We start from the raw sequence: 54,382 nt of genomic DNA, 5'->3' as shown, positions 1-54,382 counted from the left end.
CGTCGAGCATACTACGTCGCTTGCGTTCGGGACGAGGGTCGTGCTGAAGGTCGGCGCCTCCGCCGGGCCCGGCTCGTTCGGCGCGCTCGTCCTGTCGGGCACCGGGGCTAGCGAGTACGAACGGGATTTACGGGAAGGCTATCCGCAACTGCTCCGGACGGGCACCGTTTTGGCTACCCAAACGGGTAACATCGCAGGGCCGACCAAGCGGGCGGCCGATGAAATTATCGCGCGCTGCCCGTCGGCGACGTATTTGAATTATCCGATCAACTGCGAACGCGCGGTGCTTGTGCCGATGGTTCGAGCGGTCACCGTAGATCAAAATCAGGTAAAACAAGTCGTCGTGACCGGCTTCGCGACATTCTTCATCGAGAGCGTATCGTCGACGAGCGCCGGCGCGGAAGTGGTAGGCCGCTTCATTCGTCGGACAGCCTCCGGCGAAATCGGGGACGATGCGCCGAACTACGGAACATTCGGCACGAGGTTAATCAGGTAGGAGGGGAGGCGACGGGATGAACCCGAGACGGATATGGTTGTGGTCCGCATTGTTCGGCTTGGCGGCGGCTTTGCTGCTGTACCAGCTTCTCGTTCCCGAAACGACGTCGCCGCCGATTGCCGCCGAGGAGCCGGCCGGGGACGACGCCCAACAACCGCCCGCGGCGGAGGCGCCGAAATTGCTTCCGATCGCGGAAGGGATGCGCGCCGTCAGTTTCCCCGTGGACCCGTCCCAAGGGGTGAACGGCTTCATCCGACCCGGCGATTACGTCGACCTCGTCGCTGTCGCGCCCGGAGCCGACGGCGCGCAATCCGGCAGCTTGCTGCTAACGAACGCGAGAGTGCTCGCCGTAGATCAACGGACGGAGGCGGGAGACGAGCCCGGAACGTACTCGATTCTGACTGTAGAAGTGTCGCCCGAGCAAGGCGTGCGGCTGGCGCAAGCGCTGCGGCAGGGTTCGATCGCCGCGATGCTGCGCGGGACGCCGTAAGTGAGGAAGCCCGGAACCGGAAGGAGGGACGCAAGTGAAATGGTTCGGATTGTCGAAAAGGGACGATTGGCGGGCGGCGCTGGATCGAAGGCTGCCCGAACCGGCGCTGTGGACCGACGACCCGCTGCAGCTGCCGGCGATGCTGGCAGGCGAGACGCCCGCGGTGCTCGTCGTGCAGAAGGACCCGGAATGGGACGCGTATGAGCTCACCCGCAGCTTGACGGAGGGGGACCCGCTGCTGTTCGCGGTGATCGCCGCGGAGCCGGAGCGGATCGATTATAAGCTCGCGATCGAAGCCGGCGCCGCCGACGTGCTGACCGACCCGGACGACGCTGCGGGGATGGAGCAATTGATGCTGCGCCTAAACCGTCTGGCTGAGCTGAAGAAGCGCGTCGCGCGCGACGGAAGGCTCGACGCGAAGGGGGCCAAAATCGTTACGGTTTGCAGTACAAAAGGCGGCGTCGGCAAAACGACGATGACCGTCAATTTGGCGGCCGCATTCAACCGGATGAAGCGGAAGGTGCTCATCGTCGACTTGGATTTGCAGTTCGGGGACGTCTCGATTTTGCTCGATATCAAGCCCCGATTTACGATTTACGACTGGGTGAAGGAGTCGACGGCGTCGGACCGAGCGATAGCCGCCAATTACGTCAACGTCCACCAGAGCGGCATTTCGGTCATGTCGGCCCCGTCCAAGCCGGAGCTGGCAGATCTGATCACGGGTAAGCACGTGGAGCGGCTGCTTCAAGAAATGAGAACGCGGTTCGACGTCATCCTGATCGACACGCCTCCGTCCTTCGTCGAAACGTCGCTGCAAGCGTTGGAGCAGTCGGACGACATTCTGCTCGTCACGACGGCGGAGCTGCCGACGCTGAAAAACGTGCGCACGGGCACCGAGACGCTGCAGGCGCTCGAGCTGAAGGAGCGGGTCAAAATCATTTTGAACCGGGAGGGCGGCGCGGAAGGGCTCGATCCGAAAACGATTGAGCAAATTTTGGGGACTCCCGTCTTCGCGCGCGTCGTGAACGATTACAAGAGCGTCGCGCCGTCTCACAACGAAGGGGTGCCCTTCATTTTTTCGGCTCCGTCCGCTCCGGTTTCGAAAAACGTGCTCGCGATCGCCGATGCGCTGCTGCCCGCGAACGGCGCAGAGGAGACGCAGCCCGTCGGTTGGCGGCATTTCTTCAGCCGCTTCAAGAAAGGCAAAAAAGCGGCATCGCTCAAAAAGGGGGGATAATCGATGTCGCTGCTCGAGCGAATTCAAAAGCAGCAAGGGGACGGACAACCGTCTACGGCACCGCCGCCCAGCGCGGTCGAACTGCTGAAAAACGAGCTCAAAGCGAAGCTGCAAACGTATTTGCTGCAGGAGCTTCGCTCCGACGAGCTGAACGACCCGCGCACCGTTCGCAGGAAGGTGAAGGAGCTGTCGGAGACGTTCTTCTCGGCCGAAACGGAGCGGCTCGGCGCCGCCGAGGAGCAGCATTTGATCGAGGAAACCGTGGACGAGGTGACGGGATACGGCCCGATCACCATCTTCATTAAAGATCCGGAAGTCTCCGAAATTATGGTCAACGGGCCGAACCAAATTTTCGTGGAAAAAGGCGGGAAGCTCGTGCGTACAAGGCAAGCGTTCCGCGACGACCGCCACGTGCTGCAGGTCATCGAAAAAATCGTGGCCCCGCTCGGCCGCCGCATCGACGAAAGCGCGCCGATGGTCGATGCGCGGCTGCCCGACGGGTCCCGCGTCAATGCGGTCATTCCGCCGCTCGCGCTCAACGGTCCGACGCTGACGATCCGGAAATTTCCTACGAAGCGGCTGGAAATCGGCGACCTGGTTCGTTACGGCACATTGAGCCCGAATATGGCAAAGTTTCTGGAAGGCTGCATCGTCGCTAGGCTCAACTTGTTCATCAGCGGCGGCACCGGCTCCGGCAAAACGACGCTGCTCAACGTGCTGTCTTCGTTCATCCCGTCGGACGAACGGATCATTACGATCGAAGACGCGGCGGAGCTGAAACTGCATCAGGAGCATGTCGTGTCGCTGGAAACCCGGCCCCCGAACGTGGAAGGCAAGGGCGCGGTCACGATCCGCGACCTCGTCCGCAACTCGCTGCGGATGCGCCCCGAACGAATTATTATCGGGGAGGTGCGCAGCGCGGAGGCGCTCGACATGCTTCAGGCGATGAATACGGGCCACGACGGTTCGCTGGCGACAGGCCATGCGAATTCGCCACGCGACATGCTCGCCCGCCTCGAAACGATGGTGCTGATGTCCGGCATGGAGCTGCCGGTGCGCGCCATCCGCGAGCAAATCGCGGGCGCGATCGACCTGATCGTGCAGCAGACGCGCATGAAGGACGGCAGCCGGAAAATTACGCACATTACCGAAGTGCTCGGCATGGAAGGCGACACGATCGTGCTGCAGGACATTTTCGTGTTCCGCCAAACCGGCGCGAAGCCGGATGGAACGATTATTGGCGACTTCGCGCCGACGGGCATTCGGCCGCAATGCCTTGAGAAGCTCGACCGGTACGGCATCGCGATTCCGCCGGAATGGTTCTGGGAGGGCTGATTGATGAACCGGCTGCTGCTTGCGCTGCTGATCGCCGCCTTCGCCAGCTGGATGCCGTCGCATGCACAGCCGGCCGCCGCCGCGCCGGAAGGCGAGCGCGACGTCATCGTCATCGTCGACGGTCAGCCGGTCGAATCGGCTTCCTTCGACGTTCGGCAAGGCAAGGTCTATGTTGACGCGGCGGCGTATGTGGAACAGTTCGGAGGCACGTACGAGGTGCGAGCGAACACCGGCAACGCGGTCATGAACGGCGTCGAAATGCCCACGGTATGGACGAATGGCAGAGCGTACGTGCACATTCGCGACGTCGCAAGCATTCGCCGTACGGAAACCGTCGAATGGGACGCGGCGGCCGGCATCGTCTACGTCCGCAGCGCGGCGCCGCGCGCCGTCAACGTGCCGCTGTTCGCCGCGCTGTTCGCCAGCTGCACGGTGGCTGCCTATTCCGTTATGAAGAAGTCGACCCGCCGCAGCGCGCTCGCTGGGCGCGTTCAGACGCTGATGGCGGAAGGGATCGTGAAGCCGGCGGCCCAAGGCGGGCGGCCGGCGAAGCCGAAGCCGGCACTCTCCCCGACGCGCCGCTGGCTTGCCGCCGCAGGGGCGCCGCTACGGCGGCTGCCCGCGGCGAGGAAGCACGAGAAGCTCCTTCAGCAGGCAGGCTTGACGCTCCGGCCGGAGGAGCTGTTCGCGCTGCGGCTGTTCGCGGCCGCCGCCGCGGCGATGCTCGGTACGGCGCCGTTCGGAGCGCCGGCCGCCTTCGCTCCGCTGTACGGCGCGGCCGGTTTCCTGGCGCCGCTCTGGTACGTGCGCCGGAAAGCCGCGCGCCGCATGGACCGGTTCGGCGAGCAGCTGCCGGTCGCCATCGGTATCATGACGACGTCGATCCGCGCCGGGTTCAGCTTCATGCAGGCGATGCAGCTGAGCGGCAAGGAAATGTCCGATCCGCTCGGCGCCGAATTTACGAAGACGATTCAAGAGATTCAGTTCGGCGTATCGTTCGAGGAGGCGCTCCGCCGGATGACCGACCGGGTCACCGATCCGAACCTCGGCATCCTCGTGACGGCCTTGCTCGTCCAGCACGGCACCGGGGGCAATCTCGCCCAAATTTTGGACACGATTCAAGAAACGATCGAAGAGCGGGCGCGGATGAAGGAAGAGATCAATACGCTGACGTCGCAAGGGAAACTGTCGTCGATCATTATTACGTTTCTCCCCATCGGGCTCTTCTTTTTGCTGCAGTTGATCAATCCGTCGTATTTCGAGCCGATGCTGTCTCACCCGCTCGGCTGGTTTATGCTCGGCATCGCCGCGGCGATGACGCTGCTCGGTTGGTTGTTCATACGTAAAATCGTGAAAATCGAGGTGTGACCTCCTTGATTACGCTGCTGTTTTATCTCGCGACCGCCTGCTGTTTGACGCTGGGCGCTTCCGCCGTACTATTAAAGCGATTGGAGGGGCAGCGCGTCATGCGGCGAAGGGTCGGCCTATTGCTGGCCGGATCGAAGCAAGCGGACGCCGCCAAGCCGCCGGGCAGAAACCAGCCGTTCGCGCCGCTCGCGCCGCTTTATGCGTCGCTTCGGCAGGCGGTGGCGCGGCGGATGTCTCCGAAAGCCGTTCGCGCTTTGGAGCGTAAATTGCAGGAAGCGGGACGACCGTTCCAGCTGCGAGCGGCCGACGTCAGACTGCTGCAGGCCGGCTGCGCCGTCGGCTTCGCGGCGGCGGTCGGACTGCTGTGCTTGTCGCTCGGCAACTCCCCGGCCGCCGCAGCCCTGTTCGCGGCGGCCGCCGGGGCGTACGGCGGCGCGTACCCGATGTTTTATTTGAAGGCGAAGAAAAAGCGGCGCGCCGCCGACATCGACAAGTCGATGCCCGATTTCTTCGACCTGGTCAACGTCTCCGTCGAAGCCGGGCTCGGGCTGGACGCGGCCATTCTCAAGGTATGCCGGCAGATGAAGGGGCCGCTGCCCGACGAAATGGCGCGCACGATGGAGGAAATGCAGCTCGGCAAGTCGCGCCGAGAGGCGTTCGGGGCGGTGCGCGATCGAGTGCCGTCGGAGATGCTGCGCATGCTCATGAACGCGCTCATCCAAGCCGACCAGATGGGCATCGGCATGTCCAAGGTGCTGCGGGCGCAAACGAAAAGCATGCGGGAGCATCAGCGGCAGCGAGCGAGGGAAACCGCGATGAAGGCGCCCGTGAAAATGCTGTTCCCGATGATTCTGTTTATTTTTCCCGTGCTCTTCATCATCTTGATGGGTCCGCTGGTCATTCATTTCGTCACCGAATGGCTGTAGGCCGCCGCGAACGTTTCGCGGCGGCTTTTCGTTTCGAGCAGCGCCGGTAAAACGTTCCGCTCCCGCATAGTTTGACCGCGGACGTACATAATTTAGATGAGTTTGCAGGGCAATTCCGAAAGAGTCGGAGGCATGCGGAGGATGAGAAAACGCGCGATCGCGGCGGCGCTGGCGTGTCTGCTGGCGCTGCCGGGCATAACGGGACAAGCGCCGCGAGCGGCGGCGGATCACACGTACAACATGTCGTACATCTATTTCGGTTCGCCGTCCACGTACGCGCGCCAGGTGGAGCGGACCGGCAAAACGCTGTCTGCGGTATCCCCGAACTATTTCGACATCAAGGAAGACGGACTGCTTGACGTAACTTGGAAGCTCAGCTCCTCGTTCATCGATCAAATGCACGCGAAGGGCATGAAGGTCGTCCCGTTCCTCAGCAATCATTGGCAGAAGCAGCCGGGCATCGCGGCGATGGCGAACCGCGAGAAGCTCGCCGGGCAAATCGCGGAGGCGGTCCGCAAATACGGTCTCGACGGCGTCAACGTCGATATCGAAGGCGTCTCGAGCGATTATCGGGACGAGTTTACCGATTTCATCAGACTGCTTCGGCGAGCGCTGCCCGAAGGCGCGGAATTGTCCGTCGCCGTGGCGGCCAATCCGAACGGCTGGAAGACGGGCTGGCACGGATTTTACGATTATGCCGCGCTGGCGCCGAATGCCGACTACTTGATGATCATGGCGTACGACGAATCGTGGGAGGGCAGCGAGCCGGGACCGGTCGCCAGCCTCGGATTCGTCGATCGGTCGATCCGCTATGCGCTGAAGCAGGGCATTCCCAAAAGCAAAATCGTCGTCGGCCTCAATTTTTACGGGAGAATATGGAAAACGGACAGCGCCGCGAATTCGGAGGGACGCGTGATCCGCGGACTGGGCATCTCGAATGTGCGCGTGCCGCCTTTGCTTGAAAAATACAAAGGCCAAGTGACGTACGACGAGGCGTCGCAATCGCCCCGCGCGGTGATCCGCATCCCCGCGGGAGCGGTCGAGTACGTCGGGGAGACGAAGCTGACGGCGGGCACGTACACGATCTGGTTCGAAAACGAGCGGTCCCTCAAAGCGAAGCTGCGGCTCGTCTCCGAGCACGGCATCAAAGGATCCGGATCGTGGAGCCTGAACCAAGAAACGAAAGACGTCTGGGATTATTACGCGCTGTGGGTCAACGGGACGTACTTTACGGACGTCGGTCGGGGGTTTTGGGCCGAAAGCGAAATTCTCGCGATGACCGAAAAAGGCTGGATGCAGGGCGTCGGCGCGACGAAATTCGCTCCGCAAGGCTCGCTGACCCGCGCGCAGGCGGCCGTGATCCTCGTCCGGGCGCTCGGGCTGCAGGAGGAAACGCCGTCGAGCAAGGCGTTCGCGGATGTACCCGCTCGGCATTGGGCGAAGAAGGAGATCGAGCTCGCGCGAGAGTACGGCTTCCTGGAAGGCGTGGCCCCCGGCCGATTCGCGCCGGACGCTCCGATCACGCGGGAACAGCTGGCGGCGATGCTGGCGCGCATTTTCGAGCTCGCGCCGGACGCGGAGTCCGAAGCGGCGGCGGCCGCGTTCGCCGACGTCGCTCCCGGGGCGTATTATTACGACGCCGTCCGGGCGATGCGCCAATACGACATCATCAACGGCGTCGAGCAAGGCGTGTTCGGCGTCGGCCGCAAGTCGACTCGCGCGGAGATGTCGGTGCTCATGAACCGGCTGCGGGAACGAATCGAAGCTTGGAACGGCGCCCGCGCCGCGAATACGTGAAAAGGATGAGACGCATGCGCATCTTTCGGATAGGATGGTTGGTCCCGCTGCTGCTGCTGGCGGCTTGCGGCGGCGGAACGGGCGCAGAGGATGGGGTGGCAAGCCGCGAAAACGCCGCCGCGGCGCCGCGGCCGGCCGGCGTAGGGATGATGCAAGCGCAGTCGACCGCGGCCGAAGCGCCGTGGAGGGACGCGTATTTCGTCCCCGTCGTCGAGTTTGCGGCCAAATGGAACGCGCTGGCGGACGAAGCGATGATGACGAACGCGAAGCTCGAGTCGTCCCGTTTCGTCACGAACGAGGAAGCCGGCACGTTCTCCTATGATTCCGGACGAGGCTTCCGCATCGACGGAACGGCCGACGCCGCGGGGGACGTGACGTCGTTCGCGTTGACCGCGCCGAAACAAGATCCGTTCGGACTGTTTACGTACTGGGCGCTGGCGGTGTCCGTCACGAATACAGACGTCGCTCCGAACGAAGTCGATGCGCTGTTCCAGCAGCTCGGCATCGAGGCCGATGGGTCGTACGCGCGGGCGATCGGGCGGGAGGTCGAGTTTTATCGCGCCCGTTACGCCGTCGAGGCCTCGGACGAGCAGGTCGTATTTACGTTCGCGAAAATAAAGGAGGAGACCGAATGAAGGTAACCATGCTGCGAGCGAAGCCGATCGCGCTGGCCGTCGTCTGCGCTCTGTCGCTTGCCGGCTGCGCGGGAGCGGGTGAAGGCCAGCCCGTTACGCAGACGGTTCGCATGCAAGGCGATCGGGCGGGGGATGCGGTTTCCGTTACGCTCGAGCGGGACGAGAACGGCCGGGAATGGGTGCCGCTGCGCGAAGCGATTCAAATATTCGGCTTCCGCTATGAATGGGATCCCGTCGACAAAGCCGCCTCGCTCGGCTACACGGATCCGATTTTCAAGCTGTACGCCGGCCGCCAGGAAGCTTGGGCCGGACGGCCCATCGAGCTGCGCAATCCGCCGCTTCGGCTGGACGGAGAAACGCCGATGGTCGCGCTGGATACGCTGGCGGAGCTGCTCGACGCGAACGTCCGATGGAACAACGACCATACCGCGCTTCAGGTGGATCTGCCGGAGGACGAGCTCGCGCCGCCGTCGCTGCGCGCGGCCGCGGCGGAGGGCGCGGCGGTGCGCGCAACGGGCGCCGGCTCGTTCCGGACCGGACCGTCCGTCCAGGACCGCGTCATTCGGTATTTGAAAATCGGGGAGTCCGTCGAAGTGCTGCGCAAAGTAAACCCGTACTGGTACCAAATCCGGGACGCGAACGGCGTGACGGGCTTTACGTCGTACCGCTACATTCCGGAGAACGCGGAGGCCGCGCCCGCGCCGGCTCCGGCCCCAGCTCCCGCCCCGGCGCCGGCTCCGCCAGACGGGGCGAACGGCACCGCCCGGCAAGTGCTGTCGTATTCGCGGACGCTGCTCGGTACGAAGTACAAGTTCGGCGCAGGACCTTACGAGCGGACGGGAGCGTTCGACTGTTCCTCCTTCGTGCAGCATGTGTTCGGTCGATACGACGTCGAGCTGCCGCGTTCTTCCCGGCAGCAATCGCAAGTCGGGCGCAGCGTCGCCAGAAGCGAGCTGCAGCCGGGGGATCTCGTGTTCTTCTATACGCCGGGGCGGTTCAGCAGCAATAAAATCGTAGGTCACGTCGCCATTTACGAAGGCGACGGGAAAGTTATACACACCTACGGCAAACCTGGTGTCGTGGTCACCGATCTGAACGCGCCGAGCTGGAGCAAGCGGTACTTATTTTCGAGGCGCGTGCTGCCGTAGACGGCGATGATGCGGCGTTTAGCGATCGCTGCGCTTTGTCTCGCCCTCGCCGCCTGCGGGCGCGGCGGCCACGACGCCGACGCCGGGCCGCGGGGGGAAGCGGCGGCGGACGAGCCGGCCGACGAAATTCGGACGGGCGGGAAAGTGCGCGTCATTATCGTGTTTCGCGGGGCGATCGACGAATCGCTGTTCGACGCGGCCGACGCGATCGTCGTCGATGCCGCGGAGCAGATTCGAATGGCGACCGTGTACGTCGAACCGGAGCGCATTCCGCTGCTGCGGAGCGCGCCGGGCGTCATCTCGGTCGAGCTCGACAAGGTCGTCGAAGTGAAGCCAGAGGCGAGCGCCCATTGGGGAGGCGAGGCCGTTCAGGCGCCCCGGGCCCGCGCCGGCGGGCTGACGGGGCGCGGCGTCGCCGTCGCGGTCATCGACACCGGCGTCGCCGCGCATGACGACTTGCCGCAGCTTCGCGGCCGCTCGTTCGTCGATTACACCGATTCGTTCGCCGACGACAACGGACACGGTACGCATGTCGCGGGCATCATCGCGGCGCAGGACAACGGCTACGGCATCACGGGCGTCGCGCCGGGCGTCGAGCTGTATGCGCTGAAGACGTTGTCCGCCGACGGATACGGCTATTTATCCGACACGCTGCTGGCGATCGATTGGTGCGTCGAGAACGGCATCGACATCGCGAATTTAAGCCTCGGCATGCCGACGTCGTCGGCCGCGCTGCGAAGCGCGGTGGAGCGGGCGTACGCGGCCGGCGTGCTGGTCGTGTCCGCGGCGGGCAACGGCGGGACCGAAGCGGGAACGGAAGACACCGTCGAATACCCGGCGAAATACGACGCGGCGATCGCCGTCGCCGCCGTCGACCCGGACGGATTCCGGGCGCCCTTCTCGGCGACGGGCCCGGCGATCGAGCTGAGCGCGCCGGGCGTAGCCGTCGTCAGCACGTATTTGGATAACGGCTACGCCGTTCAGGACGGCACGAGCATGGCGGCTCCGTTCGTGACAGGGACGCTGGCGCTGTTTCGGGAGCTGTACCCGGAGCACTCCCCGGCGCGGCTGCGCAGCCTGCTGCAAGCGGGGGCCGTCGATTTCGGCGAACCGGGGAAGGACATTCGCTACGGGTACGGACTCGCGCAAGCGCCGGTTCGGTTTCCCGATATCGCCGGCCACTGGGCGCACGCGGAGATTTTGGACGTCGGCGCCCGCGGCTGGATGATCGGCATGGAGGGCGGGCGCTTCGAGCCGGAGGCGGTGTTGACCCGGGGACAAGCGGCCGCCGTTTTTGCGAGGCGGCTCGCTTTGTCGGACGCGGAGGAGGAACCGGCCGCCCCGTTCCAAGATATCGCGGAGCATTGGGCGAAGAAGGAAATCACGTCGGCATACCGGCATGGCGTGTTCGCGGGACTGTCGGCGAGCCGCTTCGGACCGGACGAACCGATGACCCGGGAGCAGACGGCTATGCTGCTGGCCCGACTCATGCAGCTGGAGCGGACGCCCGGCATGGCGAATCCGTTCCGGGACGTGCCCGAGACGCATTGGTCCGCGGACGCGATCGTCGCCTGCTATCATGCCGGCATCGTCAAGGGGCTCGAAGCCGACGCGTTCGGCCGGGAATTCCCGATTACCCGGGCGCAGCTGGCGGCGCTGTTATTCCGCACCGCCGAGCGCCTTGCGAACTCTCAATGAAGGAGCGATTCCACCATGGATTTCCAAGCCGTATTACGCCGCAGCGTCATTCGCCCGATACCGGGCCGGCCCGGCGAGCTCGAGCTCGTCTTAAGCGAGGACGCGTTCGACGCCGAATTCGCGGCCGAGCTCGGCGACAGCCCCGCCGCGAAGGGCAGCTTGCTGGCGGCCGCGAAGGAGCTGATCGCGGAACGGTACCCGAAGCTCGGTGCCGCCGTGCTGCGCGTGACGATCGGCGGCACGATGCTGCTGTCGGTGCCGCTCGGGGCGGGGGCCGCGCTGGCGGCGACTCCGGCGGAGTCCGGGCCCGTCGCCATATCCACTCCGGTCCATGCGCCGGAGATCGTCGGCGCTTCCGCCGAAGCGCCGCGGGTGACGCTGGACGGCCGGCAGCTGAACGTGCGGCCGGCGATCATCAACAATCAGACGTTCATTCCGATCCGGGCCGTCGCCGAAACGCTCGGCGCTCAGGTCGATTGGGATGGGGACTCTCGCACCGTCACGATCCGGAAGGGAGACTCGCTCATCCGATTCGCGGTCGGGGCGACGACCGCCGTCGTGGACGGGCGAACCGTCGCGACGCCGGCGTCGCTCATCCGTGACGGCACGACGCTCGTGCCGCTCCGTTTCGTAGGAGAAACGCTCGGGCTGCAGGTCGACTGGGACGATGCGTCGCGCACGGTGCGCCTCGCCACGCCGAAGGAGGAGGTGGCGGTTTCGGGCGCGTCGCCGTTGTACACGGTCGCGAAGGGGGATACGCTGTGGGGGATCGCGCAGCGGTTCGGTACGAGCGTGGACGCGTTGAAGCAGGCCAACGCGCTGTCGACCGACATGGTGCGCGAGGGGCAGACGTTGGTCGTGCCGAAAGCGTTCCATCAGGTGACGGCGGGACAGTCGCTGTGGAGCATCGCGAAGCAGTACGGCGTCACGGTCGACGCGCTTCGGGCGGCCAACCGGCTGACCGGCGACGTCGTGTACGTCGGCCAAACGCTGGTCGTTCCGGCCTCCGCGGCGGCGCCCGCGAGCGCTTCCCCAGCGCCGGCTCCCGCGCCGCAGGCTCCGTCCGCTGCCGTCTCCGAACCGGCCGCGCCCGCCGCCGCGCCGTCCGTGACGTACGCGACGCATATCGTCCGTTCGGGCGACAACATGTGGAACCTGAGCCTGCAGTACGGCGTGCCGTATTTAGAATTGTTGAAGGCGAACCAAATGACCGAAAGCAGCCGGCTGACCGTCGGACAAACGCTGCGCGTCCCGGTGCACCACATCCCGATCAAGCCGGTCGTCTCCGCGAAGCACGGCGAGCTGCTCGATTGGTGGACGGAAGCCCGGTACGTGTTTTCCACGGGCAAAACGGCGACGATCACCGATTTCGCCACCGGCAGGACGTTCCAGGTCAAACATACGATGGGCGGCAATCACGCCGACAGCGAGCCGCTGACGGCGAGAGACGCGCAAATCATGAAGGAGATCTGGGGCGGCAGCTATTCGTGGACGCCGCGCGCGGTCATCGTCGAGGTCGACGGGCGGAAGCTCGCGGCGGCGATGCATTCGATGCCGCATGGCGCCCAAGCGATTGCCGGCAACAACTACGAAGGCCATTTCTGTATCCATTTCCAGAACAGCCAGCGCCACAGCGACGGGAAAGTGCAGGATTCGATGCAGCGTCAAATTCAAATCGCCGCCGGCGTCGCCGCGCTGTAACGAAGCTTGCCGCCGCCCGAGAGGACGGCGGCAGGCTTCGTTTGCATAACCGCCTCCGATGCAATACACTCGAAGGATAAGCGGTAAGCGCCGGAAAGAGGTGGGACTTATCCATAAACAACAAATTCGGATTGCCTGCATCGGCGGAGCGAACGTCGACCGCAAAGCGCGCACGATCGAGAAGACCCGTCTGTATACGTCCAACCCGGTCACGGTGTCGGAATCGTCGGGGGGCGTAGCCAGGAACGTTGCCGAAAACTTGAGCCGTCTCGGCTGCCGGCCGGAAATGTTCACCTGCGTCGGCGAAGACAAGGAAGGCTTCTGGCTTCGTTCCGACATGGAGCTGGACGGCATCGACACCGCGGGCGTTGTTACGACGAAGGGCGGACGGACGGGAACCTATACCGCATTATTGGATAACGATGGGGAAATGATCGTCGCGATGGCGGACATGGCCATCTACGACGAAATGACGGAGTCGTGGCTGGAGCGCCGCTGGCCGCGCATCGAGTCGTGCGACGCCGTGTTCGCGGATACGAACCTGCCGGCGCCGACGCTTCGCTATGCGATCGAACGGTGCGCGGCGGAAGGCCGCCTGCTCGCGATCGATCCGGTGTCGTCGGCGAAGGCCGCGAAGCTCCCGCCTCGGCTCGACGGCGTCGAGCTGCTGTTCCCGAACCGCGAAGAGGCGGAGGCGCTGACCGGCTTGCCGGCGAGGACGCCTGAAGAATGCCGCGCGGTCTGCGAACGCCTCCGGGAACGAGGGGCGAGGCGGGTCGTCCTGACGCTCGGCGAAGAAGGCGTGTATTACAGCGAGCCGGACGCGTTCGGCTCGCTCCCGCCGTATCCGGCGGAGGTCGCGGACGTGACGGGAGCGGGAGACGCGCTGACGGCGGCGACGCTGTTCGCCCTGCTGCAAGGCGCAACGTTAGCCGACGCGTGCCGCTACGGACTGGCGGCGGCGTCGCTTACGGTGCGCACGACGGACACCGTCTGCCGGACGCTGCGTTTCGAACAACTGGAGAGTATCGTGAAGGGGAGACCGACGTGAAAGAACTGCTGACGTTTACGGAAGAAGTGAGGGACGCCCTCGAAGGGAACCGGCCGGTCGTGGCGCTGGAGACGACGATTATCTCGCACGGCATGCCGTATCCGCAAAACATCGCCATGGCGAAAAACGTGGAGCGCATCATCCGCGAGCAAGGGGCGGTGCCGGCGACGATCGGCCTGATGGACGGCCGCGTGAAGGTCGGGCTGAACGAATCGGAGCTGGAGCGGTTCGCGACGGATCGGAGCGTCGAGAAAGTGAGCCGGCGCGATTTCCCGTACATACTTTCGACCGGCAAAATCGGCGCCACGACCGTAGCGGCCACGATGATCGCAGCCCGGCTCGCGGGCATCGAAGTGTTCGCGACGGGCGGCATCGGCGGCGTTCACCGCGAGGGCGAATCGACGTGGGACGTGTCCGCCGATTTGACCGAGCTCGCCCGCACGAAGGTCGCGGTCGTCTGCGCCGGCGCGAAATCGATCCTCGATATCGGCCGGACGCTCGAATATTTGGAGACGCACGGCGTTCCGGTCGTCGGCTACCGCTGCGACGAATTTCCATCGTTCTATTCCCGGGAGAGCGGATATCGGGTCGATTACCGAATCGACGACGCCGAGGGCGTCGCGAAGCTGCTGGACCTGAAGTGGAAGCTCGGGCTCGAGGGCGGCCTCGTCGTTGCGAATCCGGTGCCGGAAGCCGCCGCGCTCGACTTCGCCGAGATGGAGAACGTCATCGTGCAGGCGCTCGACGAGGCGAAGCGTCTCGGCATCGCCGGGAAGGCGGTCACTCCGTTCCTGTTAAGCTATATTAAAGAAACGACGGGCGGCAAAAGCTTAGAAACGAACATCGCGCTCGTCAACCACAACGCCGAAACGGCCGCGAACATCGCGGTCGCGCTGCAGGCCGTCCGCACGGGACGATAAATCGCGAGTCACATCGAAAGCATCCGCGAGGATGCTTTTTTGCATTTTCCAAGTTTAGGAATGGAAATCGCCGTTCGGCGCATACTGAACCTAAAAATGTAAGGGCGTGCCGTCACCCGATGGCCGCCGAAGGAGGACGGTAGCTTGACGACGGAAGCCGCACCGCGGATCCACGCGATCGACAGCACGATTACGCTGCTGAGGGAAGGGTACTTGTTCATCAAAAACCGAGTCGACCGATTCCAATCCGACGTCTTCGAGGCGAGGCTGTTCGGGGAGCCGGCTGCATGCATGAGCGGCGCGGAGGCGGCGCGGTTGTTTTACGACACCGAACGGTTCACGCGCCGCGGGGCTGCGCCGAAGCGCATCCAAGAGTCGCTGTTCGGCGTCGGCGGGGTGCAGACGATGGACGGCGCGGCGCATGCGCATCGGAAGGCGCTGTTCCTGTCTCTCATGACGCCGCCGCACCAGAGGCGGCTTGCGCTCATGGCCGGAGAGGAGTGGGACCGTTCCATCGCGGCATGGGAGCGGTCGGATCGCGTCGTCCTGTTCGAGGAGGCGAAAACGATGCTGTGCCGCATCGCCTGCCGATGGGCCGGCGTTCCGCTCAAGGACGGGGAGACGAAGGCGCGGGCGGACGATTTCAGCGCGATGGTGGATGCGTTCGGGGCGGTCGGACCGCGGCATTGGAAGGGGCGCATCGCGCGCAACCGCGCCGAAGCTTGGATCCGCGGCGTCATCGAGGACGTTCGCGCCGGCAGGCTGGCGGCCGAGGAAGGATCGGCGGCGCATGCGATGGCGTTCCACCGGGAGCTGGACGGAGCCCCCCTAGATGTCCAAATGGCCGCGGTGGAGCTCATCAACGTCCTGCGGCCGATCGTGGCGATCGCCACGTTCGTCGCCTTCTCCGCGCTCGCGCTGCGCGACTACCCGGAGACCGGAGCGAAGCTTACGAAAGAGGCGGAGCTTGAAGCGTTCGCCCAAGAAGTGCGCCGATTTTACCCGTTCGCTCCGTTCGTCGGCGCGCGGGTGCGGAAGGAGTTTACATGGCGGGGATGCCGATTCCGCGAAGGCATGCTGACATTGCTCGACATTTACGGTACGAATCATGACAGGCGGCTCTGGGAGCGGCCGGGCGAGTTTCGCCCCGAACGGTTTCTCGGGCGCCATGCGGGACCCTTCGAACTGATCCCCCAAGGGGGCGGCGACGCGTCGACCGGGCACCGCTGTCCGGGGGAAGGCGTTACCGTCGAAATTATGAAAAGCTGTCTCGACGTGCTGGCGAACCGCATCGCGTACGACGTGCCCGAACAGAATGCCAGCTACAGCCTCGTGCGCATGCCGTCGCTCCCGCGTAGCGGCCTCATGATCGCGAACGTGAGGCGAACACGATAGCCGCGCTTCCGCTCTCGCCCGCAGCCTGCAACGGCTGCGGGTGTTTTAGCGTCCGCAACGTCCGTTCGGTCGTCAGGCGTCGGACTTCGTTCGCGCTTTTAGCGCACGGTCCTGCGCATGGAGGAAGAGCGCCGTGATCCATACCGACAGCAGCATGAGGAGCAAATAAAGAAGGAACAAATACAGATAGTTCATCCCCTCGTACATCCGAAACAGGTTCAGCCGCACCATGATCGGTTTGAGCACGAAAGAAAACGCCGCGCAGAGGAGCGTGAAGTACAAATACCGATTTTTGCCGCGGTGCAGCACCCATTGGTACACGAGCATGAAGGTGACGGGGACGAGCGAGGCGTCGAGCACGAAGCTGATCGGGGCGAACGGGAACACTTTGTACGGATATTCCCACTTCCCGTGCATCACGCCGATATGGTCGATGTATATAAACCACACGTGCACGTTATAACCGAAGAAACCGAGCTGCAGCGCCCGCTTGCGGTCCATGGCGAACACCAGCACGATCAAAGGGATGACGAGAAGCGCGACGCTTACCCAAAATTGCCATGTGCCTCCGTGGGAGTACGATAACCAGTAATCACGGGCCTCAGCGGAATAATCCTTCAAGGTTTCCCTTATATGTTCAAGAGCCTTCTGTTGATCGCCGCTCATCGTCGATCCCGTCCTTTACGGTAATATCCTACAGTGATTGTTTCCCGCCGCAGGAAAATCATGCATCGCTCAAAGACGTTGTGCCTTGCGCCCGAACGCCGAAAAGCCCGGGAGCGCCCGGGCTTTTCGAAGGGACGGCCGGTTGTTACGAGTTGCGCTGGGCCGCGCCGCCGCCGTTTTGCGGCTTTGCGTTTTGGAACGCCTGCGCCGCTTCCTCGGCGGAAAATTCCGTATCGGCCGCGCCCTCGAAGCCCGGCATTTTATTCGCTTCGGTCGATTGGACTTCCGCCTTCGATGCTTTGTTTTTCGTCATGGTGAAAAGCACCTCCTTCTTGAAAATGACACGGGTATTGTTCCGCAGGGGGGCGGTTTTCATGCAGGGCGGCGGCGTCCCGGGAGAGCAGGAGTCCAACGGAGTCGGACCGGGGAAAATGTGTGCAAAAAGTTGCGTCGATCGTGCATGTTCGTCTGTCCGTCCCCGCTTTATGATGGAAACAAATCTGTTTCGAAGGGTGTGGGCGGCACGTGAGATACGAAATCGTGAAAACGGACATTACCGTCGTCGGCGGCGGGCTCGCGGGGGTGTGCGCGGCGGTGGCGGCGGCTCGGCTCGGCTGCACGGTGGCGCTCGTGCACAACCGCCCGGTGCTCGGCGGCAATTCGAGCAGCGAGGTGCGCGTCTGGGTATGCGGCGCGACGGCGCACGGCCAACAGCGGTACGCGCGGGAAACCGGCATCATGGGCGAGATGTTTCTTGAAAACCAATACCGCAACATCGACGGCAATCCGTATTTGTGGGATGTCGTCGTGCTTGAGACGGTGAGGGCGGAGCCGAATATTCAGCTGTTCCTGAACACCGACGTGCACGAGGTCGACGCGAGCGGGCCGGAGACGGACCGGCGCATCGACGCGGTCACGGGCTGGATGATGGGCTCCGAGCGGCGCATTCGGTTCGAGAGCGAACGGTTTCTCGACTGCACCGGCGACGGCTTGATCGGCTTTCTGGCCGGGGCGAAGTTTCGCATCGGCCGCGAGGCGCGCGCCGAATATGAGGAGGCTTGGGCGCCGGAGACGGCCGACGACATTACGCTCGGCAGTACGATTTTGTTTTATACGAAGGATGTCGGCCGCCCGGTCAAATACGTTCCGCCGAGCTTCGCGAAAGATATTACGAAGACGTCGATCCCGATGCGGCGCGTCATTCGCAGCGGCGATTCCGGCTGCCATTACTGGTGGATCGAATGGGGCGGCGAGCTCGATACGGTGCACGACAACGAGCGTATTCGCGACGAACTGTGGTCGGTCATTTACGGCATCTGGGATTACATTAAAAATTCGGGGAAGTTCGACGCGGAGACGATGACGCTCGAGTGGATCGGCGCGCTGCCGGGCAAACGGGAATACCGCCGCTTTATCGGGGATTATGTGCTGAACCAGAACGACATCATGAGCCAGCGGCTGTTCGAGGACCGCGTCGCCTTCGGAGGCTGGTCGATCGATCTGCATCCGCCGCAAGGGATGTACGCCGCCGAGAGCGGATCGAAACATCTGTTCCCCGACGGCGTGTACCATATCCCGTTCCGGTCGCTGTATTCGGAGAACGTGGCCAACTTGCTGTTCGCTGGCCGCAACATCAGCGCGACGCACGTCGCGTTCGGCACGACGCGGGTGATGGCGACGTGCGCGGTCATGGGCGAGGCGGCCGGCACCGGGGCGGCGCTCGGCGTGAAGCTCGGCGCTTCGCCGCGGGGGCTGCATCGCGAGCACTTAGCGACGCTGCAGCAGACGCTGCTCCGCCAGGACGCCTCCGTCCTCGGCGCGGTGAACCGCGACCCGAACGACCTCGCCCGCCGGGCCGCTGTATCCGCGTCGTCCGCGCTGCGCCGGCTCGGCTCGCTGAGCGCTGCCTCGGAGGGCATCGCGCTCGACCAAGACGTCGGCTGGGTGATGCCGGTCGACCCCGAGCTCGAACGCGTGCGCGTGCTCGTCGACGCGGAGGAGGGGGCGACGCTGCGCTTCGAGCTGTGGAGCACGGGACGGCCGGAAAATTATGTGCCGAAGGAGCGAATCGCGGCCGCCGACGCGGTCGTGGAGCGCGGGGACGGGCAGTGGGCGGAAGCGGCGCTGCCTTGGCGTCCCGAGCGGCCGCAGAACGCGTTCGTCGTGCTCCGCGCCTGCGCGGGCGTCCGCGTGCGGCTCGCCGGCGAGGCGCCGCCCGGCGTGCTGGCGTTCGTGCGCAGCGGCGCCGAGCGGGCGGCGAAGGCGCTGGAGGAGCACGACGTGACGCAGCCGCTCCTCGAATGGTCGCCGCGGGGCATGTACCGGAAGCACGCCGCGTTCGAAGCGTCGCCCGCGACGAACGCCTACGCGCCGGAGAAAGCGCTCGACGGCTACGTTCGCCCGTTCGGCGGCCCGCATCTGTGGGCGTCGGCGCCGCTCGCCGAAGACCCGGAGCCTTGGCTGGAGCTGGCTTGGGACGCGCCGCAGGCGATCCGGGAAATTCACCTGACGTTCAACGACGAGGTGAACGAGGATTTGATCAATTTGCATCATCATCGGACGCCGTTCGAAGTGATGCCGGAGCTCGCGAAGCGGTACCGCGTGGAAGCGTGCCGCGGCGGGAAGTGGACGACGCTGGTCGCCGAACGGGACAACCGGAAGCGCAAGCGCGTCCACCGGCTCGACGAAGCGGCGGCGGCGGAGAAGCTGCGCGTCGTCGTGGAAGCGACGAACGGCTGTCCGTACGCGTCGATCGTCGAGGTGCGGGCGTACTCATAACGTCTGCATGCGGCGAAACCGCGAAGGGGTCATTCGGAAGTGGCGCGAGAAGACGCGGCTGAAATAAAAGCCGGTGCCGAAGCCGCAGTCGCGGGCGATCGCGTCCAGCGTCAGGTCGGTCTCGGTGAGCAGCTTCTTCGCTTTCTCCAGCCGGAACGCCGTCAAATATTCCATCGGGGCGAGCCCGAAGCTGTCGCGAAACCGGCGCGTCAGCTGCGCTTTGCTAAGCCCGAGCTCCCCGGCGATGTCCTGCAGCATCGTCTTCCGGAACGCGCCGCGTTCGATCGCCTCCTTCGCTTTCGCCATCAGCGGGTCGGCGGCGGGACCGCCCGGCGAGAGCGAGGCGAGCTTGTCCCGGAACAGCGACAGCAGCATATCCAGCACGTAATGCTGCTGGTAGCCGAGCGCCGGGAAGGCGGAGCCGCCGACGCGCTTCAACTGCCGGCAGTCGTCTTTCACGCGCTCCGAGCCGGACACGTCCAAAGCGCGCAAGGCGTGCTCCGACAGCCAAGCGGACAGAGGAGAAGGGGCGCCCTTCTCCTCCGCGAGGCGGAATTGGATGAAATGGAACGACAAGTGCTCCGTCCGCACGGCGCGGTGAAACTCCGCGTGCGGGGGGCACGCGACGAGCTGCCACGCCCCCGCCTCGCCGGCGGCGCCGTTCGCCCCGAACGAAAACGCCCCCTCCTCCACCAGAAACAGCACCCAAGACGGATAACGATCGACGGGAAATAAAAACGAAGGCTTCTCTTTCCAAAACTTGTAGTTTTCCAAAACGATCACGGCGGGCTTACGCCTCCTTGCGACCGGCGAGCACCGCGCGCACGATTTGCTCCGCGGCGCCTTCGAGCAGCGGCGCGGCGTTCCGCAGCGCCTCATCCAGCGTCATCGGGCCGTTCACGAGGCTGAATACCGCCCGAAGGCCGTGCGGGTAGAGCGCCTCGATGCCGGGACCGACCGAGCCGGCGATCGCGACGGCGGGGACCCCCGCCCGCATCGCCTCCTGGGCGACGCCCATCGGCGTTTTGCCCGAGGCGGTTTGGCTGTCGATGCGCCCTTCGCCGGTAATGACGAGATCGGCGCCGCGCAGCGCTTCTCGAAGCGGCGTGCGCTCGACGACGACGTCGATGCCGCGGCGGAACTCGGCGGGGAAGAAGGCGAGGAACGCGCCGCCGATGCCGCCCGCCGCGCCCGCTCCGGGCATGTCGTGCAGCCGGACGCCCGCATGGCGCTCGATTGCGTCCGCCCAATGCATCATCCCGCGCTCGAGCCGCTCGATCGTCTCCGGCGAGGCGCCCTTCTGCGGACCGAAGACGCGGGTCGCGCCCTGCGGACCGACGAGCGGGTTCGTCACGTCGGAAGCGAGGACGAAGCGGGACTCCGCGATGCGCGGATCGAAGCCGCTCGCGTCGATCGCGGCGACGCGGCCGAGCTCGCCGCCCCCCGGGCCGATCGGGAGCCCGTCCTCGTCCAAGAGGCGCAGGCCGAGCGCCTGCAGCATGCCGGCGCCGCCGTCGTTCGTGGCGCTGCCGCCGACGGCGAGAATGAAGTCGCGGCACCCGTCGTCGAGCGCCGCCCGAATTAACTCGCCGGTGCCGTACGTCGTCGCGCGCAGCGGGTCGCGCCGCTCCTCGGGGACGAGCCCGAGGCCCGACGCCTCGGCGAGCTCGATGACGGCGACGCCGCCGTCCAGCACGCCGTACGCGGCGTCGACCGGTTCGCCGAGCGGTCCGGCGACGCGAACGCAGACGCGCCGCCCGCCGGACGCGAGCAGGCTGTCGAGCGTTCCTTCCCCGCCGTCGGCCATCGGGATGAGAACGACGGATGCGGACGGAAGCGCTTTCCGAACGCCGCGAGCGATCGCTTCGCAGACGGCTTCGGCGGTGAGGCATCCTTTGAATGAATCCGGAGCGATGACAATATGCATGAAGCGTCCTCCCAGTGGTTTGTTTTCTTTCAGTATAACAGGAATCGTCCCTCTCGGAGCGCCGGAAATGCTCGCGGGCGAAAAACAGTTGCCTTGCGTTATTATTTTGTTCATGCTGGTAAAGGATGGACAACGATCTGCGCTGATCGCAGCGAGCTAAGTAAAGGAGGAACGGCGATGAACGAATGTACGCCGGAGCGGACGACAATCGGATTTATCGGCACGGGGGTGATGGGGACCAGCATGGCCGGCCATTTGCTGTCGGCGGGCTACCGTCTCCGCGTCTATACGCGGACGAAAGCGAAAGCGGAGCCGCTGCTCGCGAAAGGGGCGGTTTGGTGCGATACGCCGGCGGAGCTCGCGGCGGAGAGCGACGCCGTCGTCTCGATCGTCGGCTATCCGTCCGACGTCGAGCGGCTCTATTTGGCCGAGGACGGCATCGTCGCGAACGGAAAGCCGGGCGCCCTCTTGATCGACATGACGACGTCCAGCCCGTCGCTGGCGCGCCGCATCCACGCCGCGGCGGCGGGGCGGGGGATGCAGGCGCTGGACGCGCCGGTGTCCGGCGGCGACGTCGGGGCGCGGGAGGCGCGGCTGTCGATCATGGTCGGGGGCGAACCGGAGGCGTTCGCTGCGGCGCGGCCGCTGTTCGAGAAGATGGGCAAAACCGTCGTCCGGCAAGGCGGCCCTGGGGCGGGGCAGCATACGAAAATGTGCAACCAGATCGCCATTGCGAGCGGCATGCTCGGCGTATGCGAGGCGCTGGCGTACGCCGAGCGGGCGGGACTCGACCCGAGCGCGGTGCTCTCCAGCATCGAGACGGGCGCCGCGGGCAGCTGGTCGCTCAGCAATCTCGGACCGCGCATCATCGCCGGCAATTTCGAGCCCGGCTTTTACGTGAAGCATTTCGTCAAAGATATGAAAATCGCGCTCGACGCAGCCGAGGAAATGCAGCTCGACCTGCCCGGCCTCGCGCTGGCGCGCACGCTGTACGAGCGGCTGATCGACATGGGCTGCGCGGATCAGGGTACGCAGGCGCTGTTCAAGTACTATAAATCATAAGCCGACGAGAAAGCCTCTCTGCGTTCCGAAGGATCCGGGAGGCTTCCGTTTTACCTCACGTACCGCGTCCGATGCGTATAGATCCAATTGCGCTTCATGTCCCGCACGATGCCCTGTTCGTTCCGGACGACGTAGTCGGCGTACGCGTCGAACGACGCGAACGTCTCGGGCGTCGGTTCGACCAGACGCATCGACCCGTCGGCTTGCACATAAGCGAGCAATGAGCCGAGGTCCGCGGCCGCCGTATGCGTCAAATGCATCAGCAAAAAATCTTCCCACGTCGTAGCCATAGCCTCCCGCCAAAAGCACCACTTTCCGTCCCTCTCCTCGCATCCGATGCCGTGAATGCCGTACAGCAGCGGAGGCATCAGCCGAAAGCCGCCGCCCTCCTCCGGTATTCGCTCCATCTGCCAAGGCGCGGCCGCGCGCCGCACCGCTTCTTCCACCGAGTCCGTTCGCTTTTCGATTCGGATGACGACCATCGGCGACAACTCCTTTTCTATCTGCGTTTCGCGTTCGACACGGTTCATCATATCATGCCGAGCGGGCGGCGGCGCGCAGGAATTGTCAATTTATGAAGTTAACGATCGGGACAAAACGGAAGTCATTCGTTAAAATAGCAATGTATGTATATTTTTCTCGGGGAGGGCATACCGATGGCGCAAATTCGCAGCAAGAAAGACGCGGAACGGTTCTTGGAACAGTTCGAAGAAACGGCTTGTTGGGACGAAGCCGGGGGCAAACGGTACTTCGTATTCGAAGACCGCGAGCGCGGCGGCATCTGGACCCTCATGCGGTACGCGGACGGGTCCTGGACGATTCACGGGAAGGGGGACGGCTATTGCGACGAGGGGGAGACGCCGCTGACGCCTGAAGAGGCGTGCAGCTTCGTATGGAAAAACCGGGCCGCCATCCACCGGGCTTCGGAAGGGGCGGCGTAGACGAAATAGAATAAAGCCAGTCACATGGCACGATTTCGGGGAACGCCGGCGTTCTCCTTTTTTGTGTTCGGACCGTTCGGTGGCGATTCCTTGCGGGATCTCCTATAATGGAATGGAAATGAATGCTAGATTCATAGAAGATGAGGTGCGGGCATGGGGAAAGAGGAACAAGAAGCGCTGCGTCGCTGTTTACAGGGGAACTCGTTTTGTTCGATTTCGCCTTCGTCCCGCGCGGGATGGTTTTGGGCCGCTTTCGCGGCGGCGTCCGCGGCGTCCGCCGCCGTCAACGTGGCGGCGAGCGATCACCGCCTGATGGCGCTGTTCGCCGTGCCGGCGGTGTACATCGGCGTGACGCGCATATCGAACGCGGCGTTCGCGGCCGGCGCCGCCCTCATGAGCGTTCTCATTTTATTCGTCTCCGGCTGGGAGCCGATCGGCTTGATTCCCGCCGCCGCGTTCCTCGCCATCGCGTGCATCGCCAGGCGCGTCGCGACGATTTCGAACCGGCATTTCGACCAGAAGCGCCAATATGAGGAGTTCTTCACGGAGACGATGCTGTCGTTCGCGAAAAGCATCGATACGCGAGACCCGTATACGGCGTTCCATTCCCGCAACGTCGCAGAGTTCGCGAGGCAAATCGCGAAGGAGCTGCGCCTTTCGTCCGAGCAGACGGAAGCCGTGTTTTTGGCGGGCCTGCTGCACGATATCGGCAAAATCGGCACGCCGGAGCATATCTTAAGCAAAGAGTCCCGGCTGACCGAGGAAGAGTACGCGATCATGAAGGAGCATCCGGAAGCCGGTTACGACATCATTAAAAACATCGCAAGGCTGCAGGAGCTCGGCATCCCCGATATGGTGAGGCATCATCACGAACGGATCGACGGCAAAGGGTATCCGCTCGGCCTGAAGGGCGGCGCGATTCCGCTCGGCGCTCGCATCTTGGCGGCGGCCGACGCGTTCGACGCGATGACGACGAATCGCTCGTACCGCCCGAAGCTGGCCGCGGAGACGGCTGCCTCCGAGCTGCGGCAGCACAGCGGCACGCAGTTCGACCCCGCGGTGGCGGACGCGTTCCTGCGCGTTCTCGCGCGCACGGGCAAGCTGCAAACGGCTCCCGCCGCTCCGCAAGGCGTGCCGGCGGCCTCCGGGACGTAAAGGAGGGAGGAACGCGCATGCGCATACAAGGCGTGAATCATCTCTGCTTTTCCGTGTCCGATCTGCGCGCATCGATCGATTTTTACCGAGACGCGCTCGGGGCTCGCCTCGTCGCGCAGGGACGGAAGCTCGCTTATTTCGATTTGGCGGGCCTTTGGCTCGCGCTGAACGAGGAAGAAGGGGAGCGGACGGCTCCTTCGACGTATACGCATATCGCGTTCACGGTCGCCGAAGGGGAGCTCGAATCGTTCGAAGCGCGGCTGCGCGCGATCGGGGCCGACGTGCTGCCGGGCCGCCCGCGGGACGCGCGGGATCGGCCGTCCCTTTATTTCAAAGATCCGGACGGTCATTTGTTCGAACTGCATGCCGGGACGCTGCGGGATCGGCTCGCGTATTACCGCGAAGCGAAGCCGCATGTCCGCTTGTTCGGCGATGCCGCCGGAGATGGGGGCGCCGTCAGCGATTCCGCCGAAGGACGCCTGCGGGAGCCGGGCGACGCGCGGATCGAGGCGATTCGATCGGTCGAGGGCGGGGATCGCGGCGGCCTTGCGCGGCTCTTAGTCGACGTCGTCGCGGACGGCGCGTCCGTCGGCTTCCTGCCGCCGCTGTCCGCGGCGGAGGCGGAGCGGTACTGGGCGGGCGTCTTGGACGGTTCGACCGTGCTGTGGGTCGCCCGGCAAGGCGGGGACGTCGTCGGCACCGTGCAGCTGCAGCTGTGCGGCCGCGCCAACGGCGCGCACCGGGCCGAAATCGCGAAGCTAATGGTGCATCCCCGCGCGCAGCGGCAGGGCCTCGGCCGGCGTTTGATGGAAGCCGCGGAGGAGCGGGCCCGCTCGGAAGGGCGCAGCTTGCTGGTGCTGGACACGCGCGCGGGCGACCCGTCCAATCGGCTGTATCGGGCGCTCGGGTATACGGAGGCGGGCAGCATCCCGCAGTACGCGCGATCCGCCGACGGAAGCTTCGACGCGACGGTCATTTACTACAAGCTCCTATAACGAAAGCTTTCCGCATTTCGGGCATACTGGATAGAGACATCCGGCCGTGCCGGAAACTTTGGCCGAAAACGAGGGATGCTCATGGAACGAGAGGTTCGATCGGTGCCGTACGGATATGAAGAGGAGAAAAAGACCGGCGCGCCTCGGGGAACGCTCGTCTTCTACGATACGTTCGAGGACGAGAGCGAGGTTGAGCTGACGAAGGCGGCGGATCTCGCCGAGCGGCGCGCGTTCGCGAAGCTCGTGCTGTATCCGCTGCACGAGGAAACCGCGAAGCGGATGTACCGCCGGAGCATCGAACCGTATTACCGCCGCGAGGAGCGCTTGTTCGCGTGGAAGCGGGAGCGGAGCGACGGAAGGATTACGGTCGAAACGTGGGAGGGGAAACGGAAAAAATATACGCCGATCGAAGCGGCGCTGCGGCATTTGTCCGACGTGTACCCCGCCCCCTTGTTCCTGTACGTGACGCCGGAAACGGCGAACGCGTTCGCGTCGTTCTCGACGTTCGAGGAATGGATCGCGAAGCTTCGGCTCGTCTTGACCGATGCGCCGAACGCCCCGCATCCGAAATTGGAGAAGTACCGCCATCGCTGGGACGTCGCCCGCGATTCATAAAGCAGCCGTTCGCGGCTGTTTTTTTTATTGTTAAAGAATGGCTGTTTTTTTTATTTGCCTCGCATGCGAAGCCCCCCGCGCTGGAAGGGAAAACGCGGCCGCGAGTCGAATTGGAAAAGAAACCAAAAAGGGAGGCTTGCGATCCATGCAACCGCGCATTACGGTCATTACGCTGGGCGTCGACGATTTGCGGCGATCCGTAGCGTTTTATCGAGACGGATTAGGATTTCCGACCGAAGGCATCGTCGGGGAGGAGTTCGAGTACGGCGCCGTCGCCTTCTTCGACTTAGCGTCGGGCCTAAGGCTCGCGCTGTGGCCGCGAACGAGCATCGCCCACGATACGAAGCTGCCGGCGGGCGCGCCGAACCCCGGCGAATTCACGCTCGGGCATAACGTCGGCTCCAAGGAGGAAGTCGACCGCGTCATGGCCGAGGCGGAGAAGGCCGGGGCTCGCGTCGTCGTTCCTGCGCACGATACGTTCTGGGGCGGGTATGCGGGCTATTTCCAAGACCCGGACGGGCATCTGTGGGAAATCGTCTGGAACCCGGCGTGGGACGCCGACGATTCGACCGCGACCTCATCATAGAGTAATATAGTAGACAGGTTGCGTAACGAAGGGAGAACGACAGATGACGATTGAAGCGCTGGTGCAGGCGGCATCGTCCGGGGATACGGAAACGATGGACGTCTTGCTCGCGGAAAAGCCGGAGCTGCTCAATGCTTCGCTGCCGAGCGGCATGAGCCCGCTTACCGCGGCATTATATTACGGAAAACGAAACGCGGTGGAGTGGCTGCTCGATCGCGGCGTGTCCGTGACGATCCACGAGGCGGCCGCGCTCGGCGACGACGAGACGCTGAACTATATGCTGAATCTGGAGCCGCGGCTGCTGACTCAAATCAGCTTCGACGGCTGGACGCCGCTTCACCTCGCCGCGTTCTTCGGCGGCTTCGAAGCGGCCAAGCTCTTGATCGAGCGCGGCGCCGACGTGAACGTCCGCTCGACGAACGCGATGGCGAACATGCCGATTCACGCCGCCGCGGCGGGCAGCCGGACGGGCATCGTTCAGCTGCTGCTGGAGCGGGGGGCCGACCCGAACGCGCAGCAAAGCGGCGGCTGGACGCCGCTGCATCAAGCGGCCGATCGGTGCGACGTCGAAATGGTCAAGCTTCTGCTCCGGTTCGGCGCGGATGCGAGCATCGGGCAAGACGACGGGAAGACGGCGCGCGCCATCGCCGAAGAGAAAGGCTATACTGAAGTGCTGGACGTGCTGCCGGCGTAACGGCAAGGCAGCGGTGGAGGAGGGCTCCGGGATGAGTTTGTTCGGATTGCAGGGGAAATTGATTGCGCAGCCGGGACGGCGGGACGAGCTCGCGGCCGTATTGCTGGAAGCCGCGGCGGCGCTCGAGTCGACGCCTGCATGCTTGCTGTACGCCGTCAGCGTATCGGAGGACGATCCGGACGGCGTCTGGGTGCAGGAGGCGTGGACAGACGCCGCCGCGCATCAAGCGTCTCTGGAGACGGAAGCGACGAAGCAGCTGATCGAGCGCGGCCGGCCGCTCATTCGCGGCTTCGCCGAGCAGCGGCGGTTTACGACGCTGGGCGGCAAAGGGCTTCCGCGGGAGGAGAGCGGCGGATGATTCGCAAGCTGACGGAGCTGGATCGGCGCGCGGTGCTGGCGCTGGCGGGCGAAGAGCCATCTTACAATTTGTTTATTATCGGCGATGTCGAGAACTTCGGCTTCGACGCCGATTTCCAAGAGCTGTGGGGCGAATTCGGCGAGCGCGGGCGGTTGAAGGCGGTGCTGCTTCGCTATTACGGCAGCTATCTCCCATACGCCGCAGGCGAGTTCGACGTCGCCGGCTTCGCGGAACGAATCCGGGAAGGTCCGGGAGCGGAGATGGTGTCGGGACCGTCGCATGTGGCGGAGCGGTTCCGGAGCGAATTCGCGTTCCGGCGGGAGAAGCAAATGTATTTCGCGGAACGCCCGGCAAGCTGCGAGGCGCCGCTCCCGGATGCGCCGGAGGAGAACGTGCGCGTCGCCTCGGCCGGCGATATCGAAGCCGTGTGCGCGCTGCTGGACGGCATCGCGGAGTTCGACTCGAACGGCTCCGCGCGGCGCGACAGCATGCGCCTTGCGATCGAGAGCGGAACGGGGCGCACGTATTTCGTCGAGCGGGACGGGCGCGTCGTCGCCACCGCGTCCACTTCGGCGGAAAATTCGATGTCGGCCATGGTCGTCGGAGTCGCGACGCATCCGGACTACCGCGGGCAAGGGCTGGCGACGCGGGTGACATCGAAGCTGTGCGCGGACGCTGCCGCGGAAGGCCGCACGCTCTGTCTGTTTTACGACAATCCGGACGCAGGTTCCATTTACAAGCGGATCGGCTTCCGCGACATTGGCCGCTGGTCGATATTGTACTTCTAGACGAAAACCCATCGCCGGGTCAGGCGATGGGTTATTCGTTCGGCGGTTACTCCTGCGGGAACGCGCTCATATCCATATGAAACACTTCCCATATATGACCGTCTACGTCCTGGAAGCTCCGGGTGTACATAAAGCCGTGATCCGCCGCCTCCTTCGAAGGGGATCCGCCCGCCTCGAGCGCTTTGTTCGCGATGTCGTCGACTTCTTCGCGGCTTCCGACGGACAGCGCGACGATCGTTTCCGCGCTCTTCGAGGCGTCGACGATTTCCTTCTCGGTGAACGTGCCGAAGAACGACGTGTTCAACAGCATGGCGTACATATTCGGCCCGATGATCATACAGGTCGCGTTGTCGTCGGTAAATCGTTCGTCGAACGTAAACCCGACGCGGCTGAAAAATTCGATCGATTTCTTCAAATCTTTCACAGGCAAATTGACGAAAATGCTTTGGATGTTCGCAGGCATGGGATGGACCACCTCATCGAAAGTATTGTATTCCTTGATTAGAATATAACCCAAATGGAATATTCCCGTCAAGGAATTTATGCCGCGTTTTTCGCCCTCTCTAGGCCGCGAAACAAACGGCGACCGCCCCCGCCATTCGGGAGAGATCGCCGCCTGCACGCAGGACAACCTTGGTTGAGTCACTCGGGTCGATATACCCATCGGAGGAACGCTTCGTCGAACGCGCCCGGCTCCTCCAGCATCGGATAATGTCCGCTTTCCTCGAACACCATTTTCGTCACGTTCGGCCGGTTCCGCTCGGCGTCGTCCCACAGCGAGACGGGCGCCACCAGGTAGTCGTGGCGGCCGAGGCCGATCCAGACCGGCTTGTGGATCGCGCCGAGCTCCTCCGTCAAACGCCGCTGCGCGAACGCCTCGCCCCACAAGTGGTCGATGACCGGCATGTTCGTCCTCACGCCTTCCCACAGCGGGGCCGCATCGAAGCCGTAGTCGCGGAAGCTGTGGGCGCCCATGCGGATGCACATCCAGGCGAAGCGGCGCTCCGGCTCGCGCTCCAGATCGGCGGGCAGCGCGGCGAAATCTTCTTCGAACTTGCGCTTGCGCTCTGGCTCTGCCTGCGCCTCGAAGTAAGCGATGCTGCCGCGCTGCCGCTCCTCGTCGTTCGTCGGCGCCGCGTTCATCAGCGCTACTTTGGAGACATGCTGCGGATATTTGCGGGCGTACGCCGCTGCCAGGAACGCATGTCCGGAGTGGCCGAGCGCGACGAATCGGTCGAGCTCCAGCGCCGCTCGCATCGTCTCGATGTCTTCGACGATCGCGTCGAGCGTATAGGCCTCCGCGGGAAGGAGCTCGGCGAGTTCGGCGAACCCTTTGTGATCGATGAAAATCAATTTGGCTCGTTTCCGAATGTCGGGGGAAAATAGCCGCGGATAAAACGCCGCGCTGCCGATTACGAGCACGGGCACGCCTTCGCCTTCGATCCGATACGAGAGGACGGCGCCTCCGATCGTTATTTTACCTTCGGTAGCCATGTGTTTAGCTCCTTTACATTGCTCTTATAAAAGAGTAATGACAAATCCTTCCTTCTGTCAACGGAAATTGCAGCAATCTTCAAGGTCGAGCCGTATTTCCGTTGTTTACCATTTCTGTTTTTTTGGTATTGTAAGTTTTAGAGGAAGGACGTCTTAGCAGAAACAGGGAGGGGTACGATGCGCAAAAAGGTCGTGATCGCCGGGGGGACGGGCTTTATCGGAAACGACTTCCAGGCGAGGTTCGAGCAGCTCGATTACGAGGTCGTCATGATTTCCCGCCGCCCGCCGCACGTATCATGGGACGACGCGCCGGGCCTCGTCCAATCGCTCGAAGGGGCCGACCTGCTGATCAACCTTGCTGGGCGGTCGGTCAACTGCCGTTACAATCGAACGAATCGGGAGCAAATTTTGCGCTCGCGCACGGAGACGACCGAAGCGCTCGGCCGTGCGGCGCTTCGCTGCAGCCGTCCGCCGGCGCTGTGGATCAATTCCAGCACGGCGACGATTTACCGCCATGCCGTCGATCGGCCGATGACGGAAACGGCGGGGGAGATCGGAACGGGATTTTCCGTCGAAGTCGCGAAGGCGTGGGAAGCGTCGTTTTTCTCGTTTCAGCTTCCGAATACCCGTCAGGTCGCCTTGCGCATCGCGATCGTGCTCGGGCCGAACGGCGGCGTCATGACGCCGTACGTCCGTTTGGCTCGAGCCGGTCTCGGCGGGGCGCAGGGCGACGGGACGCAATGGTTCAGTTGGATCCATATCGAGGATTTGTTCCGCATCGTTCGGTTTTTGGAGAGTCGGACGGATCTGAGCGGCGTCTTCAACGCGTCGGCGCCGTACCCGGTGACGAACAGGGAGCAAATGCGGCTCATTCGCGAGGCGCTGGGGCGCCGATTCGCGCTGCCGGCGCCCCGCTGGCTGCTGGAGGCCGGCGCGCTCCTGCTGCGTACGGAAACCGAGCTCGTGCTGAAAAGCCGCTGGGTGCTGCCCGAACGTCTGCTGCGGGAGGGCTTCCGATTCCGCTTCGAGACGCTTGATGCGGCGCTGCGGGATATTTTGAAGTAGAACAGCGGAGGGGGAGCTGGATGGTTACGCTGACGGGGATCGTCGTATCATTCGGATTGTTTATAGTGTTGGCGGTCGGCCTTGCGTCGCGCGTCTTCGGGTTTGAACGCTCGCCGCTGCAGTGGCTCGGATATGGACTTGTTCTCGTCGCGGTAGGCATCGCGGCGGCGCTGGTCATGCCGGGCGACGCGGCCGTTCCGCTCGGCTTCGCCGCGCTCGGCCTCGTTTTCGCTACGATCGGTTTTTGTAAGAAATCACTCTGAATGTTCCTTCGCAACGGCTTTATAATGGATCAAACCTAAAGGCCCCGCACGGATCGCGCGAGGCCCTTGTTTTCGTTCGACCGCGAACCGGTCGAGCATGTTATACTTGGAAGGAAATCATTTGAAAGAGGTGCCGTTATGATTCGTCGTCCTGAGCCGAACGAGTACAATGCTTATTTCTCCAATTACATCGGCCTCGTCCCCGAAGGGGACTTGATTTCGCACTTGGAGCGCCAAATGGACCGTACGGCGGCGCTGATCCGGTCGATCCCGACCGCTAAGGCGACGTACCGGTACGCGCCCGGCAAATGGAGCATCGCCGAGACGTTCGGCCATATCGCGGATACGGAACGCGTCATGAGCTATCGTTTGCTTCGCATCGCGAGAGGGGACCGTACGCCGCTGCCGCCGTTCGAGCAGGACGACTTCGTCCGCAGCGCCCGCTTCGACGAGCGGACGCTCGAGTCGCTGGCCGCTGAATACGAGGCGGTCCGCCGCTCGACGCTGCCGCTCCTTCTCAGCTTGCCGGAGGAAGCGTTCGCCCGCAGCGGCATCGTCAGCGGCAAGGAGAACACGGCGGCCGCCATCGCGTACGTGATCGCCGGGCACGAGCTGCACCACGTGAACATTATTCAAGAGCGTTATTTGTAAACGGCGTTACAGTTTGAATACGTTAAGCGACTGCTGAAGCTGGGTGACGAGCTTCGTCATTTGCTCGGACTGCGAGACGATCGCCTTCACGGCCTCGATCTGCTCCGCCATCGAAGCGGACACCTGCTCCGTTCCGGCGGCGGACTGCTCCGTGAAGGCCGATATGTTTTCGACGATGTGCGAAATTTGCTTGGAGCTATCGAGCATTTGCTCGCTCTCCTGGGCGAACGCCGCGATTCTCTCCGAAATGAACGTCACGTTGCGCACGATATCCCCGAATACTTGCTCCGTTTCCGAGATCATCCGCGTTTGCTCCCGAACGATTTGCTCGTTCTCTTCCATCGAGGCGAGCGCGCGGTCGATGCTTTCCTGAATCGTGCGGACGAGCTGGAACACCTGCTTCGTCGACCCGGTCGATTCTTCGGCGAGCTTGCGCACTTCCTGCGCGACGACGGCGAAGCCGAGCCCGTGCTCCCCGGCGCGCGCCGCCTCGATCGAGGCGTTCAGCGACAGCAGGTTCGTCGCCTCCGCGATCTCGGAGATCGTCCGCGTAATTTGCGAGATGCCTTCCGCCTGCTTGGCCAGCTCATGGATCGTTTGGGACACGTTCGCCGTGGCTTGGACGTTTTTGCGCATGCCTTCGGTTTGCGTTTCCACCGACGTCAACCCTTTTTGCACAAGCTCCAGCATATGGCCCGATTTTTGATTCATTTCGCGCGTCGACTCCGTGTAAGCGCTGACCTTTTGTTCGATGGTTTTCGTCGCTACGGATACGCCCGCGATATCCTCGGAGATGCGAGCAGCCCCGGTCGCCAGTTCGTTCGACGCGAGCGACACTTCCTCGAGGACCGTTTTCATTTTCTCGTTCTTCAGGAAAATGTCCCGGCTGGATTCGAACACATGCTTGGACGTGCGGCTCGTGTCCTGCAGCAATTCGCGCAGCTTCTCCGTCATCTTGTTAAAAGCGGCGGCGAGCTCGCCGAACGAATCGTCGGAAGAGATATCGATCCGGCCGGTAAAATCGCCCTTGGAAATGTCGAGCGCCGCCCGGGTCAAGTCCGAAATTGGATCTGTAAGCGTTTTCTCAAGCCGCCGGAAAAACAATACGCTAAGGCCCGCCAACAGCACCAAGCAAAGGATGCCCAGCCCAACCCGTCCGGTCGAGAGGATGAAAGGAAGCATGACCAGCGTGTACGCAGCAATGACCGCGTAATTGCCTGCTTGCAGTTTTTGTCTGAAAGATAAACGGGTGAACCAGCTCATGGAACCGCTCCTTTGCAGGTATAAAGTAATGGGAAAATTATAACATTTAATGTCATGAGGCACTATCATTTTCTTTGGGACTTTCCTTCAAGCAAGGGAGGCGATCCGGATAACCGTCCCGGAAGGCGGCAACAATATAGCAAGCTTAAGGGAGGGATACTCGATGACGCCTTACGACGAACGAAAACCGCAGGAAGCGGACGGCGATCCGCGCACCGTCTTGGAAGACACGGCGGCGCACGAGCGGATCGGCATGAGGGTCGACGACAAAAAGAACGGCTACGTCAATCAAGGAAGCACGTCGGATTGGATCGGCAAGCTTCGCGAGCAGCTTCGCAGGGGCCCTCGTTGACGAGGGCTTCCTGTTCGTTTCGCTGCATCGGTTCTAGGCCCGACGAACTGGGCAAGCGTTACATCGTCTGTACGATCGTTACGTTCAAATGTTTGCCGAGATCGATTTCGTAATCGGCCGCTGGGTTGCTTCCGTCCGCCTCCTGCAAAATGCGGATGACAGGGCGGTGCGGCATCGCCGAATCGATCTTCGCGACGACGCCCGATTGTCCGGTGTTCAGACGGACCGACGTCGAAAGAGGATATACCGCTACATACTTGCAAAACAGCTTCACAAGCTCGTAGTTGAACCACCGGTTGCCGTTCGCATATAAAAATTCGATCGCTTCGTTCGCGCTGTACCGTTTCCGGTACGGTCGAGGCGACGTCAGCGCGTCATAAACGTCGGCGATGGCGATAATTTGCGCGAATTCGTGAATTTCCCCCCCTTTCAGTCCTCTGGGATAACCCGTGCCGTCGTACCGTTCATGATGCTGCAGGGCACAGTGCGCGGTGACGACCGATACGTCGAACTGCCCGCGCAGCAGGTGATATCCTTCTTCGGTGTGCTTTTGCAGCCTGCCTCGCTGTTCGTCGGTCAATTCCGCGGACTGCTGCCACAGCTTTTCCGGAAACACCGTCATCCCGACGTCGAATAGCAGGGCGCCGACGCCGAGATCGAGCATTTGGTTCCGGTCGTAGCCTTTCGCGATGCCGAGCACCCCGGCGAGCGCCGCGACGTTGACCGCGTGATGGAACAAATAACCGTCCTTCACGTGCATGTTGACGAGGTTGACGACGACGTCGCCCCGATTCGGCAGTTCCGTCAGAATCAAAGAGAACAGTGACCGGAACGAGGCGCCCCAGTTTTGTAAGGCGACGTTCCGTTTGCCGAGCCCTTCGTTCATCAGGCCGGTCATCGTCCGATGGACCGTTTCGACCGACCGTTTCCGCGTCTCGTCATGCAGCAAGTCTTCGGGGATAATGTCCAGCGTCCGGCCGTCTTCGACGTATACGTAATCGACGCCCATCCCTTTCAGCCGTTCGATGAAGCGGTCGTTCAATTCGATGCCGTTCCCGAGCAAAATCGATCCGTTCTCGGTCCAAATCGGCTTGGCCAGCCTTTCCCCGGCCCGAGCCATGCTGATATGCGTTCTCCTCACATTCACCACCCGATTCCTTCTGCTCCCATGTTCCTATTCCTTTTGTATCATAGGTGAGTTTATCCGGTAAAGGGTGAATTCCCCAAGGGTTCCAAGAAAGTATTTCCCGCGCAACCGCACAATTCGACGCGGTTCGGCGAAGGTGCGGCAAAATTTCGATTCAGTCGCTTGGACTTAACCCGGACTGGAGAACACCAAGCGATGCAAGGGGGAAGATGGGGAAAGGGGGATGTTCCGCGGAAGTTTCGAGGGTACAAATTACGTTATCTCGCGCGAGTCCACACGGATGAACGTACATATTCGTCATACGTCATTCTTCGCTGACCGTTTCCGTTGCAATCCCCGCAGACTGCAAACAAATTTTTGCGGCCCGTTCCCTTGCATTCAGGACAATATACATGCATCGGCGGCAGATTGATCGGTTTCTCCGGAGCGGAGATTCGTCCTGGAAGTATGCGGTTGAACAAGGCCCTCCTCACCTTTCGTCGGGTTTCCGAAACACTGCGAGACAAAGTTGTTGATACAAATTGTATCATTCGGTTTCGAATACATCAATTTCTTCTTATTACACCATAGGCGGGAATCACCGCTTTTATGTCTTTTCGGGCCTTTTGCATGGAAACCTACACTGCATATGGCGGTTCTACTAAGCTACAAAGGTTCTACAAAGATTCATTCGAACGTATCCTTCTTTGTAAGAAATCCCCGACGTGACGTCACTTTCGCAGGGATATTCGACAACAGGGAGGTAAACCGCGTGAACAATTGGAAACGTTGGATCGCTTGGGCGTTGACGGCGGCGCTCGTCTTCGGAACCGTGAGCATCGCAGGCGCGGCCGGGACGGCGGGGGCGGCGGTCGAGGCGCCGGCCCACCTGCAGGTCATCGCCGACGAATCGGCGGTCGAGGCGGACGGGAAGTGGAATTTGCACCTCATTTATCACAACGTGGAAAACAAAGCCCGCACCAATACGCAGCTTCACGTTAAAATTCACGACCTGCTGGAGGTCGTCGATGCGGGCGGCGCGGAGTGGGACGCGGCGCAAAGCATGCTGAAATGGAACGTGAAGGATACGCCGGCGAACGGAGCGACGGTGTATCATTTCCAGCTCAAGGTGAAGGCGAACGCCAAAGCCGGCGACGAGGTCGACGTCGAAGGGGAAGTGGAACTGGAAGGCGGCGTTAAATGGAAAACGCCGAAGGTGAAGGCGAAGGTCGGCACGGTGACGCACCAGCCGTTCATGCAGGGGTATCCCGACGGCTTGTTCCGCCCGGACGGAAGCCTTACGCGAGCGGAGACGGCGGCGATGATCGCGAGAATCGACGGGCTGCGCGCAGCCGAAGCCGTTCCTTACGAAGACGTGCCGAGCTCCCATTGGGCGTATCGCTACATTAATCAAGTGTCCGCGGACGGATACATGGTCGGGTTCGACGGCAAGTTTCGGCCGGACGAACCGATTACGAAAGCGGAGCTGATCGTGCTGATGCTGCGCTTGCACGGGATCGTCGAGGCGCCGTTCGACAGCCCGTTCGACGACGTCAAGAACCATTGGTCCCGCCACGCGCTCGGCACCGCGCATGCGCTCGGTTACGTGAAGCAAGCGAGCAAGGGCAATGCGCCGCAATTTCTGCCGGATACGGCGATCGCGCGCAAGGAAGCTGCCCAGTGGCTCAGCATCGGCTTACAGCGCGGGCCGCTGAAGGATGGGGAGACGGACGTCGTGCAGCATTTCCCGGACGTGCCGGCCGATCACCCGTATTTCGAGTGGATCGAGGAGGCGTCGGCGGTCGCGCATGAAGCGAAGCAGCGCGGCGAAGGCGTCGAGCATCTCGTTCGATACTTGCCGGAGCAAACGTCGCCGTTCTAAGCGAAACTTTTTTGAAAATACCCTTGAAACCTCAAGGGTATTTTTATTTTGCATCCTTTATCATAAACCTTATTGCATATCGCCGCAGGCTGGGGGAACGCCATGAGAATCGGATTTCGCTCATTGCGGGCCCGGCTTGTTCTCTTTGTAGACGGGGAAGTCGATTTTGAGCCATATCGAACCGATGCGGATGACGAACGTCACGATCAAACAAAGAAACATCGCGCCGATCGCCGGCAGCGTCCACGTTGAATAATAATAACACGCTGCCCCGACGATCGAGGCGATCGCGTACACCTCTTTCCGGAAGACGAACGGAATTTCTTTCACGAAGACATCCCGGAGCACGCCGCCGCCGATGCCGGTAATAAGGCCCATCGAGATGACGAGGAACGGTTCGTCGAAGCCGAATTTGACCGCGGAATCGGCGCCGACGGCCGTAAATACGCCGAGTCCGATCGCGTCGGAGACGAGAATGAAGATGCGCAGCCGGTCGATCCGGGTATAAAACAGCCACGTCAGCAGACCGGCGACGGTGCTGACCCAGAAGTAGCTCGGATACAAAAAACCGATCGGCGGCACATTGCCGATCAAGACGTCGCGGACAAATCCGCCTCCGAGCGCCGTCACGCCTCCCAAAAACAACACACCGAAAAAGTCGAGCTCTTTCTTGATGCCGACAAGCGCGCCCGAGACGCCCGCCGCGGCTACCCCCAAATATAAAAACCATTCGATCAGAAACATGATCCGGCCCATCCTTCGAGTCGCCGCGATGAAACGAATGAGGCGACCCCGTTCTTCCCGCTATTATAGAAAATCTTTCTGCAAATTGTCCAACCCGTGCGGCATAGGCATAGCAATGAACGATTAGCGAACCTATGCCGAAAGGAACGGTGTTGTCCGAATGGCGGCCCCGATGCGATTTCCCGTCCCGATTCAAACCGGCTCCTATGTCGTCCCGAACGTGGAGGTGTATTACCCCAGCGTGTACGGTCTGCCGAACCGCGGCGCCCAGGCGGCCATGAACGAAGCGATCCGCGCGCAGGCGAACGCGATGATCGAGGAGCAGCTCGGGCAGCGGCCTCCCGATGGCGGCGCGACGACGATCACGGGATTGTACGAACTGAAGACGAACCAACGGGGCGTTCTAAGCCTTACGCAGAGCAACTATGCCTATACGCCTCCCGCCGCGCACGGCATGACGCTGCTGCGCTCGCTCACGTTCGACGTGGCGACGGGGAAGGCATACGCGCTGCCCGAGCTGTTTCGGCTCGGCAGCGGCTACGAGGAAGCGATCAACCGCAGCATTCGCCGGCAGATCGAGGATCGAGACGTCCCGCTGCTTGTAGAGTTTACCGGCATCGCGAAGGACCAGCCGTATTATATCGCCGACAAAGCGCTGGTCGTTTACTTTCAGCTCTACGAATTAACCCCGTACGTGTACGGATTCCCGATGTTTCCGATCTCTGTTTACGAGCTGCAGGATTTTGTCGTGGAGGCGGGACCGCTCGGGCGGATGCTGCCGGGCGTATAGTCGCTTGAGACGAATTTAAGGCAGGCGGGTGACGAGTCCATGATTCATGTTAACGAAACCGGGTATCGCGCTGGAGATATTTTGACCGCTTGCGACAACGAGCTGCACGTGCCGACGGGGTATTTGGGGCACAGCGCCATTGTCGTGGACGGGGAGCACGTCGTCGAAGCGGTCATTACGTTCCCGTACGTGCAGCTCGGGCGAATCGATGATTTTGTGCGGCTGCATCCGAAGCATGCCTGGTACCGGCCTGTTCGACCGCAGCTCGGCAGCGCCGCGGCCGCGTACGCGGTCCAATATTTGCGCAGCAGCGAGGCCAATTACGCGCAAGGCGTCCTCGTGCCGCCGTTTTCGTTCTCGCCGCGCATCCCGCTGCAGGATCCGTGGTCGTCGATCTACTGCTCGAAGCTTGTGTGGCTGAGTTATTTCTACGGCGCCGGATACCCGTTCTACAACGATTTCTTCCTGTTCACGCCGGAAGATTTGGACACGGTGCTGTCGCGAGATCCGAACTTCCAGCTGCTGTATAAGCACCCCGGGTTTTACTTCGTCATCGATACGTAAGAGGGCAGGCGTTCACCTATTTTGCCGTGCGTTGGGCGTTTCACTATGCCGCATCTGTCCCCCCTTCATAGAATGGGATTGTGCTAACGCACGAGACCACAAACGAATGAAGGAGTGTTGAACATGACAGGATTGGGCAACTTCGGCGCGAACATGGGTGTCAACGCAGGCGTAAACGCGAACGCGCATTTGAACGCGCACGCGGGCGTAGGCTTCGGCGCAGGTTACGGCATGGGTTACGGCTACTCGAGCACGGGCGCGATTTTGGTGCTTTTCATTCTGCTCGTGATCATCTCCCGCACGATCTACGCGTAATTCGCGAGATCGGGACGGCGCGGCGCCGTCCCCGGACGGCAACCTTCGAACGGTCGAGCGGCTCGACCGATGACCGTCCAGGGTTGCATTGCCCCTAGAAGCGCTGGCTTCCAGGGGCAATGGCCCCACCCGCCGGGGCAGGAAGCTTACATATAGGGCCTTATCTTTTTTAGGCTTGTCTGCACAGGAACGATCCGTACGCCGGGCACACATTGCGCATACGATGGAGGGAAGGAAGATTCGCAACGGGGAAGGAGGAAGGCTGTGTGGCACCGATTTTGATCATCGACCCGGGACATGGCGGAGCGGACCCCGGAGGCGGCTCGAACGCGTTTTGGAAGGAGAAAGATCTCGTTCTGCAAATTTCCCTGTACCAAGCCGAACGGTTCGAGAAGCTAGGAGTGGACGTCGCGATGACCCGGAGGACGGACGTCACGATCAGCGCCCCCGCTCGGACGAAGATCGTGCGCGAGAGCGGCGCCCGCTATTGCATTTCGAATCATATCAATGCAGGCGGCGGCGACGGGGTCGAGACGATTCATTCCATCCATTCGGACGGAAAACTGGCTCGCGCCATCGCGGAGGCGATTCGCGAGAGCGGGCAAAATTTGCGCCGCGTCTTTACCCGTACGCTGCCGGGCAATCCGAACCGCGACTATTATTTTATGCACCGGGAGACGGGCGGCGTCGAGACGGTAATTATCGAGTACGGTTTCGCGGATTCGAAGCGGGACGACGTCGAACAGCTGCGGACGCATTGGAAAGAATACGCGGAAGCGGTCGTGCGCGCGTTCTGCAGCCACATCGGGCACCCGTACGCGCCGCCTAGAGCGGTGTCGGCCGCGGAAGTGGAGGCCGCCGGCGATTTGCCCGCCGTGCAAGCGAGAATCGGCGTCGTCGTCGACGGCGTCCGGATCGGAGAAGGGCTGCTCATTGACAATACGTCGTACGTGCCCGCCCGGTTGATCGGCGAGCTGCTCGGCGCGGTCATCGAGTGGGACGGCGCCAACGTCGTCGTCCGGAGGAAGGAAACGACATAGCCGGCGAAGGGCCGGTAACGGCTCGTCCAAGCGGGGAAACCCGCTTTTTTTATTTTCCGCTGGACACAATTGGAAGCCGTTCGCTAGGAATAGAAAAGCGGCATCCGTAAGAAAATAGAGTTACCAACAGCAAGGGAGGTGACACCATGGGTACAGGTTCTAACAACTCGAACGACTTGGTAGTGCCGCAAGCATCGCAGGCACTCGAGCAACTGAAGTTCGAAGTAGCGCAAGAACTCGGCATTCAAATTCCGCAAGATGGGTACTATGGGTATATGGCGACTCGCGACACCGGAGCGATCGGTGGTCACATTACTCGCCGCCTCGTACAAATCGCGGAGCAAACGTTGGCCCGCCGATAAGCTAGACCTGAACCCTTGCTTCCCGCAAGGGTTTTTTCTTGTTTCCGGGACGGTGCCTATCCTCCTTGCCATTTGAAATGGCGTAAATTGCCAGCTTTTTCGCGCATACATCCCCCGTTTTCGAAGAAAAATAGGTTTACTACAGCAAGGGGAGGTGACACCATGGGTACAGGTTCTAACAACTCGAACGACTTGGTAGTGCCGCAAGCATCGCAGGCACTCGAGCAACTGAAGTTCGAAGTAGCGCAAGAACTCGGCATTCAGATTCCGCAAGACGGGTACTACGGCTATATGGCAACTCGCGACACCGGAGCGATCGGTGGTCACATTACGCGCCGTCTCGTTCAAATCGCGGAACAAACCTTGGCTGGTCGATAATTCGAATGAATTTCCTCCTAGACGAAAAAGCTCGGGCCTTACGGCTCGGGCTTTTTTGTATTCTTCGAAAAAAGGGGGTTGTTTGTTGGCGTAACCGGAGTACAATGGAAACAGTTGCTTATACCTTTGGACGAGGAGAGAGCAGGCTGTTGAACGCAATCGACAAACGAATCGAAGAGCTGCACCGGTTACGCCCTTCGAGCGAGCCGCCCCCGGATTTGGACGCGTTCTGGGAACGGACCGAACGGGAGGCGCTGGAGGCTCCGTTCCGCTCGACCCGCGCGCCGCTGGCAACGCCGCTCGCCGGAATGAAAGCGTACGCAGTGTCGTACGAAAGCTTCGCGGACACGACGATTCGCGGCATGCTGCTGCTGCCGGCGTTCGCGGAGGGCCCGTTCCCGTGCGTGCTGACGTTCCCGGGTTATACAGGGGGCAAGGGAGAGCCGGAGGCGTATGCGCATTGGGTGCTGATGGGCGTCGCCGTGTTCGCCGTCGACGTGCGCGGACAAGGCGGGGAGACGGGCAACCGGCTCGGCACCGATTTCGGGATGGCCCGCGGTTGGATTACGCAGGGACTGCTCGATCCGGATCGCTGCTATTACAAAGCGCTCGCGATCGACGCGCTGCGCGCGGCGCAGTGGATGGCGGAGCAGCCCGAACTGGACGCGAGCCGGCTCGGCGCCGTGGGCGGCAGTCAAGGCGGCGGATTGGCGCTGCTCGTCTCGGCGCTGCACCGCTCCATCGGCCTCACGGTCGCGGACATTCCGAACATGTGCCACATGGATCACGGCGTGCTCCACTCGACCGGTTCCTTGACGGAGGTGGCCGATTTCTTGCGGAGGTTTCCCGAGAAGCTGCCGGCGGCGCTGCGCACGTTAAGCTATTTCGATATGCTTCATTTGGTGAAGCGCATTCGCCATCCGCTGCTCATGTCCGTCGGGCTTAAGGATACCGTCTGCATGCCGGAGCAAATTTTCCCGGCGTACCACGCGGCGGCATCGGAGGATAAGCGGCTCGAGATTTATCCGTTTACCGGCCACGCGGTCGAATCGGCGCAACGGCGCATCGGGTTGGAGTTTGTAAGAGAACGTTGGTTCCCGGCGTGATTCCCGCCTTGATTCCGGCACATTCATTCACAGTACATAGGAGGTAACATTTATGGCGGCAAACGGTTACAAAGTATGGTACATTCCGGACGGGTACATCCCGCCGATCAGCACGGGCTCGCTGACGAGCCATGAGTCGATTTGCGTGCTTAATACGAACGAAGCGGACGCGAATTTGCTGGTTACCGTCTATTTCGAGGACCGCGACCCGATCGAGAACGTCGAAGTGCGCGTCGGCGGGCGCCGGACGGCGCATGTGCGCACGAGCTCGCTCGAAAAGAACGGAGAGTCGATTCCGGTCGGCGTGCCGTACGCGATGGAGGTGCGCAGCGACGTGCCGATCATCGTGCAGTACAGCCGGATGGACGCGACGCAGCCGGCGAACACGCTCGCGACGACGATGGGCTTCCCGGTCGCGGCGGAATAACGGCAAAGCGATTTTTGCGCAAGGGCTGCCGCAGCCGACGGGCTGACGGCGGCCCTTTTTCGCGCGCGCGGCGGACCGGCGGACCCGGACGGTTGAAATGCGCGGCCGGATAAGAAACAATAGAAGACATACGAGAAAGGGGGACGAAGCGTTTGAAACGGTTCAGCGAAATGACGGAGGACGAGCTGCGCTCGGAAATCGACCGGCTGGCGAAGGAACTCGAAGCGAGCCGGCTCGAGGGCGAGAGGGACGTGCTGCGGCAAAAGTGGCTGATGGCCCGGTCGTATGCCGCGAGAAGCCGATCGTTCCCGCCCGGACGGTATCGCGTCGAAGATGCCGACGACATCTTTACGCTCCGGTACGTGAACGGCGTGATGGGGTGGGGCGTTTGGGGCCGCGGCGGCGAAGAAACGGCGCTGCCGCTCGCGGTGCTGACGCCGGAGGATGATGCGGCGAAGGAACGGCGCTAAGCGAGCGGACCGCCCGGCGGCGTCACATCGCGGTCAGCTCGTCGAGGCGGCGTTTCGCTCGCTGCTTGATTTGCGTGCGCAGGATGTATCCGCGCAGCGCTTGCAAATGCTCTGCGCCGATATCCAAGAAGCGGGCCCCGACGTACAGGCCGTCTTCGACCGGCTGTCTCCGGGAGACCTCGATCGTGCAGAAGACGCCGCCGTTCCAATCAAGCAGCGCCTCGGCCTGCATAAGCGGCTGAATGCCCGGGTCCCGCGCAGCGACGAAGCCGATGCCGCCTAAGCTGAAATTGCGGATGGAGATGAGGAGCGGCTCTTCGAGCTTATTGTCGCCGCCTTTCGACCAGCGGACCGCGGTCAGCTTGCCGGACTCGTTCACGTCGATGCGCGGATGCTGGCGGCGCTGCGCAAGGCGCTGATTTTCCGGGGGATTGAGCACCATCACCATGCCGATGTCTTTCGCCACGACGGACGACTGAAGCGTCTGGAAGCCGTTCGTGGAGTAGGCGGTCAACTTGACGGGATCCCCGGGCTTATATTGTTTCGACTGCGGGAGCTCGATTTCGATAATGTCGCCTTCGACGTAACTGACGACTCCGGTCGCGATGAAGCCGTCTTTCTCGATCGAAATTTTACAGCCGACGGCGACGGCGTTCTTCTGATGATGATGGACGTTGTCGGACATTTGCAGCCATGACATGAGCTCCAGCCCCCTGGGAATCTTCGTTCGAAAAAAACAAAACGTCCGCCGAAGGCGGACGAAGGACATGCATCGTCGGCTCTGCTTCGGCAACCCGGCTGCCGTGACGACGAGACAGTCGTTGTAGGCCCGTGGCTTTGCGTCTCCGGCTTTCGTCGGATTTGCCCTGTTCGGTGAGTCTCAAGTATACTTTTGCCTATTATTATAGGTCTTCTTTACCAATATGTGCAAGTGGAATGCAGGATGACTTTTACAATTCGCACCCGGGAGGTCCGCATCATGAAAGTCATAAAAATCGATACGGAAGAAGCGCTCCGGAAAGCGCTGGACATTCGATTCGAGGTGTTCGTCGACGAGCAGGGCGTGCCTCGGGAGGAAGAGATGGATCAGTACGACGCGTCGCCGGCTTCGGCGCGCCATCTGCTGCTCGAGATCGACGGAGAGCCGGCGGCGGCGGGCCGGTTTATCGCCTATAAGCCGGATACGGCCAAAATGCAGCGCATCGCCGTTCGGCGGACGTACCGCGGCCGCGGCGTCGGACGCGAGCTGATGCTCGCCTTGGAGTCGTGGGCGAAAGAAGAAGGATTTACGAACAGCCTGCTCGACGCGCAGTGCCAAGCCGAGCCGTTCTATCGTTCGCTCGGGTACGCCGCGGTGTCGCCCGAGACGTTCCTCGACGCGGGCATTCCGCATGTGCGGATGACGAAGCCGCTCATATAAGGGATCGTATACGCTCGTGCGCCGCGGGCATCCTAACCGCCTAAGGAGGGATGTGCATGGCGCGATCGAACGAGCGGGAAACGTTCGTCGCCGTCCGCAAAAACGGCGACGGCGACATTACCGCGTTTCGGACGTCCTCGGGCAGGGATCTGGACTACGAGCAAGCGCTTCAAGAGGTGCAGGCGGGGGCGATCGCCGGGGCGAACGCCTTCAAGGGGCGCGACGGGGAGACGTACATTCGCGGCGACGCGGACGGCGACCCGACGAACAATTTGGACGCCCTGCCGCCGTTCTAACAACGACAAAGAGCCGCTCCGCTTTTGCAAGCGGGGCGGCTCTTTTCGCATGCGCGCATCGGCTATTCGAATTCGTAGGGAACCTGCTGCTCGATAAAGCGCATTTTGCCGGTTTTCCCGAGGAAATCGTCGCGGTTGTCGTTGTAATGCATCAGCCAAACGCGCTCCTGAAGCGATTCGGGAAGCGTAAGCAGCTCGTCGAGCGTCGCATGCACCGTTCCCGGACCGACGAGCTGGCAATCATGCAAAATATGCTTGCATCGGCCGGTCTCGACCAGCCGGGAGAGAAGATGCGGATCGAACGTCATATCGGACGTGTAGAACACGCTGTCGTTCAGGAGCACCGAGAAGCTCGGCTTGTTCGGAATATGCTTCGTCGGCATAAGCTCCACGGTCAGCCCTTCATGAAGCGGGACCGGAACGCCGGGATCGAGCGGGCGGACGTCGAAATAGCAATCCAAGGAATCGCAATTGGAGCTCCGGTCTTCGAGCGCGCCTTTCAGCGCGTTCTCCCATAACGGCCGGACGATCGCCGAAGGCACATACAGCGTTAGCTTGCGGCGATGGACGTACATCATGCGGAACGCGATCTCTTCCAAGCCGCCGACATGATCGCCGTGAACGTGAGTGATCAAAATGGCGTTCAAGTCCGTAAGCGGGACGCCGAGCCGGTGAAGCGCGTACGGCGCCGTAATGCCGCAATCGATCAGCAGGCGGTATCCGTTCGCGGAAACGATCGCATTGTTGTTGAAATATTTTTTGGCGAAGGCGTTGCCCGTACCGATCATTTGGATATGTAGACTCACTTGCCGACCTCCCTGCAGGACCAACGTAGCACTTCCACCTTACCATATTAAGTTAAAAAACGAAAGGTATTGCGATCCGATTCTCGGGCTGCGGGCAGGTTTCCCCGCATGCTATAACGATAAAAAAACCGCGCCTTTCGGCCCGGTTTGAATAATTGATTATGACATTACTTATTGGCCATCATGCGAACGATGACTTTGTCCAAACGTTTGCTGATCGCCAGCACATCGGGATGCCGAAAATCGTATTTATATTTTTCGGCGGTGGATTCCAGCATCTTTTTTAGTTTTGCGAACTCTTTTTCGATGGTGGCGTTCTCCATGTCTCTCTTCCTTTACCCTATATCCAATAGAATCATCTTATCTTATTCTTTTCGGGAAACGAACATCATTCTGTTCGCGCCAAAAATCGTTTACAACTCAGGTAAATCGTGCTATTATTTGGATTTGATTTCCTTGTATGCCCTTGCCAAACGGATCCTCCCTAAAGAAAGTTTGCGCTCGACCGCAACTCTCGCATTCCGTGCGAGTATAAAGGGGTGCAACGAAATTTTGGAGGGAATCCGCATGAAAATCCGGAACATTGCGCTATGCATCCTTGCCCTGTCGCTTGCGGGCGGCGCTACGGCCGGCGCCGAGGATATGATCCAGACGTGGAAAGGGAAAAAAGTGCGAGTTTTCGCGAACGGATCGGAAGTGGAAGGCGGCGGCCTGCAAATCGACGGGAGAACATACTTGCCGGTTCGCGCATTGTCCGATACGCTGCAAGCCTTGATCAAATCGGATGGGGACGGAGTACATATTTATAAACCGAACGTGCATCTGCTGCTGTTTACGGGCGACAAGAACGCGATGAAACCGTTCGGCAACGTTTTCCTGGGCACTTACGAATTTTACGTGTTTGCGCAGGTCGAGAATTTGAAAACGCGAGCCCATTCGATCAAGACGACGGTCGTCGACCCGAGCGGCGCGACGCTGGATACTCAAGTGTACAAAATGACCGAAGAAAACCGCGACATGTTCTGGTATACGACGTCCCCGTTCAAAATCGATTTCAAAACGACGGGGCAGTATAAAGTTAAGTTTTACATTAAACGTTCGGAAGAGAACGACTTCGAGCTGCTGAGCGAAAAGGCGATTCTCGCGATGAAGAAAGAATAATTCGAACGAACCGGGCAACACTTCAACAGAGAACGCATGGAAGGGAGTCGGCACATGACGGACAATCACCGCGAAGCGGCCGGAGAAGAAGAAGAAGCGATATACGTCGTCACCGACGAGAACGGCGTGGAGCGGGAGCTCGTTCCCGTATACACGTTCGATTACGCGGAGAACGAATATGTGGTGCTGATCGATCGCAACGACGCGGAGGCGGACGGACTGATCCTGCGCATCGAGCAGGACGGCGACGAGGTCGTGCTGGCGAACATCGAGGACGACGACGAGTGGAACGCGGTCATCGACATTTACAACGAGCTGCTCGAGCAAGAAGAAGAGTAACGCGAGCCGCGAAGGGACATCCCCTTCGGACGCGGCGCTTGCAGCCATCGCAGGATGGGGGAGCGCTGCGTCCGGGGGGATTTTTCGTCTCCATGGCCGCGCCGTTGTTACTTCCGCGGATTGAAGTACATGACGCGCCCGTTAAACAAATGCAGCTCGGCTTTCAAATGGCGGGCCAAATATTTGCAAAATTCGTTGGCCTTCGCTTTGTCGCCGTGCGTGCTGCCGTCGGGCAGCACGACCTGCACGTAGTGCGTTACCGCATCGTCCTTCGCTTTGGAGCCGACGCCGAACACGATGTACTTGTACAGTTCGTTAACGCCTTTCAGGTAAAACCAGACGCCTTCGCCTTCCGGCTTCGATTCGAACGTGTACGGAAACGCGGCGCCCGCATAATTCCAATCCAGCTGCTGCCCGGTTTTCTCGACCTGTTCCCGGTACCGGTTCAGCTGCTCCTTCAGTTCGTCCAACGTCAAGGACGTCACGGCGGAGCCTTCCACGAAATATAAATACGCGCTCTGACTCATGTGCCCGCTACACCTACTTTGCGTTCTGTTGGTTCCATATTAACAGGTTTATCCAAAGGTGACAACGACGCGGCAGGTTTCCGGCTTGCTTGATTTCGCTGCATCTCGTATAGTGGAAACACAAGGCATCGCGCTTTGAGGCGCGCAGCCGTTCGGTTCGGGTTTACCGCGCCGTCCGCGCAGCGGCCTATTCCGACCAGAAGGATGAAGGAGGATGAACGCCATGTTTGACCGTTTATACGACGAGTCGGAGCAAACGAAAGTCGACTTTTTCGGTTACGCAACGGAACGAGCCCGGTACGATTTCGCAATCGTTTACACAAACCGGTTTTTCGGCAAACCGCTGGTCGTATGCATGCAGACGGGCCGATCCTCGCTCCTGTCGGCCGACGATTTGGCGAATACGGAACATTTGCAGCGCATTTTCTCCCTGTCGGGAGCGGAGGAGGCGGAAGACCTCGCCGTCATTTTGCGCCAGCGCTTGCCTCATTTGGACTTGAAAGAGCAATATTGACGCGGAGTCTCCATGAAAAAGCCGCGCCCCGTTCGAGGGGCGCGGCTTTTTCGCGCGTTCAGGCGCGTACAGGGCAAACATCATGCGTAGATCGGCTTTTCTTCGACGATGACTTTGACGTTGCGGATCGTTTTGTCTTCGGGGCCTTGCACCGGCAGACCGATTTCGACGTGCTCCGAAATGTACTCGATGTTCTCCTGCGAGATCACTTCGCCCGGCAGCAAAATCGGAATGCCCGGCGGGTACACCATGATGAACTCCGCGATGATGCGGCCGTCCGCTTCGAGCAGCGGCACCGATTCGGTTTCCGCGTAGAACGCGTCCCGCGGGGAAAGAGCGAGCGTCGGAATTTTCGGCGTCTTGACGATGACGTTGCGCACTTCGGCGGCGCCCGCCTGTTCCGTCGCGATGCCGTACAGCGCGTCGACGAGCTTTAGAATCGTTTCTTCCGAGTCGCCGGGCGTCACGATGCACAGAATGTTGTACATGTCGCTCATTTCGACTTCGATGTTGTACCGCTCGCGCAGCCGCTTCTCTGCGTCGTACCCGGTAATGCCGAGCTTGCGGACGTGGATCGTCAGCTTCGTCGGATCGTAATCGAACGTCGCTTCGGAGCCGAGAATTTCTTCGCCGAAGCAGTGGAGGCCCGGAATTTCGTTGACTTTCTCGCGGGCGAGCCGCGCCAGTCCGAGCGCGCGCTCGGCCATCTCCCTGCCGTGCAGGGCGAGGCTGCGCCTTGCCGCGTCCAGCGAGGCGAGCAGCAAATACGAGGTGGACGTCGTCGTCAGCATCGACAAGATCGCCTGCACCCGCTTCGGATTGACGCGGTCGCCCTTGACGTTCAGCACGGAGCTTTGCGTCAGCGAGCCCCCGAGCTTGTGGACGCTCGTCGCGGCCATGTCGGCGCCGGCTTGCATCGCGGACAGCGGCAGATCCTCATGGAAATGAATGTGTACGCCGTGCGCTTCGTCGACGAGCACCGGCACGTCGTACGAGTGGGCGAGGTCGACGATTTCCTTCAAGTTCGCGCTGATGCCGAAATATGTCGGGTTAATGACGAGCACGGCCTTCGCGTCGGGATGACGTTCGAGCGCCCGCCGTACGGAGCGCGTCGTCACGCCGTGAGCGATGCCGAGCTGTTCGTCCATGGCCGGCGACAAGAACACGGGGCGCGCGCCCGCGAAAATGATCGCCGACATGACCGATTTATGCACGTTGCGCGGAACGATGATTTTCTCGCCGGGGCCGCAGACGGACATGATCATCGTCTGGATGGCGCCGCTCGTTCCCTGCACGGAGAAGAACGTATGGTCGGCGCCGAACGCCTCGGCGGCGAGCCGCTGCGCTTCGAAGATGGCGCCGGAGGGCTGATGCAAATCGTCGAGCGGCGCGATGTTGATCAGGTCGATCGATAAGGCGTTGTCGCCGATGAACGAGCGAAACTGCGGGTCCATCCCGACGCCTTTCTTATGTCCGGGGATATGAAATTGCAACGGATTTTTCGCGGCATGCGAAAGCAGCGCGTCAAACAGCGGTGTGCGGGTTTGGTCCACGGGAATCGCCCCTTCCTGCGTTCGAATTGAAATATGCACAATAGATTTGAGTATAGCAAAAAAGGGAGATGTTTCAAGAACGAATTTTTATCGCATATAGTGTGGCTCCGGCGGGCGAAAATAACCGAACGAACGAGTGTTGCCAAGACCGGAAAAAGGGGGGATGGCGATGGAGGCGCGGCGGTATGCGCCGCCCCGCGTACGAAGCGGCTTCCTTATGAAGCTGCTGATCGCGATGGCGCTCGTGGAGTTCGTGAAAGGGGCGCTGCTCGTCGCGGTGCTGCCCGTGTACGCGAGCGGAAAGCTCGGGCTGTCGGCCTCGGCGCTCGGGTTCGCATTCGCGCTGCAATACGTCGGCGACAACGCGTGCCGCGCGCCGGTCGGACGCATGCTCGACCGGTACGGCTACCGGCTGCCGATGGCGCTCGGGCTCGCCGTCACCGTGCTCGCGGTGGCGCTGCTCGCAGCGGCGAACGGCCCGCTGGCGCTGCTCGCCGGCTGTCTGCTGCTCGGGGCGGGCACGTCGCCGCTGTGGCCGTGCGCCGCCGCGGGCGCGACGGAGACGGCGGGCCGCGAAGGCAGCGGCTCGGCGCTGTCCGCCGTCTATGTCGCCTCCTTCGCCGGCACGGGAGCCGGCCCGGTCGCCGTCGGCTGGCTGGCGGGCGGCGGGGCGATGGCGGGCGCGTTCCCGCTGCTGCTCGGTTTCGCCGCGGCGGCGCTGCTGCTCGCCCTGCTGCTGCCGCCCGGCGCGCCGCGGCGGGCGGAGGAGGCGCCGGCGAGCGGCGCCGGCGTCCGCGGGCTGCTCTCGGGCATCGCCTGCGCCGTCCGCCGGCTGCGGGGGAGCCGGCTGCTGGTGCCCGCCATGTTCCTGCAGACGCTGGCGCTCGGCCTGCTGACGCCCGTCGTGACGCTGTACGCGCGCGAGGAGCTGGGGCTCACCGCCGGCGAGTTCAGCACGCTGCTGCTCGCGGGCGGCGCGGCGACGCTCGGCCTGCTGCTGGTCGCGGGCAGACTCTCCGACCGGCTCGGCCCCCGCCCCTTGCTGCTCGTCGGCGTCCCGGCCGCCGCGGCGGCGACGGCGTATTTCGCGGCCGTGCACACCCGGCCGCAGCTGTACGCGGCGGTCGCCGCCGTCGCCTTCGGCTACGCGCTGCTCATCCCGTCGTGGAACGCGTTCGTCGCCCGCGCGATTCCGGACGATCTCCGCGGGGCCGCGTGGGGCGCCGCGCTTGCGATCGAAGGCACCGGGTTCGTGATCGGCCCGATCGTGTCCGGCTGGGCGTGGGAGCACGCGAGCCGCCGCGCGCCGTTCCTGCTCAGCGGCGCGGCGCTCGCCGCGCTGTTTGTCCTCTATCTGTTCATTTCCTTCCGAAAAACGGATATGGTACGATAGACGAGTATCACGCGGACAACAGGAGAGAAGCGATGGAGGATCGGCATGGATAGACGGATGGGCGTCATCATGATTATGTTGGTTACGGTGTTTTTAGGGTTCGGCATCATTATTCCGGTACTGCCCGAAATGATCGTCGGCTCCGGGGCGGAGCGATTTCACTTATACGTCATGCTTGCGGTATATTCTGCGGCGTCGTTCGTGCTTTCTCCGCTGTGGGGCTCGCTGTCGGACCGGATCGGGCGGAAGCCCGTTCTCGCGATCGGGGTGCTCGGCTTCAGCGTCAGCTTCCTCGTCTTCGGGCTTTCGGGGGGCAATCTCGCGCTGATGTACATATCGCGGGTGCTCGGCGGCGTCTTCTCGGGCGCGACGACGTCGTGCGCCGTCGCCTACGTCGCGGACATCACGACGCCGGAGAAGCGGACGCGCGCCATGGGGCTCGTCGGCATGTCGATCGGGCTCGGCTTTATTTTCGGCCCGGGCATCGGCGGACTGCTCAGCGGCTTCGGGCTCGCGACGCCGTTCTTCGCCGCGGCCGCGCTCGCGCTCCTCAATTTCGGCTTCGCGATTTTCGTTCTGAAGGAGTCGCTTCCGCCGGAGAGGCGCCGGGGGGCGGACGCGGGCCCGCGTCCGTCGCGATGGTCGGCGTTCCAGGGGCCGATCGCGTATTTGTTCGTGCTCCTGTTCGTGCTGACGTTCGCGCTCGCGGGTCTTGAATCGACGCTGCAGTATTTCCAGATGGAGCGGTTCGAAGCGACGCCCCGCGACATGGGCGTCATGTTCCTCGTCAGCGGCATCGTCGGCGCGCTCGTGCAGGGGGGCTTCATTCGCCGTTACGCGAAGCCGGGCACGGAGCCGACGCTGATCCGCGTCGGGCTGACGGTGCAGGCGCTCGGCTTCGTCCTGCTGCTGTTCTCGAGCGACGTCTGGACCGCCTCGCTGTTCATGAGCGTGTTCGCCGTCGGCAACTCGCTGCTGCGGCCTTGCGTCACGTCGCTCATTACGCAGACGACGCAGGCCGGCCAAGGCGTAACGGGGGGGCTCAGCTCGTCGATGGACAGCCTCGGCCGCATCGCGGGGCCGCTCGTCGCCGGAGGGTTGTTCGAGCTGAAGAGCGCGCTGCCGTTTTTCGCCGGCGCCGCCATTTCGCTCGGCGCGATGCTGCTGCTGCAGCGGTTTTTGGCAAGGCGCGGCACGATCGCGGCCGCTCCCGCGGCGAAGTGATTCGCATTCGCCGCCATACGTTAGACGCCTCCCGGCGCCGGATTCGTCCGGCCGCCGTGGAGGCGTCTGCTGTTTTCCGCCAACCGGAATGGCCGGTAATGCCCGGCGCCGGCGCGGAAGTTACTGTATAACCTTGTAAATCGGAGTTAATTGCGCGAACGTGTCCCTTACCACGTCGACCAAACCGCCCCCAAGCTTAACCGCATCGTCCGCTTTCAACACTCTCCCGATCAGAAGTTCCGCGCTTTTCACATTTTTAAATCGAACGAATAATTCCTTGAACTCCTCCGGGGACAGCGAATTTTTGGCAAGAGCCGCTTTCTTCATATGATCGATCGAAATGCTGTAATCGTCCGGAATCCGCTCGTATAAGTCCCTTTGGTTCGCTAACAACGTGTCCGCGATGCGCTGCTTGTCCGCGACTTCGTATATAAGCGCAAGCCATATGAACAGCTGGTCGTCGAACAAGCCGACTTGAAAATGCGGATATTGCTTGTACCCGCGCTTGTTATGACTTACGGCCATCCACGTGTCGACCGGGGCGTTCACCGTTCGTCTGGCGTGTTTGGCGATGTGGAGGTGCATGTCTTGCCCGGTTCGCGCGGACAATTCCTCGATGACTTGCTCGGCGACGGCGCGGAATTTCGGTTGAATGCGTTCCCGAATGGCAGCCATCCGTTGTTCTAACCCCTCGATCAAAAACGTATCGAAATCCTCCTGCGTAAACCCCGTAAAACTCATTTGGTCATCCTCCGTTATGTAGGTCTTCGTTGCCTCCCCGCGCGTCGTCGGGCGGACGTGCCGTAAGTGAGAATCGTGCCATGGCGATGTCCCCCCGAATGCAGGCGTATGACAAAATCATTTCTTCATTTTACGAAAATTAGGCCCATAAACCAAGTTGCCAATTCATACAAATCAGTATAGTATAAAAGGAAAGAAAGATTATTCAGAAAATTCCGTCACTATCTTTCTTTAGCAGCTTGGGAGGGGATTGCCGTGAACAAAAGCTTTGAAGTGGAGTATTGCAACTTGGATTTGCGATTCGATCGCCGGACAATCCATAACTTCATCAAGTCTCTGATTCAAGAAGGGTATTCGCTGTACTGGTCGGAGAACGAAGCTCACTTCATCGCCTCGATTCGGACGGGACGCAGGCTGGTCAAAATGAAATTTCAGCGCGTCGGCGACCGGTTCAAGCTCGTCGGCAATTACTCGTTCCGCGACGAGAAGCTCGTCGAGCTGATGGAGCGCATGATCGGGGCGACTCGCGGGCATGCCGTCGTCAAACGGTTCCGCGATCGACAAATCGTGATCGAGAACATTATGTTCGGGGAAATCATCCGCATGGTGGAAATTTCCGGGGTGGAGCATAAAGTGGTGTACCAAAGGGATTCGGGCGTGACGCTCGAGGATATCGCGAAGGCGTTCCGGTCGACGCGCGCGGAAGAGCGAATTCCGACGCTGCGGCTGGAAATCGACTACGAGCTGGCTTTACTGGCGGAAGCGCTTGCAGAAGGCAATCGGGCCGCCGCCGACTCGTGCCGAGCGAAACTCGAAGAGCTGCGCCAAGAAATGCTTTTATTAGAAATGTAAACGGGCTCGTCCCCCGAACGAATATGCGGCCCGGCTGCCGGAAGGCGGCCCGGCCGTTTTTTTGCTTTGGCTCGGCAGACCGCGTCTTACCGCCGGTAAATTCGTTATTCTTGGAACTGTACGAGCATTTGTGTAAAATAAGGGGGATGTACCAAAGGATGAGGAACTATATTTACATACAAAAAGGATGATGAACATGTCGAAACAGCAAATCGGCGTCGTCGGTCTTGCCGTCATGGGCAAGAACCTCGCGCTTAACATGGAAAGCAAAGGCTTCTCCGTCGCGGTGTACAACCGTTCGCCGGAGAAGACGAAGGAGCTCGTGGAAGAAGCGGCGGGCAAAAACCTCGTCGGCTGTTACTCCGTCGAAGAGTTCGTGAACGCGCTCGAAACGCCGCGCAAAATCATGATCATGGTCAAAGCGGGCGAGCCGACGGACAAGACGATCGAATCGCTGCTGCCGCATCTCGACCAAGGCGACATCATCATCGACGGCGGCAAC

Annotated in this window: 63 protein-coding genes, 1 pseudogene and 1 riboswitch (1 of these 65 cut by a window edge); of the genes and pseudogenes, 48 read left to right on the top strand and 16 right to left on the bottom strand. The window is 61.9% G+C overall.

Annotated features, from left to right (window positions below; translation table 11 throughout):
• The 14 genes from VE009_RS11440 to VE009_RS11375 all read left to right on the top strand — a co-directional run.
• A protein-coding gene (locus tag VE009_RS11440) for a pilus assembly protein TadG-related protein (protein ID WP_325007664.1) crosses the window boundary here: on the top strand, positions 1–496 show its 3' portion. 419 nt of this gene lie to the left of the window's left edge; 496 of the gene's 915 nt are visible here — the last part of the coding sequence; its start codon lies off the left edge, out of view; it ends in the stop codon at positions 494–496.
• Between the two features lie 16 nt (positions 497–512).
• A complete protein-coding gene (gene cpaB, locus VE009_RS11435; RefSeq protein ID WP_325007662.1) occupies positions 513–986 on the top strand; it encodes a Flp pilus assembly protein CpaB in 474 nt (157 codons plus the stop codon).
• A 34-nt stretch (positions 987–1,020) separates the two neighbouring features.
• A complete protein-coding gene (locus VE009_RS11430; RefSeq protein WP_325007660.1) occupies positions 1,021–2,223 on the top strand; it encodes an AAA family ATPase in 1,203 nt (400 codons plus the stop codon).
• Between the two features lie 3 nt (positions 2,224–2,226).
• On the top strand, positions 2,227–3,558 hold the full coding sequence (locus VE009_RS11425; RefSeq protein WP_325007658.1) for a CpaF family protein: 1,332 nt from the start codon (positions 2,227–2,229) through the stop codon (positions 3,556–3,558).
• A 3-nt stretch (positions 3,559–3,561) separates the two neighbouring features.
• Positions 3,562–4,926, top strand: a complete 1,365-nt coding sequence (locus VE009_RS11420; protein WP_325007656.1) for a type II secretion system F family protein — start codon at positions 3,562–3,564, stop codon at positions 4,924–4,926.
• A gap of 5 nt (positions 4,927–4,931) precedes the next feature.
• Positions 4,932–5,852 carry a type II secretion system F family protein gene (locus tag VE009_RS11415; protein WP_325007654.1) on the top strand — a complete coding sequence of 307 codons (921 nt, stop codon included), beginning with the start codon at positions 4,932–4,934 and terminating at the stop codon, positions 5,850–5,852.
• Between the two features lie 141 nt (positions 5,853–5,993).
• On the top strand, positions 5,994–7,649 hold the full coding sequence (locus VE009_RS11410; protein WP_325007652.1) for a glycosyl hydrolase family 18 protein: 1,656 nt from the start codon (positions 5,994–5,996) through the stop codon (positions 7,647–7,649).
• Between the two features lie 14 nt (positions 7,650–7,663).
• Positions 7,664–8,284: a hypothetical protein gene (locus tag VE009_RS11405; protein WP_325007650.1), complete on the top strand. Its 621-nt coding sequence runs from the start codon at positions 7,664–7,666 to the stop codon at positions 8,282–8,284.
• Positions 8,281–9,432, top strand: a complete 1,152-nt coding sequence (locus VE009_RS11400; protein WP_325007648.1) for an NlpC/P60 family protein — start codon at positions 8,281–8,283, stop codon at positions 9,430–9,432. The genes VE009_RS11405 and VE009_RS11400 overlap by 4 nt, the downstream gene beginning before the upstream one ends.
• Before the next feature lie 6 nt (positions 9,433–9,438).
• Entirely contained in the window at positions 9,439–11,130 is a 1,692-nt protein-coding gene (locus VE009_RS11395) for a S8 family peptidase (RefSeq protein ID WP_325007647.1), read from the top strand.
• Between the two features lie 15 nt (positions 11,131–11,145).
• Complete coding sequence (locus VE009_RS11390) at positions 11,146–12,831, top strand: LysM peptidoglycan-binding domain-containing protein (protein WP_325007645.1); 1,686 nt, start codon at positions 11,146–11,148, stop codon at positions 12,829–12,831.
• 100 nt (positions 12,832–12,931) lie between these two features.
• Positions 12,932–13,882 carry a carbohydrate kinase family protein gene (locus VE009_RS11385; protein WP_325007643.1) on the top strand — a complete coding sequence of 317 codons (951 nt, stop codon included), beginning with the start codon at positions 12,932–12,934 and terminating at the stop codon, positions 13,880–13,882.
• The gene (locus tag VE009_RS11380; RefSeq protein WP_325007641.1) at positions 13,879–14,802 is read left to right on the top strand and encodes a pseudouridine-5'-phosphate glycosidase; all 924 of its coding nucleotides are present in this window, start codon (positions 13,879–13,881) and stop codon (positions 14,800–14,802) included. Before VE009_RS11385 ends, VE009_RS11380 begins: the two co-directional genes overlap by 4 nt.
• 144 nt (positions 14,803–14,946) lie before the next feature.
• Entirely contained in the window at positions 14,947–16,197 is a 1,251-nt protein-coding gene (locus VE009_RS11375) for a cytochrome P450 (RefSeq protein WP_325007639.1), read from the top strand.
• 72 nt (positions 16,198–16,269) lie between these two features.
• Here VE009_RS11375 and VE009_RS11370 read toward each other — a convergent pair whose 3' ends face one another.
• Together VE009_RS11370 and VE009_RS11365 are read right to left on the bottom strand one after the other, a co-directional pair.
• Positions 16,270–16,863 (bottom strand): CBO0543 family protein, encoded by a 594-nt coding sequence (locus VE009_RS11370; RefSeq protein ID WP_325007637.1) that lies wholly within the window; start codon positions 16,861–16,863, stop codon positions 16,270–16,272.
• A 145-nt stretch (positions 16,864–17,008) separates the two neighbouring features.
• A complete protein-coding gene (locus VE009_RS11365) occupies positions 17,009–17,176 on the bottom strand; it encodes a hypothetical protein (RefSeq protein ID WP_325007635.1) in 168 nt (55 codons plus the stop codon).
• Between the two features lie 212 nt (positions 17,177–17,388).
• Here VE009_RS11365 and VE009_RS11360 point away from each other — a divergent pair, with 212 nt between their 5' ends.
• Positions 17,389–19,641 (top strand): FAD-dependent oxidoreductase, encoded by a 2,253-nt coding sequence (locus tag VE009_RS11360; RefSeq protein WP_325007633.1) that lies wholly within the window; start codon positions 17,389–17,391, stop codon positions 19,639–19,641.
• Here VE009_RS11360 and VE009_RS11355 read toward each other — a convergent pair.
• Both VE009_RS11355 and VE009_RS11350 read right to left on the bottom strand, forming a co-directional pair.
• Entirely contained in the window at positions 19,636–20,424 is a 789-nt protein-coding gene (locus VE009_RS11355) for a helix-turn-helix transcriptional regulator (RefSeq protein ID WP_325007632.1), read from the bottom strand. The two genes, VE009_RS11360 and VE009_RS11355, sit on opposite strands and share 6 nt — an antisense overlap.
• Before the next feature lie 7 nt (positions 20,425–20,431).
• Positions 20,432–21,568, bottom strand: a complete 1,137-nt coding sequence (locus tag VE009_RS11350; protein WP_325007630.1) for a glycerate kinase — start codon at positions 21,566–21,568, stop codon at positions 20,432–20,434.
• Between the two features lie 177 nt (positions 21,569–21,745).
• On the opposite strand from VE009_RS11350, the gene VE009_RS11345 reads away from it, so the two are divergent.
• Positions 21,746–22,630 (top strand): NAD(P)-dependent oxidoreductase, encoded by an 885-nt coding sequence (locus VE009_RS11345; RefSeq protein ID WP_325007628.1) that lies wholly within the window; start codon positions 21,746–21,748, stop codon positions 22,628–22,630.
• Between the two features lie 50 nt (positions 22,631–22,680).
• Here VE009_RS11345 and VE009_RS11340 read toward each other — a convergent pair whose 3' ends face one another.
• The gene (locus VE009_RS11340) at positions 22,681–23,112 is read right to left on the bottom strand and encodes a hypothetical protein (RefSeq protein WP_325007626.1); all 432 of its coding nucleotides are present in this window, start codon (positions 23,110–23,112) and stop codon (positions 22,681–22,683) included.
• A gap of 174 nt (positions 23,113–23,286) precedes the next feature.
• Between VE009_RS11340 and VE009_RS11335 the strand changes: the two genes are divergently transcribed.
• The 9 genes and pseudogenes from VE009_RS11335 (at position 23,287) to VE009_RS11295 (ending at position 28,762) form a co-directional block, all read left to right on the top strand.
• Positions 23,287–23,571 (top strand): hypothetical protein, encoded by a 285-nt coding sequence (locus tag VE009_RS11335; protein WP_325007624.1) that lies wholly within the window; start codon positions 23,287–23,289, stop codon positions 23,569–23,571.
• Positions 23,572–23,724: 153 nt separating this feature from the next.
• Entirely contained in the window at positions 23,725–24,726 is a 1,002-nt protein-coding gene (locus VE009_RS11330) for an HD-GYP domain-containing protein (RefSeq protein ID WP_325007622.1), read from the top strand.
• 17 nt (positions 24,727–24,743) lie between these two features.
• Positions 24,744–25,157, top strand: a pseudogene (gene fosB / locus VE009_RS11325) (metallothiol transferase FosB); the annotation flags it as partial.
• Between the two features lie 72 nt (positions 25,158–25,229).
• A complete protein-coding gene (locus VE009_RS11320; RefSeq protein ID WP_325007674.1) occupies positions 25,230–25,721 on the top strand; it encodes a GNAT family N-acetyltransferase in 492 nt (163 codons plus the stop codon).
• A gap of 81 nt (positions 25,722–25,802) precedes the next feature.
• A complete protein-coding gene (locus VE009_RS11315) occupies positions 25,803–26,336 on the top strand; it encodes a hypothetical protein (RefSeq protein ID WP_325007620.1) in 534 nt (177 codons plus the stop codon).
• 145 nt (positions 26,337–26,481) lie between these two features.
• The gene (locus tag VE009_RS11310; protein ID WP_325007618.1) at positions 26,482–26,922 is read left to right on the top strand and encodes a VOC family protein; all 441 of its coding nucleotides are present in this window, start codon (positions 26,482–26,484) and stop codon (positions 26,920–26,922) included.
• A gap of 43 nt (positions 26,923–26,965) precedes the next feature.
• Positions 26,966–27,616, top strand: coding sequence for an ankyrin repeat domain-containing protein (locus VE009_RS11305; protein ID WP_325007616.1), 651 nt, complete (start codon positions 26,966–26,968; stop codon positions 27,614–27,616).
• Positions 27,617–27,647: 31 nt separating this feature from the next.
• The gene (locus tag VE009_RS11300) at positions 27,648–27,974 is read left to right on the top strand and encodes a putative quinol monooxygenase (protein ID WP_325007614.1); all 327 of its coding nucleotides are present in this window, start codon (positions 27,648–27,650) and stop codon (positions 27,972–27,974) included.
• A complete protein-coding gene (locus tag VE009_RS11295) occupies positions 27,971–28,762 on the top strand; it encodes a GNAT family N-acetyltransferase (RefSeq protein WP_325007612.1) in 792 nt (263 codons plus the stop codon). The genes VE009_RS11300 and VE009_RS11295 overlap by 4 nt, the downstream gene beginning before the upstream one ends.
• Before the next feature lie 46 nt (positions 28,763–28,808).
• Here VE009_RS11295 and VE009_RS11290 read toward each other — a convergent pair whose 3' ends face one another.
• Entirely contained in the window at positions 28,809–29,225 is a 417-nt protein-coding gene (locus tag VE009_RS11290; RefSeq protein WP_325007611.1) for a VOC family protein, read from the bottom strand.
• Positions 29,226–29,404: 179 nt separating this feature from the next.
• Entirely contained in the window at positions 29,405–30,256 is an 852-nt protein-coding gene (locus VE009_RS11285) for an alpha/beta hydrolase (protein WP_325007609.1), read from the bottom strand.
• Positions 30,257–30,433: 177 nt separating this feature from the next.
• On the opposite strand from VE009_RS11285, the gene VE009_RS11280 reads away from it, so the two are divergent.
• The 3 genes from VE009_RS11280 (at position 30,434) to VE009_RS11270 (ending at position 32,235) form a co-directional block, all read left to right on the top strand.
• The gene (locus tag VE009_RS11280; RefSeq protein WP_325007607.1) at positions 30,434–31,321 is read left to right on the top strand and encodes a TIGR01777 family oxidoreductase; all 888 of its coding nucleotides are present in this window, start codon (positions 30,434–30,436) and stop codon (positions 31,319–31,321) included.
• Positions 31,322–31,341: 20 nt separating this feature from the next.
• Positions 31,342–31,584 carry a hypothetical protein gene (locus VE009_RS11275; RefSeq protein WP_325007605.1) on the top strand — a complete coding sequence of 81 codons (243 nt, stop codon included), beginning with the start codon at positions 31,342–31,344 and terminating at the stop codon, positions 31,582–31,584.
• A gap of 138 nt (positions 31,585–31,722) precedes the next feature.
• The gene (locus VE009_RS11270) at positions 31,723–32,235 is read left to right on the top strand and encodes a DinB family protein (protein ID WP_325007603.1); all 513 of its coding nucleotides are present in this window, start codon (positions 31,723–31,725) and stop codon (positions 32,233–32,235) included.
• A 6-nt stretch (positions 32,236–32,241) separates the two neighbouring features.
• Here VE009_RS11270 and VE009_RS11265 read toward each other — a convergent pair whose 3' ends face one another.
• Entirely contained in the window at positions 32,242–33,498 is a 1,257-nt protein-coding gene (locus VE009_RS11265; RefSeq protein WP_325007601.1) for a methyl-accepting chemotaxis protein, read from the bottom strand.
• 163 nt (positions 33,499–33,661) lie between these two features.
• Between VE009_RS11265 and VE009_RS11260 the strand changes: the two genes are divergently transcribed.
• On the top strand, positions 33,662–33,850 hold the full coding sequence (locus VE009_RS11260) for a hypothetical protein (RefSeq protein ID WP_325007600.1): 189 nt from the start codon (positions 33,662–33,664) through the stop codon (positions 33,848–33,850).
• 58 nt (positions 33,851–33,908) lie between these two features.
• Here the strand turns inward: VE009_RS11260 and VE009_RS11255 are convergent, their stop codons facing one another.
• Positions 33,909–34,970, bottom strand: coding sequence for an HD-GYP domain-containing protein (locus tag VE009_RS11255; RefSeq protein WP_325007598.1), 1,062 nt, complete (start codon positions 34,968–34,970; stop codon positions 33,909–33,911).
• A 778-nt stretch (positions 34,971–35,748) separates the two neighbouring features.
• Here VE009_RS11255 and VE009_RS11250 point away from each other — a divergent pair.
• Positions 35,749–36,858: an S-layer homology domain-containing protein gene (locus VE009_RS11250; RefSeq protein ID WP_325007597.1), complete on the top strand. Its 1,110-nt coding sequence runs from the start codon at positions 35,749–35,751 to the stop codon at positions 36,856–36,858.
• Positions 36,859–36,978: 120 nt separating this feature from the next.
• On the opposite strand, the gene VE009_RS11245 is transcribed toward VE009_RS11250, so the two are convergent.
• Positions 36,979–37,602, bottom strand: a complete 624-nt coding sequence (locus VE009_RS11245; protein WP_325007595.1) for a trimeric intracellular cation channel family protein — start codon at positions 37,600–37,602, stop codon at positions 36,979–36,981.
• A 160-nt stretch (positions 37,603–37,762) separates the two neighbouring features.
• On the opposite strand from VE009_RS11245, the gene VE009_RS11240 reads away from it, so the two are divergent.
• The 9 genes from VE009_RS11240 (at position 37,763) to VE009_RS11200 (ending at position 43,054) form a co-directional block, all read left to right on the top strand.
• The gene (locus tag VE009_RS11240; RefSeq protein ID WP_325007593.1) at positions 37,763–38,392 is read left to right on the top strand and encodes a DUF3298 and DUF4163 domain-containing protein; all 630 of its coding nucleotides are present in this window, start codon (positions 37,763–37,765) and stop codon (positions 38,390–38,392) included.
• A gap of 39 nt (positions 38,393–38,431) precedes the next feature.
• A complete protein-coding gene (locus VE009_RS11235; RefSeq protein WP_325007591.1) occupies positions 38,432–38,956 on the top strand; it encodes a hypothetical protein in 525 nt (174 codons plus the stop codon).
• Between the two features lie 123 nt (positions 38,957–39,079).
• Positions 39,080–39,271, top strand: coding sequence for a hypothetical protein (locus tag VE009_RS27250; RefSeq protein WP_414694830.1), 192 nt, complete (start codon positions 39,080–39,082; stop codon positions 39,269–39,271).
• Between the two features lie 266 nt (positions 39,272–39,537).
• Complete coding sequence (locus VE009_RS11225) at positions 39,538–40,311, top strand: N-acetylmuramoyl-L-alanine amidase (protein ID WP_325007589.1); 774 nt, start codon at positions 39,538–39,540, stop codon at positions 40,309–40,311.
• A 146-nt stretch (positions 40,312–40,457) separates the two neighbouring features.
• Positions 40,458–40,673, top strand: a complete 216-nt coding sequence (locus tag VE009_RS11220; RefSeq protein ID WP_325007587.1) for an alpha/beta-type small acid-soluble spore protein — start codon at positions 40,458–40,460, stop codon at positions 40,671–40,673.
• Positions 40,674–40,835: 162 nt separating this feature from the next.
• A complete protein-coding gene (locus VE009_RS11215; protein WP_325007585.1) occupies positions 40,836–41,051 on the top strand; it encodes an alpha/beta-type small acid-soluble spore protein in 216 nt (71 codons plus the stop codon).
• Positions 41,052–41,200: 149 nt separating this feature from the next.
• Positions 41,201–42,157 carry an acetylxylan esterase gene (locus tag VE009_RS11210; RefSeq protein ID WP_325007583.1) on the top strand — a complete coding sequence of 319 codons (957 nt, stop codon included), beginning with the start codon at positions 41,201–41,203 and terminating at the stop codon, positions 42,155–42,157.
• Between the two features lie 52 nt (positions 42,158–42,209).
• Positions 42,210–42,584, top strand: a complete 375-nt coding sequence (locus VE009_RS11205; RefSeq protein WP_325007581.1) for a sensory rhodopsin transducer — start codon at positions 42,210–42,212, stop codon at positions 42,582–42,584.
• Positions 42,585–42,736: 152 nt separating this feature from the next.
• The gene (locus tag VE009_RS11200) at positions 42,737–43,054 is read left to right on the top strand and encodes a DUF1811 family protein (RefSeq protein ID WP_325007579.1); all 318 of its coding nucleotides are present in this window, start codon (positions 42,737–42,739) and stop codon (positions 43,052–43,054) included.
• A 22-nt stretch (positions 43,055–43,076) separates the two neighbouring features.
• Here the strand turns inward: VE009_RS11200 and VE009_RS11195 are convergent, their stop codons facing one another.
• On the bottom strand, positions 43,077–43,754 hold the full coding sequence (locus VE009_RS11195; RefSeq protein ID WP_325007577.1) for a flagellar brake protein: 678 nt from the start codon (positions 43,752–43,754) through the stop codon (positions 43,077–43,079).
• A gap of 85 nt (positions 43,755–43,839) precedes the next feature.
• Positions 43,840–43,930, bottom strand: a riboswitch (cyclic di-GMP riboswitch).
• A gap of 103 nt (positions 43,931–44,033) precedes the next feature.
• Between VE009_RS11195 and VE009_RS11190 the strand changes: the two genes are divergently transcribed.
• Together VE009_RS11190 and VE009_RS11185 are read left to right on the top strand one after the other, a co-directional pair.
• Positions 44,034–44,474, top strand: coding sequence for a GNAT family N-acetyltransferase (locus VE009_RS11190; protein ID WP_325007575.1), 441 nt, complete (start codon positions 44,034–44,036; stop codon positions 44,472–44,474).
• A 56-nt stretch (positions 44,475–44,530) separates the two neighbouring features.
• Positions 44,531–44,770 carry a DUF3892 domain-containing protein gene (locus VE009_RS11185; RefSeq protein WP_325007573.1) on the top strand — a complete coding sequence of 80 codons (240 nt, stop codon included), beginning with the start codon at positions 44,531–44,533 and terminating at the stop codon, positions 44,768–44,770.
• A 62-nt stretch (positions 44,771–44,832) separates the two neighbouring features.
• Here the strand turns inward: VE009_RS11185 and VE009_RS11180 are convergent, their stop codons facing one another.
• Complete coding sequence (locus VE009_RS11180; RefSeq protein WP_325007571.1) at positions 44,833–45,576, bottom strand: MBL fold metallo-hydrolase; 744 nt, start codon at positions 45,574–45,576, stop codon at positions 44,833–44,835.
• A 167-nt stretch (positions 45,577–45,743) separates the two neighbouring features.
• A complete protein-coding gene (locus VE009_RS11175) occupies positions 45,744–45,899 on the bottom strand; it encodes a Spo0E family sporulation regulatory protein-aspartic acid phosphatase (RefSeq protein WP_325007570.1) in 156 nt (51 codons plus the stop codon).
• 244 nt (positions 45,900–46,143) lie between these two features.
• Between VE009_RS11175 and VE009_RS11170 the strand changes: the two genes are divergently transcribed.
• The gene (locus tag VE009_RS11170) at positions 46,144–46,737 is read left to right on the top strand and encodes a hypothetical protein (RefSeq protein ID WP_325007568.1); all 594 of its coding nucleotides are present in this window, start codon (positions 46,144–46,146) and stop codon (positions 46,735–46,737) included.
• A 54-nt stretch (positions 46,738–46,791) separates the two neighbouring features.
• Complete coding sequence (locus VE009_RS11165) at positions 46,792–47,076, top strand: DUF1292 domain-containing protein (protein WP_325007566.1); 285 nt, start codon at positions 46,792–46,794, stop codon at positions 47,074–47,076.
• Positions 47,077–47,183: 107 nt separating this feature from the next.
• Here the strand turns inward: VE009_RS11165 and VE009_RS11160 are convergent, their stop codons facing one another.
• Positions 47,184–47,603 (bottom strand): DUF1885 family protein, encoded by a 420-nt coding sequence (locus VE009_RS11160; RefSeq protein ID WP_325007564.1) that lies wholly within the window; start codon positions 47,601–47,603, stop codon positions 47,184–47,186.
• 223 nt (positions 47,604–47,826) lie between these two features.
• Between VE009_RS11160 and VE009_RS11155 the strand changes: the two genes are divergently transcribed.
• Positions 47,827–48,117, top strand: a complete 291-nt coding sequence (locus tag VE009_RS11155) for a DUF3055 domain-containing protein (RefSeq protein WP_325007562.1) — start codon at positions 47,827–47,829, stop codon at positions 48,115–48,117.
• An 80-nt stretch (positions 48,118–48,197) separates the two neighbouring features.
• Here the strand turns inward: VE009_RS11155 and VE009_RS11150 are convergent, their stop codons facing one another.
• The gene (locus VE009_RS11150) at positions 48,198–49,670 is read right to left on the bottom strand and encodes an aminotransferase class I/II-fold pyridoxal phosphate-dependent enzyme (RefSeq protein WP_325007561.1); all 1,473 of its coding nucleotides are present in this window, start codon (positions 49,668–49,670) and stop codon (positions 48,198–48,200) included.
• A gap of 169 nt (positions 49,671–49,839) precedes the next feature.
• Between VE009_RS11150 and VE009_RS11145 the strand changes: the two genes are divergently transcribed.
• Together VE009_RS11145 and VE009_RS11140 are read left to right on the top strand one after the other, a co-directional pair.
• Complete coding sequence (locus VE009_RS11145) at positions 49,840–51,063, top strand: MFS transporter (RefSeq protein WP_325007559.1); 1,224 nt, start codon at positions 49,840–49,842, stop codon at positions 51,061–51,063.
• A gap of 45 nt (positions 51,064–51,108) precedes the next feature.
• Positions 51,109–52,287, top strand: a complete 1,179-nt coding sequence (locus tag VE009_RS11140) for an MFS transporter (RefSeq protein WP_325007557.1) — start codon at positions 51,109–51,111, stop codon at positions 52,285–52,287.
• Between the two features lie 120 nt (positions 52,288–52,407).
• Here the strand turns inward: VE009_RS11140 and VE009_RS11135 are convergent, their stop codons facing one another.
• Positions 52,408–53,028: a DUF1054 domain-containing protein gene (locus tag VE009_RS11135; protein WP_325007555.1), complete on the bottom strand. Its 621-nt coding sequence runs from the start codon at positions 53,026–53,028 to the stop codon at positions 52,408–52,410.
• Positions 53,029–53,283: 255 nt separating this feature from the next.
• On the opposite strand from VE009_RS11135, the gene VE009_RS11130 reads away from it, so the two are divergent.
• Together VE009_RS11130 and VE009_RS11125 are read left to right on the top strand one after the other, a co-directional pair.
• Positions 53,284–53,880 carry a hypothetical protein gene (locus VE009_RS11130; RefSeq protein ID WP_325007553.1) on the top strand — a complete coding sequence of 199 codons (597 nt, stop codon included), beginning with the start codon at positions 53,284–53,286 and terminating at the stop codon, positions 53,878–53,880.
• 190 nt (positions 53,881–54,070) lie between these two features.
• A partial coding sequence (locus VE009_RS11125) for an NAD(P)-binding domain-containing protein (protein ID WP_325007551.1) occupies positions 54,071–54,382 on the top strand: 312 nt, incomplete at its 3' end.

Source organism: Paenibacillus sp. (assembly GCF_035645195.1).
Taxonomy (GTDB): domain Bacteria; phylum Bacillota; class Bacilli; order Paenibacillales; family YIM-B00363; genus Paenibacillus_AE.
The sequence above is the reverse complement of the archived record's forward strand: the minus strand, read 5'-3'. Positions and strand labels throughout refer to the sequence as shown.

What these genes read in the sequence shown, in the direction of transcription:
- cpaB (WP_325007662.1), top strand. Translation starts at nt 513, where the DNA reads ATGAACCCGAGACGGATATGGTTGTGGTCCGCATTGTTCGGCTTGGCG.
- VE009_RS11425 (WP_325007658.1), top strand. Translation starts at nt 2,227, where the DNA reads ATGTCGCTGCTCGAGCGAATTCAAAAGCAGCAAGGGGACGGACAACCG.
- VE009_RS11420 (WP_325007656.1), top strand. Translation starts at nt 3,562, where the DNA reads ATGAACCGGCTGCTGCTTGCGCTGCTGATCGCCGCCTTCGCCAGCTGG.
- VE009_RS11410 (WP_325007652.1), top strand. Translation starts at nt 5,994, where the DNA reads ATGAGAAAACGCGCGATCGCGGCGGCGCTGGCGTGTCTGCTGGCGCTG.
- VE009_RS11405 (WP_325007650.1), top strand. Translation starts at nt 7,664, where the DNA reads ATGCGCATCTTTCGGATAGGATGGTTGGTCCCGCTGCTGCTGCTGGCG.
- VE009_RS11400 (WP_325007648.1), top strand. Translation starts at nt 8,281, where the DNA reads ATGAAGGTAACCATGCTGCGAGCGAAGCCGATCGCGCTGGCCGTCGTC.
- VE009_RS11395 (WP_325007647.1), top strand. Translation starts at nt 9,439, where the DNA reads ATGATGCGGCGTTTAGCGATCGCTGCGCTTTGTCTCGCCCTCGCCGCC.
- VE009_RS11390 (WP_325007645.1), top strand. Translation starts at nt 11,146, where the DNA reads ATGGATTTCCAAGCCGTATTACGCCGCAGCGTCATTCGCCCGATACCG.
- VE009_RS11370 (WP_325007637.1), bottom strand. Translation starts at nt 16,863, where the DNA reads ATGAGCGGCGATCAACAGAAGGCTCTTGAACATATAAGGGAAACCTTG.
- VE009_RS11365 (WP_325007635.1), bottom strand. Translation starts at nt 17,176, where the DNA reads ATGACGAAAAACAAAGCATCGAAGGCGGAAGTCCAATCGACCGAAGCG.
- VE009_RS11350 (WP_325007630.1), bottom strand. Translation starts at nt 21,568, where the DNA reads ATGCATATTGTCATCGCTCCGGATTCATTCAAAGGATGCCTCACCGCC.
- VE009_RS11345 (WP_325007628.1), top strand. Translation starts at nt 21,746, where the DNA reads ATGAACGAATGTACGCCGGAGCGGACGACAATCGGATTTATCGGCACG.
- VE009_RS11340 (WP_325007626.1), bottom strand. Translation starts at nt 23,112, where the DNA reads ATGGTCGTCATCCGAATCGAAAAGCGAACGGACTCGGTGGAAGAAGCG.
- VE009_RS11335 (WP_325007624.1), top strand. Translation starts at nt 23,287, where the DNA reads ATGGCGCAAATTCGCAGCAAGAAAGACGCGGAACGGTTCTTGGAACAG.
- VE009_RS11330 (WP_325007622.1), top strand. Translation starts at nt 23,725, where the DNA reads ATGGGGAAAGAGGAACAAGAAGCGCTGCGTCGCTGTTTACAGGGGAAC.
- VE009_RS11315 (WP_325007620.1), top strand. Translation starts at nt 25,803, where the DNA reads ATGGAACGAGAGGTTCGATCGGTGCCGTACGGATATGAAGAGGAGAAA.
- VE009_RS11310 (WP_325007618.1), top strand. Translation starts at nt 26,482, where the DNA reads ATGCAACCGCGCATTACGGTCATTACGCTGGGCGTCGACGATTTGCGG.
- VE009_RS11305 (WP_325007616.1), top strand. Translation starts at nt 26,966, where the DNA reads ATGACGATTGAAGCGCTGGTGCAGGCGGCATCGTCCGGGGATACGGAA.
- VE009_RS11300 (WP_325007614.1), top strand. Translation starts at nt 27,648, where the DNA reads ATGAGTTTGTTCGGATTGCAGGGGAAATTGATTGCGCAGCCGGGACGG.
- VE009_RS11295 (WP_325007612.1), top strand. Translation starts at nt 27,971, where the DNA reads ATGATTCGCAAGCTGACGGAGCTGGATCGGCGCGCGGTGCTGGCGCTG.
- VE009_RS11290 (WP_325007611.1), bottom strand. Translation starts at nt 29,225, where the DNA reads ATGCCTGCGAACATCCAAAGCATTTTCGTCAATTTGCCTGTGAAAGAT.
- VE009_RS11285 (WP_325007609.1), bottom strand. Translation starts at nt 30,256, where the DNA reads ATGGCTACCGAAGGTAAAATAACGATCGGAGGCGCCGTCCTCTCGTAT.
- VE009_RS11280 (WP_325007607.1), top strand. Translation starts at nt 30,434, where the DNA reads ATGCGCAAAAAGGTCGTGATCGCCGGGGGGACGGGCTTTATCGGAAAC.
- VE009_RS11275 (WP_325007605.1), top strand. Translation starts at nt 31,342, where the DNA reads ATGGTTACGCTGACGGGGATCGTCGTATCATTCGGATTGTTTATAGTG.
- VE009_RS11270 (WP_325007603.1), top strand. Translation starts at nt 31,723, where the DNA reads ATGATTCGTCGTCCTGAGCCGAACGAGTACAATGCTTATTTCTCCAAT.
- VE009_RS11265 (WP_325007601.1), bottom strand. Translation starts at nt 33,498, where the DNA reads ATGAGCTGGTTCACCCGTTTATCTTTCAGACAAAAACTGCAAGCAGGC.
- VE009_RS11260 (WP_325007600.1), top strand. Translation starts at nt 33,662, where the DNA reads ATGACGCCTTACGACGAACGAAAACCGCAGGAAGCGGACGGCGATCCG.
- VE009_RS11255 (WP_325007598.1), bottom strand. Translation starts at nt 34,970, where the DNA reads ATGGCTCGGGCCGGGGAAAGGCTGGCCAAGCCGATTTGGACCGAGAAC.
- VE009_RS11245 (WP_325007595.1), bottom strand. Translation starts at nt 37,602, where the DNA reads ATGTTTCTGATCGAATGGTTTTTATATTTGGGGGTAGCCGCGGCGGGC.
- VE009_RS11240 (WP_325007593.1), top strand. Translation starts at nt 37,763, where the DNA reads ATGGCGGCCCCGATGCGATTTCCCGTCCCGATTCAAACCGGCTCCTAT.
- VE009_RS11235 (WP_325007591.1), top strand. Translation starts at nt 38,432, where the DNA reads ATGATTCATGTTAACGAAACCGGGTATCGCGCTGGAGATATTTTGACC.
- VE009_RS27250 (WP_414694830.1), top strand. Translation starts at nt 39,080, where the DNA reads ATGACAGGATTGGGCAACTTCGGCGCGAACATGGGTGTCAACGCAGGC.
- VE009_RS11220 (WP_325007587.1), top strand. Translation starts at nt 40,458, where the DNA reads ATGGGTACAGGTTCTAACAACTCGAACGACTTGGTAGTGCCGCAAGCA.
- VE009_RS11215 (WP_325007585.1), top strand. Translation starts at nt 40,836, where the DNA reads ATGGGTACAGGTTCTAACAACTCGAACGACTTGGTAGTGCCGCAAGCA.
- VE009_RS11205 (WP_325007581.1), top strand. Translation starts at nt 42,210, where the DNA reads ATGGCGGCAAACGGTTACAAAGTATGGTACATTCCGGACGGGTACATC.
- VE009_RS11195 (WP_325007577.1), bottom strand. Translation starts at nt 43,754, where the DNA reads ATGTCATGGCTGCAAATGTCCGACAACGTCCATCATCATCAGAAGAAC.
- VE009_RS11190 (WP_325007575.1), top strand. Translation starts at nt 44,034, where the DNA reads ATGAAAGTCATAAAAATCGATACGGAAGAAGCGCTCCGGAAAGCGCTG.
- VE009_RS11185 (WP_325007573.1), top strand. Translation starts at nt 44,531, where the DNA reads ATGGCGCGATCGAACGAGCGGGAAACGTTCGTCGCCGTCCGCAAAAAC.
- VE009_RS11175 (WP_325007570.1), bottom strand. Translation starts at nt 45,899, where the DNA reads ATGGAGAACGCCACCATCGAAAAAGAGTTCGCAAAACTAAAAAAGATG.
- VE009_RS11170 (WP_325007568.1), top strand. Translation starts at nt 46,144, where the DNA reads ATGAAAATCCGGAACATTGCGCTATGCATCCTTGCCCTGTCGCTTGCG.
- VE009_RS11165 (WP_325007566.1), top strand. Translation starts at nt 46,792, where the DNA reads ATGACGGACAATCACCGCGAAGCGGCCGGAGAAGAAGAAGAAGCGATA.
- VE009_RS11160 (WP_325007564.1), bottom strand. Translation starts at nt 47,603, where the DNA reads ATGAGTCAGAGCGCGTATTTATATTTCGTGGAAGGCTCCGCCGTGACG.
- VE009_RS11155 (WP_325007562.1), top strand. Translation starts at nt 47,827, where the DNA reads ATGTTTGACCGTTTATACGACGAGTCGGAGCAAACGAAAGTCGACTTT.
- VE009_RS11145 (WP_325007559.1), top strand. Translation starts at nt 49,840, where the DNA reads ATGGAGGCGCGGCGGTATGCGCCGCCCCGCGTACGAAGCGGCTTCCTT.
- VE009_RS11140 (WP_325007557.1), top strand. Translation starts at nt 51,109, where the DNA reads ATGGATAGACGGATGGGCGTCATCATGATTATGTTGGTTACGGTGTTT.
- VE009_RS11135 (WP_325007555.1), bottom strand. Translation starts at nt 53,028, where the DNA reads ATGAGTTTTACGGGGTTTACGCAGGAGGATTTCGATACGTTTTTGATC.